A 55,272-nucleotide genomic window follows, 5' to 3' on the forward strand; every position below is an offset into this window, starting at 1 on the left:
ACTCGCCGCCGTCTCGGATGGCCGCGCGCACGTCCGTGCCGCTTATCCCCTTCTCGCTTTCGGGTCGTTCCCACATGACGTGGGTTGTCAGTCCCAGCCTCTCGAACCGCTTGCGCTTCTCCCGTCCCCAGTCGTCGTAGATGGTCAGGTAATAGACCGCGTCGCGCGGGGCGCACCCTTCGAGCAGCTCCGGGCAGTTGATCGGGAAGGGAATCACGGAAAAGGCGTGCCGGTCCACCCCGGCCTCCATCAGGGCGGCCTCGATCATGGCCTTGCGCTCCTCGAAGGTCAGGGGGTTGTTTTCCCGGCTGGACCGCTCCGGGTTGGTGATCTCCTCGCGGGTGGAGGCCGCGTCCGGGTTGGTCACGCCGATGATCAGCCGCTCGCACAGTCTCTTGCCCGCCAGCAGGTAGGTCAGGTGGTCGTTGTGCAGGACCTGGAACCGTCCGTGGATGAAGCCGAGAGGGTGCATGGTCACTCCTTAGGGGTCGAGGATGAACGGGGGATGGTCGCCCGGCCAGTATTCCACCGGGTAGGGCGAGTCGTGGATGCCCGCCAGCCGGGCGCGGTCGAGATAGTTGAGGACCGTGAACAGGAACTCGCGGCCGCGCATGCAGCCCAGCGCGCCCCCGGCCACCGCCACCTCGTCGAAGGCGGCCACCCGGTCGCGGCGCACGCCCCGGCCCGCGAACATCAAGGGTACGGGCTCGCCCGAGTGGATCAGCGCGCCGCAGCTCGGGGTGGAGTGGTCGGCGGTCACGGCCAGGAGCAGGCGCGGGTCGTCCAGGATGGCGTCGGCCACTTTGCCGAGCCCCCGGTCCAGGGATTCGATGACCCGGACCTTGGCCTCCGGGTCCTTGGTGTGGGCCGCCTGATCCGGGGTCTTGGTGTGCACGTGGATGAAATCGTAGTCGTCCGCCCGGTCGAGCGCCAGCCGGATGCGTTCGGTCAGGTCCGCGCCCGGGTCGTCCGTGTCGCGGGCCCTCAGGAAATCCATGCCCGTGAACCGGGCCAGCCCGGCGTACATGGCCCCGGTGGCGATGGACAGCCCGCGCAACCCGTAGCGCTGGCGCAGGGTCGGGCAGCGGGTGAGCCGCCCGGCCCGCTGGGTGACCAGCCCGTTGGCCGGGACCTTTCCGGCGCGCTCCCGCTCGCGGTTCAGCGGCAGGGCCGAGAGGATACGGTGCGCCCGCAGGAGATATCGTTCCAGGACCTGCGCCGTGCGCAGCGAGGGCCGGTCCCGGTGGTCCCTGAGCGGCAGGGGGCGGGGCAGAAGCCGCCCGTCCACCATGGGGTTGGTGTCGGTGACGTGGGGCGAGACCTCGCCGCGCAGGACCAGCACGCCGAACAGGCCACCCACCGGATGCAGTGAGGCGGTCACGCCCTCGGACTCGAAGGGCGGCAGGGCGGCGAACAGGGCCGCGGCCTCGTCCGGCGTGGCGGGCACCTTGTCGTGCAGCAGGGTCAGGCGGCGCTCCGCGTCCGGCCCGATATGGGCGAAGTGGGTGAGCAGGGCCACGTCGTGCGGGCCCAAGTCGATCCCCGCGCCCAGGGCCTCCAGCGCGCCGCGTCCGGGGAACTCGTAGCGCAGGCCGCCGAACAGGGCGAAGTGGGCGTTCTCCGAGGGCAGGGGCTGGCCGAACCGGGTGGCGTGGTAGAGGCCTGTGGCCGAGAGGGCGGCGATGCGGTCCAGGCACGGCGTGGCCGCCGCCTGGAGCGGGGTGCGGTCGCCGAGGCAGGGATGGGAGCGGTCCCCCAGGCCATCCAGCAGGACCAGTATGCCTGTGTCAGCCATGGGCGGCCCCGCTTGTTTGATAGAAATTGTCTATAGCAATAATGATTCTCATAAATACAATCTCATTGCTTTGCGCCGGGACGAGTGTAGGATGGTTTCATGCTTATAGACCTTCACGTCCACTCCACCTGTTCCCCGTGCAGCATTCTGAAGCCTTCCGAAATCCTGGCCAACGCCCGGTCCCTGGGGCTGGATGCCGTTTGTATCACCGATCACGACACCATGTCCATCCTGACACAATGCCGTGAGGGCTTCCAACCCGACGGGCTGCTCGTCATCGTGGGCATGGAGTACACCACCGACCAGGGCGACTACCTGATCTTCGGGGACGTCCGGTCCATTCCCCACGGATTGTCCGCCGAGGTCCTGCTCCCGGCGGTGCGCGAGCTGGGCGGCGCGGCCATCTCGGCCCATCCTTGCCGGACCTGGCGTCCTGCCGATCCGCTCATCTTCGAACAGGGGTTGTGCACCATTGCCGAGGCGGAGAACGGGCGCAACACCGACGCCGAGAACGGCCTGGCCCAGAGCCTGATCGCGGACCGCAACATGACCGCCGTGGCCGGGTCCGACGCCCACTCCCTGAGCGAGCTCGGCCGCTGTCCCACGCGGTTCACCGTGCCGGTCAACTCCACCCGAGACCTGATCGAGGCCCTCAACCAGGGCCGGTGCCGTCCCAGGGCGGCGCACCGCTCGGCGGCCTGATCCTTCCGGGCCTGAATCCCTTCCCCTACTTGGGCGGAATCAGAAAGGACGTGACCTTCTTCACGCCCTTGACCCCCTTGGCCACCTTCACGGCCAGGGCGGCGTCCGCCTGGCTGCGGACCATGCCCAGCAGCACCACCTCTGCGTTCATGACCTCCTGTTCGATCTGGGTGGAACTCAGGTCGCCGTTGCCGATGAGTTCGGCGCGCACCTTGGCCGCCAGCTCCAGGTCGTCGGCCGTGGTGTCGGTCTCGGGCTTGAAATAGCTGGTCACCTGCTTCACGCCCTCGGTCCCCTTGGCCGTCTTCACCGCGAAGGCGCGGAAGGGTTGGTCGTTGATCGCGCCCACCAGGTAGACGTGCTTCAGGAAACAATAGACATGGACCTTGAGGGCCAGTTTGGAATCCTTGTCCGCCAGGCCGCCCTTGATGGACAGGGATATCTTTTTGTCCGCGGCCTGGTCGCCCACGCTGCGTTCGTCGCGCGCGCTGTCGTAGATGGCCCCCCACGGGGTCCAGGCCAGGCTGGACAGGGCGAGGCAGAGGATCAGTATGACGGGGGCGGGTTGGTTGGAACGACGCATATTTCCTCCTTTGACGATATGTGGATAACTCTGTGGAAAATTGTCTGCTTTGCGTTTTTTCTGGCTTGACACAATGCAAAGGCATATTACTTTAGGTAAGCGTCGGAGAAATTATAATCAGTCAGCATCAAGGAAAACGATTCTAATGGAATATAGAGACTATTACAAACTTCTCGGAGTGTCCCGCTCCGCTTCCAAGGAAGAGATCGGAAAGGCTTTCAAGAAGCTGGCCCGGAAGTATCACCCCGATCTCAACCCGAACGACAAGGGCGCGGAGGACAAGTTCAAGGAGATCAACGAGGCCTACGAAGTCCTCAAGGACGAGAAGAAGCGCAAGCTCTATGACCAGTTCGGCTCCAACTGGGAACATGGCCAGAACTTCCAGCCGCCGCCGGGCTACGAGAACATGCACTTCAGCAGCGGCGGCGGTGGCGGATTCGGCGGCGGCGCCGGCTTCTCGGACTTCTTCGAGACCATCTTCGGTGGCGGTGGCGGCGGTTTTCGCGGCGGCTTCCAGTCGGGCGGCTTCCAGTCGGGCGGCTTCTCGCAGGGCGACTTCGGCGGCGGCTACCGGCAGCGTCCCCGCCGAGGCGCGGATTCCGAGGCGTCCTACGAACTGACCCTGGAAGAGGCGTACCGGGGCGGCAAGAAGTCCATCACCCTGCAGGAGCAGACCCGCGGACCGGACGGCATCCCGCGCATGACCACCAAGACCCTTGAGGTCACGGTGCCCGCAGGCATCAAGGACGGCCAGAAGATCCGTCTGGCGGGCCAGGGCAACCCCGGCATGAGCGGCGGGCCCAAGGGCGACCTGTACCTGAAGATCCGGCTCATGCCCCACCACATGTTCAAGGTTTCGGAATCGGACGTGATCCTCGACCTGCCGCTCAGCCCGTGGGAGGCGGCGCTCGGCACCACCGCGCGCATCCCCACCCTGGACGGGGCCGTGGAGATGAAGATCCCGCCGGGCATCGGCTCGGGCAAGAAGCTGCGCATCAAGGGCCGGGGCCTCGGAGCCGGGGCCAAGAAGGGCGACCAGTACGTGCGCATCATGATCCAGGTGCCGGAACGGCTCTCGGCGGAGGAGCGCGACCTGTTCGAACAATTGCAGAAGGTCTCGGGCTACAAGCCGAGAAGTTTCTAGAGGTACGACAATGACCACGAAGAAATTGCAGGAAATGATCATGCAGATGCCGGGCCTGAACCTGCCCGAGCGCAGCGAATACGTGGCCTGGGCCCAACTGGTGCAGCTGACCTCCATCGACCCCGCCGAGATGAGCGAGCTGGTCGACCTCGGCTGGATCAGCCCCAAGCGGACCGGGGCCGAGGAATACCTGTTCCGACTCAAGGACGTCTACCGCATCCACAAGCTCATGCGCCTGGTCCATGACCTGGAGGTCTCGGTCTACGGCGGGTCCATCATCGTGGACCTGCTCGAACGGGTCGAGGAGCTCGAGACCGAGGTCGAGGAACTCAGGAGGCTCGTCTGACCGACACATTTCGTGAGGAGGTAAGCATATAATGGATATCAACACGTTCACCCGCAAAACCCAGGAAGCCGTTTCCGAGGCCCAGAACCTGGCCATCCGGAGCGGCCATCAGCAGATAGACTGCGAACATCTCATGCACGCCCTGGTGGCCCAGGAAAACGGCCTGGCCGGCCAGATCCTGCGCAAGCTCGGCGTGGCCCCGGACGCCTATCTCGGGGCCATCGACGCAGAGATCGCCAAGGTCCCCAGCGTGTCCGGCTCGGGCGCGCGCCCGGACCAGATCGTGGTCACCCCGCGAATGCAGAAGGCGCTGGTCGCCGCAGACGACATGCGCAAGCGCATGAAGGACGAGTACGTCTCCGTGGAGCACGTCTTCGTGGCCCTCATGGACGAGTCCGGCAGCTCGGGCGTGGGCCGGGTCAACAAGCAGTTCGGCCTGGACAAGAACAAGGTCCTGAGCGCGCTTGAGGAGGTTCGCGGCAAGCAGCGCGTGACCTCGGACAACCCGGAGGCGACCTACGAATCGCTCAAGAAGTACGGCCGCGACCTGGTGGAGGAGGCCCGCTCGGGCAAGCTCGACCCGGTCATCGGCCGCGATTCCGAAATCCGCCGCGTCATCCGCATCCTGTCGCGCCGGACCAAGAACAACCCGGTGCTCATCGGCGAGGCCGGCGTCGGCAAGACCGCCATCGCGGAAGGTCTGGCCCAGCGCATCGTCAAGGGCGACGTGCCCGAGGGCCTCAAGGACAAGACCGTGTTCTCCCTGGACATGTCCGCGCTCATCGCCGGGGCCAAGTACCGCGGCGAGTTCGAGGAACGGCTCAAGGCCGTGCTCAAGGAGGTGGCCGAGTCCGCCGGGCAGATCGTCATGTTCATCGACGAGCTGCACACCATCGTGGGCGCGGGCAAGACCGACGGGGCCATGGACGCGAGCAACATATTGAAGCCCATGCTGGCGCGCGGCGAGCTGCACTGCATCGGCGCGACCACGCTCGACGAGTACCGCAAATATATCGAGAAGGACCCGGCCCTGGAACGCCGCTTCCAGACCGTGCTGGTGGAGGAGCCGTCCGTGGAGGACACCATCTCCATCCTGCGCGGCCTGCGCGAGCGCTTCGAGGTGCACCACGGCGTGCGCATCGCGGACGGGGCCATCGTCGAGGCGGCCGTGCTGTCCAGCCGGTACATCACCGACCGGCAGCTTCCGGACAAGGCCATCGACCTCATCGACGAGGCTGCGGCCCTGATCCGCACCGAGATCGACTCCCAGCCCTATGAGCTGGACACGGCCAACCGTCAGATCATGCAGTACGAGATCGAGCGCGAGGCCCTCAAGCGGGAGACCGACAAGGCGTCCCGCGAGCGGCTGGCCGAGCTGGAGAAGAAGCTGGCCGAACTCAAGGAATCCCAGTCCGCCATGCTGGCCCAGTGGGAGAACGAGAAGTCCGGCATCGAGCGGCTGCGCGCCCTCAAGAGCGAGATCGAGGCCACCCGGCGCGAGATCGACGAGGCCAAGCGCATCCCCGACTACAACCGGGCCGCCGAACTCGAATACGGCAGGCTGCCTCAGCTCGAGAAGGAGCTCAACCAGCGCAACGAGGCGCTCGAGACCGGCGACGGCCCGCGCATGGTCCGCGAGGAGGTCGGCCCGGACGACATCGCCCAGGTCATCGCCAAGTGGACCGGCATCCCAGTCTCCCGGCTTCTGGAAGGCGAGCGCGAGAAGCTGCTCCGGCTGGGCGACGTCCTGCACGAGCGGGTCATCGGCCAGGACCAGGCGGTCCAGGCCGTGGCCGACGCCGTGCTGCGCGCGCGTGCGGGCCTCAAGGACCCGTCGCGGCCCATCGGCTCGTTCATCTTCCTCGGCCCCACGGGCGTGGGCAAGACCGAGCTGTGCAAGACCCTGGCCTCGGCCCTGTTCGACACCGAGGACAACATGATCCGCATCGACATGTCCGAGTACATGGAGAAGCACACCGTGGCCCGGCTCATCGGCGCCCCTCCGGGCTACGTGGGCTATGACGAGGGCGGCCAGCTGACCGAGGCCGTGCGGCGCAAGCCGTACTCGGTCATCCTGTTCGACGAGATCGAGAAGGCGCACCACGACGTGTTCAACGTGCTCCTGCAGATCCTCGACGACGGGCGGCTGACCGATTCCCACGGCCGAACGGTGGACTTCAAGAACACCATTGTGATCATGACCTCCAACCTCGGGGCCGAGTTCATGCTCGACGGCATCGACCGGTCCGGCGAGTTCAAGCCCGGCGTGGAGGACCAGGTCCGCGAGGTCCTGCGCCGCCACTTCCGGCCCGAGTTCCTGAACCGCGTGGACGAGACCGTGCTCTTCCGGCCGCTGACCCAGGACCAGCTCATCGGCATCATCGACCTGCTGGTGGCCGGACTGCGCTCCCGGCTCGAGGATCGCAACATCGGCCTGACCCTGACGGACCGGGCCAAGGCGTTCATCGCCCAGTCGGCCTACGACCCGTCCTTCGGCGCGCGGCCCCTGCACCGCTACCTGAAGCACAACCTGGAGACCCCGCTGGCCAAGCGCCTCATCGGCGGCGACCTGGCCGACGGCCAGACCGTCACCGTGGACGAGCGCGACGGGGAGCTGGTTTTCGACTAGGTCCGGAAACAGATGACATTCAAGGCCGGCGCCCGACACGGGGCGTCGGCCTTTTTTCGTGCCTCGCGTCGGGGAGGGCACCCGCCGGAATGCGATCGGCCACCTCTTTGTCACAGATTTGAAACCAAGAGTGCGGGCAAGTGGGCTATGGTGCCGCTCAGGAGGGGACGCCCCCGCAGGGGCTCAGGCCGTGCCGGATGCGATTCCCCGACCTCATCAGTCAGGAGTGCAACCATGGAAAAGGTGTTGTTCATCTGCGTGCACAACAGCGCGCGGAGCCAGATGGCGGAAGCCTACCTCAATGCGTTCGGGGGAGGCGAGTTCGTGGCCGAGAGCGCCGGATTCGAGCCCACGGAGATCAATCCGCTGGTGGTCGAGGCCATGAAGGAGGAGGGCATAGACCTCTCCGGGCACAGGACGCAGTCGGCCTTCGACCTGTACAAGGAGGGCCGGATGTTCAGCTACGTCGTCACGGTCTGCGAGGAGTCGGTGGAGAAGCAGTGCCCGGTCTATCCCGGCATGACCCACCGCCTGCACCTCCCCTTCCCGGATCCGGCCGAGGTCCAAGGCACCCATGAGGAAAAGCTGGCCCAGGTCCGGGTCATCCGCGACAGGATCAAGGCCGTCGTCTACGAGTTCCTGGAGTGGGCCCGTTCCGGGGACATCAAGAAGCTCAGCGATTTCTGGGAAATCCGGCCGCTCGACTGACCCTGGCCTACGATTCCGCCGCCCCATCGCACGTGCGGGCGGAGCGGGGAAGCGGCCTGGCCTCGTCCTTTCCCGTTTCCCGTGGCGCGCTTCCCCCATCCCCCCGGCAGACCTCCCTCGACTCCGGGCAAGAACTTGCTTGACATCCGGCGAGTCTTTCCCGAAGGTTGCGCCTTCAACAATTATCGAGGTTTTCATGCCCAACTTGATCCTGCTGGCGTTGCTGGCGGCGTTTCCCCCACTGTCCACGGACATGTACCTGCCCGCCATCCCCACCCTGCAGTCGCTGTGGGGCATCACCTACGCCACGGCCAACCTGTCCATGGTCCTGTTCATGGGCGTGTTCAGCATCTTCCTGCTCATCCACGGCCCGCTTTCCGACCGTTTCGGCCGCAAGCCGGTGCTCATCGGCGGGCTGATCGTGTTCATCCTGGCCTCGTTCGGCTGCGCCCTGTCCCCGTCCATCGGATTCCTGATCGCGGCCCGGTGCCTGCAGGCGGCGGGTGCGGCAGCGGCGGCGTCCCTGGCCCTGGCCCTGTCCAAGGACCTCTACGAGGGATCACAGCGGCAGAAGATCCTGGCCTACATCGGGGTGATCATGGCCCTGGCCCCCATGCTGGCCCCGACCATCGGCGGGCTGATGCTCAAGTTCGCCTCCTGGCGCTGGATATTCATCGTCCAGGTGGCGCTGGCTCTGGTCGGCCTGTACGGGGTGCTCCGCCTGAAGGAGCCGGTCACGACCTTCACGCGCGGCGGCTTCCTGGCCGTGGCCGGGCGCTACCGGCTGGTGTTGCGGAACCTGCCGTTCACGGTCCTGGCCACCGGCTTCGCCCTCATGTCCCTGCCCCATTTCGCCTTCATCGGCGGCTCGGCGGACATGTACATCAACGAGCTGGGGCTGTCCGAGCAGGCCTTCGGCATCTATTTCGGTGCCAACGCCGTGGGCTTCATGCTCGGCTCGTTCCTCTGCACCCGGATGGTCGGCACGTACAAGCCGCTGAACATGCTCTACACCACCTTCGCGTTCCTGTTCGCGTCCACCCTCCTGATGTTCATCCTCGGCGGGCGCACGCCCCTGACCCTGGCCCTGCCCATGTTCTGCATGTCGCTGAGCGTGGGCTTCTCCCGGCCCATCTCCAACTCCATGATCCTGGACCAGGTGGACACGGACGTGGGCGCGGCCTCGGGCATCCTGACCTTCGAGATATTTTTCGTCGCGGCCCTGTCCATGCAGCTCATCTCCATGGGCTGGCCCCACAAGCCCATGGTCCTGGGCGTGCTCGGCGTCTTCGGCACCCTGATCCCGCTGGCGGCCCTGCTGGCCGTCAGGAAGCGTTGCCGGTTCAACTAGCCGCCATCCTTGGCAACACAAAAGGCCCGCGCGTACCGAACGCGCGGGCCTTTTGTCATTGCATTGCATATGGGGTCAGGCCGGAATGCCCTTCAGGAAGGCCTCGGCCCTGCGCTCGGACCAGTAGACGTTCTCCTTCCCCTTGGTCACGAAGCCCACGTGGCCGCCGTGGGCCGGGGTCTCCAGGAACAGGTGCGGATTGGACATGGCCTCGGCCGCCGGGAAACAGGTCGGGGTCAGGAACGGGTCGTTTTGGGCGTTGACCAGCAGGGCGGGCACGCGCACGGCGGGCAGGAATTGGAGGGAGGACGCATTGGCGTAGTAGTCGGCCGCGTCCGCGAAGCCGCCCATGGGCGCGGTGAAGCGGTTGTCGAAGTCGCGCAGGGAGCGGATGCCCTTCAGCTTCAACGCGTCCACTACCTCCGGGAAGCGTTCGCCCTTTTCGCGCATCTTGCGGCGCAGGCCGCGCATGAAATATTCGAAATAGATGCGGTGGGAGGAGATGACCCGCTCGGCCGCGTCCAGGTCGCAGGGGGTGGAGAAGGCCACGGCCCCGGCCACCTGTCCGGGCACCCGGTCCGGGGCCTCGCCCAGGTACTTGAGGATCTGGTTGCCGCCCATGGAGAATCCGATCAGGACCACTTGCTCGTAGCGCCCGGTGGACAGGCAGTGCAGGATGATCTCGTGCAGGTCGCCGGTCTCCCCCGAGTGGTAGCAGCGGGGCAGCCGGTTGGGCTCGTCGCCGCATCCCCGCTGGGACCAGCAGGCCGCGTCCCATCCGTTTTTGGTGGCCATGGCCGCCATGCCGAGCACGTATTTCTTGCGCGAATTTCCTTCCAGGCCGTGGCTGACGATGACCAGCCGGTTGGACTCGCCGGTGCGCGAGCGGTGCCAGTCCAGGTCCAGGAAATCCGTGTCGGCCAGCTCCACGCGCTCGGGCTCTGGCGCGGTCAGGGGCGTCAGCCGGAAGAGCGGCGGATAGAGGGTGGCCATGTGGCCCGAGGCGAACGGGAAGGGCGGCCGGTAGTCGGGAATGGGCAGTACGGGCATGGGGTTGGTGTACGGCCACGCGGCCGCGAAGTAAAGCGGCGCGTGGCCGTCATGCGCCCGCCCCGGCAGGCCGGGCGATCTCCTGGAGCTTGGCCGTCTTGAGCGTGATCCGCTGTTCGTGGAAGGGAAGCAGGGAGGAGCGGTGGCCCACGCTGACCACGGCGGAATGGGGCAGCCGCTCGCGCAGCAGCCCGTAGAGCCGCGCCTCGCCGTCCTCGTCCAGGGCCGAGGTGGCCTCGTCCAGGAAGAGCCAGTCCGGCTTCTGGAGCAGCATGCGGGCAAAGGCCAGGCGCTGCTGTTCGCCGGGGGAGAGCATCTGCGCCCAGTAGCTCTCGTCGTCCAGGTGGCCGGTCAGCCGCTCCAGGCCGCAGTCGGTCAGGGCCCGGCGCAGGGCGTCGTCGTCGAAGCCGCCCGCCGGGGTGGGATAGCTGAGCACGGCGCGCAGGTTGCCCATGGGCAGGTATGGCTTCTGCGGCAGGAACAGGGTCCGGCCGCCCGCGGGCAGCAGGATGGACCCGGTGCCGTAGGGCCACAGCCCGGCGATGGCGCGCAGCAGGGTGGACTTGCCCGTGCCCGAAGGGCCGCTGATGAGCAGGCTTTCGCCTTTGCGCAGGGTCAGGCCCACGGGTTCGACCATGGGGCCGCCGTCGGGCAGGGCCAGGGCCAGCTCCCGGACGGACAACACCTCGTCCTCGCCCGTGGCGCGGGTCAGCCCATGGCCGTTTTGGGCCTCCCGGACCTCGTCCATGGCGCGGGAGAAGCTGGTCAGGCGGTCCACGGTGGCGCGCCAGGAGGCCAGTTCGGAGTAGGCGTTCACGAACCAACTGAGCGACCCCTGGACCTGGCCGAAGGCCGAGGCGGTCTGCATCAGGCCGCCCAGCTCCATGGCCCCGGAGAAGTAGCGCGGGGCGGCCGCCAGGATGGGGAAGATCACGGCGGCCTGGGCGTAGCCGTTGGTCAGCCAGGAAAGTCGCTTCTGCCGCTTCATGATCGCCCACCAGTTGGAGACCACCTTGTCGAAGCGGCCCTTGAAGATGCCGGACTCGTCCTTTTCGCCGCCGTACAGGGCCACGCCCTCCACGTTCTCGCGGAAGCGCACCAGGCTGAAGCGGAAGTCCGCCTCATAGCGTTGCTGGTTGAAGTTCAGCCGGATGAGCGGCCGCCCCACGCGCATGGTCAGGTAGCTGCCCACCAGGGCGTAGATCAGCGCGGTCCAGACCATGTAGCCGGGTATGGTGACGCCGACACCGGCCAGGGTGAAGGAGAGCGCGCCGGACAGGCTCCAGAGGATGCCCACGAAGGAGATGAGGGTGATGCCCGATTCCAGGAAGCCCAGGGTCAGGGTCAGGGTCTGGCTGACGAAGGAGTCGATGTCGTCGGCGATGCGCTGGTCCGGGTTGTCGGTCTCCCCGCCGCGCATCTGCATGACGTAGTAGGTCCGGTCCGCGAGCCAGCGGTCCATGAGCATGTCCGTGAGCCAGCGCCGCCAGCGGATCTGGAGCATCTGCCGCAGGTAGAGCTGGTACACGGCCACACCGATGTAGATGCAGGCCAGCACGCCGAAGACGAGCAACTGGTGGGTGAACGCCTTCCAGTCGTGGTTCTGCAGGCTGTCGTAGAAGGCGTTGTTCCACTTGTTGAAGAGCACGTTCAGGTAGACCAGGCCCAGGCTCATGGACAGGATCACGGCCAGGAGCAGGCGGCCGCGGAGTTTGTCTTCGGAGAACCAGTAGGGCCTGGCCAGCCGCCAGGTGTCGCGCAGAAAGTTTCTTGTCACGTTCATGGGGGTCTCGCGTGATGCAGGGCCGTCGGCGGCGCAGTCGTTCGGCTGTGGGGTCGCGGCGGGGTGAAATATTTGGGCCGCTTGGAGGCGGCGTCCCGTGCCATGCGAAAATATGCCCATCCTGCATGTCGCCGACCGCCGCCGGTGTCAAGTGCGTGAAGCGGATTGCACCATCGTCGCCCGGGAAAACGGTTGCCCGGACCGTGCCTGATTGGCTACCCTTGCGCACCGCCCGCCGACGGGCGCGAACCTGAAGGAGCCCGCGTGCCGCTGTACGACCAGACCGACATGGAGAACTACGCCGAGGTCCTGACCTGGGCGCTCAACGAATCCAGGGAACGCCCCCTGCGCAACAGCGAGATGGTCCTGATCCGCTACGACATCCCCGGCCTGGCCCTGGCCGAGGCGGTCTACTCGCGGCTCATGGACATGCACCTCATGCCCGTGGCCATGGCCCAGCCCACGCCGTACATGGAGATGGAGCGCTACCTCAACTCCAGCTTCGGCCAGCTCCTGTTCCAGCAGCCCGGCCTGGCCGAGCTCTACTCCCGGACCGCCGGGGTCATCAACATCATCGCCCCGGAGGAGCTGACCTACCTCCGGACCGTGGACCCGCGCACCATCGCCGAGGCCCGGCGCGCCGACGCGCCCAACCGGCGCATCCTCCAGCGGCGCAGGCAGTCCGGGGCAATGGGCTGGACCACCTGCCTGTACCCCACCGAGGCCCTGGCCAAGGGCGCGGGCATGACCCTCGACGAATACGCCCATGCCCTGAAGCGCGCCTGCTGGTTGAACATGCCCGATCCGGCGGCCGAGTGGCGGCGGCTGAAGCGCGAGGTCGGCGAGGTCCGCGCCTGGCTCGACGGCTTGTCCATCCGCTCCCTGCGGGTGGAGTCCGAGGACATCGACCTGACCGTGGGCATCGGCGACAACCGACGGTTCGTGGGCGTGAACGGGGCCAACATCCCGGGCTACGAGATCTACGTGGCCCCGGACGCGCGCAAGGTGGACGGAACCTACTACGCGGACCAGCCGACCCTGCGTTACGGGCACCTGGTGTCCGGCATGGCCCTGGACTTCTCCGGGGGCGTCGCCTCCCGGGCCGAGGTCGAGATCGGTCAGGTCTTCGTCCAGCAGCAGCTCTATTCGGACGCGGGCGCGCGCAGGGTGGGGGAGTTCTCCCTGACCGACAAACGCTTCTCCCGCGTGGACCGGTTCATGGCCCACACCTTGCTCGACGAGAACTTCGGCGGGGAGCACGGCAACTGCCACCTGGCCCTGGGCGGCTCGGTGCTCGAAAGTTTCTCCGGCCCGCCCGAGATGCTCACCCCGGAGCTGGAATACGAGCTCGGCTTCAACTCGTCCGACATGCACTGGGACCTGGTCAACACCCAGCCCAAGCGGGTCACGGCCAAACTTGCCGACGGCAGCCCCAGGCTGATTTACGAGAACGGCGAGTTCAGAGTCTGAGTTTTGCCGTGTCCCGTGGCCCCGTCCCTTTTTTTTCTTGTCATTCTGGTTATTGACAACCTTATCCACATGCTTATTTTCCCCACAGGTCTCGCTTCCCGCGGGCCTTTTCATTACAAAATTCGTTTCCCAAGGAATTGATTTCATGGCGAAAAACAACAATGAAGTGCCCATCAACGGTCTGTACGACGACGAGGGGCGGATAGTTGACGAGCAGGCCGAGGAAGGCCGGGGCGAAAACGTGACCGAATCCGTCGAGGAAGCGGCCGAGGTGTCCCTGAGCAAGGAGGAGCTGGCCGCCCTGTGCAAGGAGTCGGTCTGTCCCGGGTGTGACGTGTTCAAGGAGGCCGAGTCCATCCGGCTGCGCGCCCTGGCCGACTCCGAGAACGTCAAGAAGCGGCTGCTCCGGGAGACCGAGGAGCTGAAGAAGTACGCGGGCGAGTCCATCCTGGCCGACCTGCTGCCCATCCTCGACAACCTGGACCTGGCCCTGGCCCACACCGACGGCCTGTCCGCCGAATGCAAGAACTTCGTCATCGGCGTGGACATGACCCGCAAAATCTTCCTGGACGCGGTCAAGAACCACGGCCTGGAGACGGTGCAGGCGGCCAAGGGCGCCGAGTTCGACCCCGAGATCCACGACGCCGTGGGCACGGTGCAGGAGTCTTCGCTGGGCGACAACCAGATCGCCCAGGTGGTCCAGAACGGCTACCGCCTCAAGGGGCGGCTGCTGCGTCCGGCCAAGGTCATGGTCAACAAGCTGTAGGTTTTTTGACGCCGCGGCCTTTACAAGGGTCAACGCGTGATTATTGAAGAAAGTAAGCAAATTTACGTCGAATACGACTTTTTTATCTTAGGAGGACATAAATATGGGTAAGATCATAGGGATCGACCTTGGAACCACCAACTCCTGCGTCTACGTCATGGAGGGCAAAGACCCGAAATGCGTGACCAACCCCGAAGGCGGCCGGACCACTCCGTCCGTTGTGGGGTTCACCGACAAGGAGCGGCTGGTGGGCGACATCGCCAAGCGTCAGTCCGTCACCAACCCCGAGAAGACCGTCTTCGCCATCAAGCGCCTCATGGGCCGGGCCGCCAACGCCCCCGAGGTCAAGAAGTGGCAGGAGCACTGTCCGTACAAGATCGTGGCCGGTAACGGAAACGACGCCTGGGTCGAGATCGACGGCAAGAAGTACTCTCCGCCCGAAGTCTCCGCCATGATCCTGCAGAAGCTGAAGAAGGATGCCGAGACCTACCTGGGCGAGCCCGTCACCGAGGCCGTCATCACCGTCCCGGCCTACTTCAACGACTCCCAGCGCCAGGCCACCAAGGACGCGGGCAAGATCGCCGGTCTCGAGGTCAAGCGCATCATCAACGAGCCCACCGCGGCCTCCCTGGCCTACGGTTTCGACAAGAAGGCCAACGAGAAGATCGCGGTCTTCGACCTCGGCGGCGGCACGTTCGATATCTCCATCCTGGAAGTGGGCGACAACGTCGTCGAAGTGCGCGCCACCAACGGCGACACTTTCCTGGGCGGCGAGGACTTCGACCACCGGATCATCGAGTACCTGGTGAACGAGTTCAAGAAGGAAACCGGCATCGACCTGTCCAAGGACCGCATGGCCCTGCAGCGCCTCAAGGAGGCCGCCGAAAAGGCCAAGCACGACCTGTCCTCCTCCGTGGAGACCGAGGTCAACCTGCCGTTCATCACCGCCGACCAGAACGGCCCGAAGCACATGATGGTCAAGATCAGCCGGGGCAAGCTCGAGAAGCTCGTCGAGGACCTGGTCGACCGCACCGTCGAGCCGTGCCGCAAGGCCCTGAAGGACGCCGGTCTGTCCGCTGCCGACATCGACGAGGTCATCCTCGTCGGCGGCATGACCCGCATGCCCCTGGTCCAGGAGAAGGTGAAGTCCTTCTTCGGCAAGGAGCCCAACCGCTCCGTGAACCCGGACGAGGTCGTCGCCATGGGCGCGGCCATCCAGGGCGGCATCCTGGCCGGTGACGTCAAGGACGTCCTGCTCCTCGACGTGACCCCGCTGTCGCTGGGCATCGAGACCATGGGCGGCGTGATGACGCACCTGATCGAGCGCAACACGACCATCCCGACCAAGAAGTCCCAGGTGTTCACCACCGCGGCCGACAACCAGCCGTCCGTGTCCATCCGGGTCTTCCAGGGCGAGCGTCCCATGTGCGCGGACAACAAGCTGCTCGGCAACTTCGAGCTGACCGGCATTCCGCCGGCGCCGCGCGGCGTGCCGCAGATCGAGGTCTCGTTCGACATCGACGCCAACGGCATCGTGCACGTCAACGCCAAGGACCTGGGCACCGGACGCGAACAGTCCATCCAGATCACGGCCAGCTCGGGCCTGTCCGAGGACGAGATCAACCAGATGGTCAAGGACGCCGAGGCCCACGCCGACGAGGACAAGAAGAAGCAGTCCCTGATCGAGGCCCGCAACCAGGCCGATACCCTGGTCTACACCTCCGAGAAGTCCCTGCGCGACCTCGGCGACAAGGTCGATGCCTCCGTGAAGGCGGACATCGAAGCCAAGATCGCGGAAGTCAAGAAGGCCCTGGAGGCCGACGACGCCGACCAGATCAAGGCCAAGGCCGACGAACTGGCCCAGGCCTCGCACAAGCTGGCCGAACAGCTCTACGCCCAGCAGAACGCCGAGAACGCCAATCCCGGCGCGGCGGCGGGCGCGGCCGGAGCCGACGCAGGCTCCTCGGCCAAGGATGACGACGACGTGGTGGACGCCGACTACACCGAAGTCAAGTAGTTCGGCTTGCCTTCACCCGCCAAGCGAAGTATAGCATTACCCGGTCCGCAGTATGCGGGCCGGGTTTTTTTTATCTGGTTGCGGGCGATTGCCGCAGCCGAACCGACAATGCACCAAGCCGTCCCCATGAAAAACTCCGCATATACCGTCAAGATACTGTCCGCACTGGTCCTGATCGGCTTCCTCGCCTGGGGCTGCGCGCCCATGCAGCAGCCGATCAAGAGCGCGGACCTGCTGTCCACGCCCAATCTCCTGGTCGAGGCCGACGCCGCCTGGAAGGCCAAACACTGGGAGGCGGTCGAGCTCTACTACGCCGCCGCCCTGGAACGTCCCGACCTGGTCAAGAGCGAATTGCCCACGGTCTACGTCCGGCTGGCCGAATCCGCGTCGCGGAACGGCCACTACCACCAGGCGCGCATCGCCCTGGAGCAGTGGGCCAACACGGACACCCAGGCTCTGGAGCGGGCGGACTGGGAGCGGCTCTACCTCGACGCCATGGGCGCCCTGGGCAAGACCGAGCGGCTGGCCAATCATCTGCAATGGGTCCTGGGCGCGACCAACGTGCCGTGGCCGACCAAGCAGGAGGTGGCCCTGTGGTTCGCGGACTATTACGGGACCCACGAGGACTACGAGCGCGCCCTGGACGTGCTCGACAGGTTCTACGCACAGGCCCCGGACGAACAGGCCAAGTCATTGTTCGAGCATGAATTTTCCCAGCGGTTGGCCAACCTGGACGACACCAGGGTGGACGACCTGGCCAAGGCGGTCACCCCGACCAACCAGTGGCGCTTTCCCTATGCCCTGGTGGCCTTCGAGCGCGGCGTGCGCACGGCCTCGGACAGCGCGGCGTGGTCCGCCGACTGGCGCACCCTGCGCGACCTGGCGACCTCCGGCGAGCTGGCCGATCCCATTCCGCTTCGGAACAAGCTGGCCGAGCTCGAGGCGCGCTACGGCGTGCCGCGCATCGGCCTGGCCCTGGCCCTGCCCGTGACCGGGCCGTACGCCAAGGTGGGCGTGAAGATCCTGCGCGGCGCGGGCCTTGCCCAGTGGCGGCTGGCCCAGGAGGGCGTGGACGTGGACCTGCGGGTCATCAACACCGAGGCTCCCGGCTGGGAGACCCGGTTGGCCCAGCTGCCCAGCCACTTCACCGTGGTGGGCGGGCCCCTGCGCATCGACGCCTTCAAGCGCTTCTACGAGGCCGACTCCCCGGCCGCGGGCGTGCTCCAAAAGCGCGCCGTGTTCGCCTTCCTGTCCTCCCTGGGCGACCTGACCGAGGGCAAGGACGCCTGGCGCTTCTTCACCAGCCGTGTGGACGAGGTGCGCAGCCTGGTCCAACTGACCGTGGACAAGCTCGGCATCACCGACCTGGCCGTCTTCTACCCCGAGGAGAAGTTCGGCCGGACCATGGCCCAGACCTTCTACAGCGAGGCCGCGCCGCTGGGCGGACGGATCAAGGGCATGCAGTCCTATCCCCCGCACGAGCTCAAGCAGTGGACCCGCCGGGTGGGCAAGCTCCTGAACGTGCCCCAGGATTTCAGCGACAACAAGGACGTGCCCCTGCCCATGCCGGACTTCGGGGCCGTGTTCATCCCGGACGGCTGGCGTCAGGCCCAGACCCTGCTGCCCAACTTCTTCTTCTATGAGGGCGACCAACTGGTCTTCCTCGGCCCCGGCCTGTGGAGCCGTGCCCTGGACGACGCCAAGGACGTGGACGAGCACTACTACCGCCTGGCGGTCTGTCCCGGCGCGTGGTGGGACGGCTCGGATGGCGGCAGGGCGCTCCAGACCGCCCTGACCGAAGAGGGGCTGGGCCAGGCCGACTTCTGGGTGGCACTCGGCTACGACTTCCTGCGTTTTGCGGGCAAGCTCGGCACCCTGCCCGCATCCTGGGACAGCGCCCTGGTCAACAAGCGCATCCACAAGGCCGAGGACATGGACTTCAGCATGGCCCCCATGACCTGGGACGAGAGCGGCACGGCCAGCCAGGACCTGTACCTGTTCACTCCGGCCGCCAACGGCAAGCGGATCGTGGACCCGGAAAAGTTCGCCGATCGCATCGCCAAGGCCAAGGCCCGGCGCGAGCGGCGCATGGAAAATTACGAGAAGCGGCTGGAGGAAGACGGCAGGCCCGCCTCCGCCACCGGCCAGTAGCCGACTCCGAACCCGTCGGCGCATAAAGGAGAAACCCATGAAGATCAGTCCCGAAGAAGTGGCCAAGGTTGCCAGCCTCTCCCGGCTCGACCTGCCCGAGGACAAGCTCGAATTGTTCGCCGGGCAGCTCGGCGACATCCTCGCCTACATGGACAAGCTCGGCGAGCTCGACACGGACGCGGTGGAGCCCCTGTACAGCCCGGTCAAGCACACCACGGTGCTGCGCAGGGACGAGGTGCGCAAGGACTACAGGCGCGAGGAAATCCTGGCCAACGCCCCGGAGCAGGACGGCCAGTTCTTCATTGTTCCGCGCATCGTTTAATATTTTGATATAATTCAGGATTGATTAATGTCTGAACTGCATACGAAGACCCTGTCCGAGATCGCGGCCCTGCTGCAATCCGGCGACGTCAAGGTTGTCGAGGTGGTCAAGCACTGCCTGGACCGCATCGAGGCCACCGAGCCCCGGGTCAAGGCGCTCATCACGGTCATGGGCGACGAGGCCATGAAGCAGGCCGAGGCCATGGACGCGGCCGGACCGGACGCCTCCAAGCCGCTTTGGGGCGTGCCCATGGTCCTCAAGGACCTGCTGACCACCAAGGGCGTGAAGACCACCTGCGGCTCGAAGATCCTCGAGAATTTCGTGCCCTTCTACGACGCCACGGCCGTGGCCAAATTGAAGGAGGCCGGGGCCGTGTTCATCGGCAAGGCCAACATGGACGAGTTCGCCATGGGCTCGTCCACCGAGAATTCCGCATTTTTCATGACCGCCAACCCGTGGGACGTGGATCGCGTGCCCGGCGGGTCCTCGGGCGGCTCCGGGGCCACGGTGGCAGCGGGGCAGTGCTTCGGCGCGCTCGGCACCGACACCGGCGGGTCCATCCGCACCCCGTCCTCGTTCTGCGGCATCGTGGGGCTCAAACCCACCTACGGACGCATCTCCCGTTTCGGGCTGATCGCCTACGGTTCGTCCCTGGACCAGATCGGTCCCATGACCCGGTCGGTCGAGGACGCGGCCCGGCTGCTCCAGGTCATGGCCGGACACGACCCCAAGGACTCCACGTCCGTGGACGTTGAGGTCCCGGACTACCTGGCCGGGCTCGGCCGCGAGGATTTGAAGGGCGTCAGGATCGGCCTGCCCGAGGAGTACTGGGGCGAGGGGCTGGACGCGGAGGTCAAGGAGGCCTGCGCGAACGCCGTGGCCGAGATGCAGAAGCTCGGAGCCGAGACCGTGCCGGTCAAGCTGTCCCTGACCGAGTACGCCATCGCCACCTACTACATCATCGCCATGGCCGAGGCCTCGTCCAACCTGTCCCGGTTCGACGGCGTGCGCTTCGGCTACCGCAACAAGAAGGCCGAGGAGCTGATCGACATGTACACCGCCAGCCGCACCGAAGGGTTCGGCGACGAGGTGCAGCGCCGCATCATCATGGGCACCTACGTGCTCTCCAGCGGCTACTACGACGCCTATTACAACAAGGCCGCCAAGGTCCGCCGCCTGCTGCGCCAGGACTTCGACAAGGCCTTTGAGCAGTGCGACTTCATCGCCGGTCCGGTCTGCCCGACCACGGCCTTCGTCAAGGGCGACAAGGCCGACCCGCTGCAGATGTACCTCATGGACATCTTCACCATCTCCGCCAACCTGGCGGGCATTCCGGCCATGTCCCTGCCCGTGGGGCTGGGCAAGGATTCCGGGATGCCGGTGGGCCTCCAGCTCATGGGCCCGGCCTTCTGCGAGGCCGACATGCTCTCCGTGGCCGAACGGCTGGAGCGCGCCCTGCCGCCCCTGTCCATGCCCGAACTTTAGGCTTTTATCACAACGTGAAAGCCGGTTGCCGACAGATGTCGGCAACCAGCTTTTTTTATTGGCTGATTATCGGGAGGCCGGCTTATCGCCTCTGGCCTGGTTCCTCGACGTTGTCGTCCTTCATCCAGTTGTAGTTGAGGTCCGTCCGGCCCATGGCCCCGTGGTTCACGAACCGGATGTTCGAGGCTTGTCCGCCGTGGCGTCCGGCCCGGAGCAGGGGGATGATGACCGCGCCGCCCACGCCCGTGGCCAGGCCGCCCGCCGTCCCGGCGATCAGGCCGATGGCGGTGTCGTCCAGCAGGTAGTTGGCCAAGGCCGCGACGACGGTGGCGGCGGCTATGCCGAGCCAGGCCCGGAAGAGGCCGAAGAAACCGGCCAGAAAGAAGAGTCCGACGAAAGCGAGAAAGCCGATGCCGTGATATTGATATTCCATAGCCCGACCCATAGCCGATTGCCGAAGGCCAGGCAACCCGGAAGGAGGGCGGAAAGGCCGCCCGGAGCGCTCTCCGGGGGGGGCATGCGGAGCTCCTTTGGGGGCTGCCGGAAACGGAGCCGGACAGAGCATCACACCGGGATACCTCCATATTATAATGTCTTCCCATTTTTCTCCCGGTTTCGTAGGATGCCGCACATGACGCACGGGGGAAAATACCGATGACCATCGCCGTGGCCGTTTCGGGCGGCATGGACAGCCTGCTCGCGCTCGCCCTGCTCCAGGAGCGGGACGAGGAGCTTTTGGCCGTGCACGGCCATTTCCTGCCGCCTTCCACGGCCTGGGAGCGGGTGGCCGAGGGGCTGGCCAGGGCGTGCGATACGCTCGGCGTGCCGTTCCACGCCCTGGATCTGCACCAGGCCTTCGACGACCGGGTGATCAAGCCGTTCGTGGCCGAATACAGGGCCGGGCTGACGCCCAACCCGTGCGCCATGTGCAACCCGCGCATGAAGTTCGGGGTCCTCTTCGACGCGGCCCGCAACCTCGGGGCCGACCGGCTGGCTACGGGCCACTACGTCAGCATGGAGGACCGCGAACAGGGGCGGATGCTGGTGCGCGGCCGGGACGCGGCCAAGGACCAGAGCTATTTTCTGTCCATGGTCCCGGTGGAGAAGCTGCGCCTGGCCGAGTTCCCCCTGGCCCGGACCTTCAAGCGTGACGTGCCCGCTTTCCTCCAAGGGCTCGGCCTGACCCCGCCGCTGCCGAGCGAAAGCCAGGAAATCTGCTTCGTGCCGGACGACGACTACCAGCACTTCCTGACCGCGCGCTGCGACATGTCCGGCCCGGGCCCGGCGGCGTTGCCGGACGGCCGGGTCATCGGCGAGCACCAGGGGCTGTGGCGGCACACCCAGGGCCAGCGGCGCGGCCTGGGCATTCCGTGGTCCGAGCCGCTCTACGTCCTGGACAAGGACGTGGCGTCCAACACCCTGATCGTGGGGCCGAAGGAATTCCTCGACGCCAAGGGGTGCGTGGCCGGACAGGTCAACCTCATGTGCCCGGCCAGGGATTGGCCCGGCTCCGTGCTGGTCCAGACCCGCTACCGCCAGAAGGCCAAGCCCGCCAAGGCGTGGCTGTCCGGCGGCAAACTGTATTTCGATTTTCTGGAGCCGCACACCCGGCCCACGCCCGGCCAGGTGGCGGCGGTCTACGACGAGGCCGGGACCGTGCTCGGCGGCGGGATCATCGAGGAGGCGCTGTAGGCGCTACAGGCCGTATTGGAGCTCCCTGCGCTCCCGGAGGTCCCGGTCGAACCCGTCGCGCCGCTCCCGATTCATGGCCTTGTGGATTTCCTCGGCAGTCAGTTCGGGCTTCTTCTCCAGGTAGGCGGCCATGCGCTGCACTGCGCTGGTGGCCCGGTAGAAGAGGGGCTCCCGGTAGGTCTTGAGCAGGCCGAAACCCGCCTCGCGCTGGCCCAGGTAGATGAGCGTCAGGCCGAGATAGTAGGTGGAGTCCGGCAGGTCCGGGTATTTTTCGAGGGTGTCGGTGAAGATTTTGCGGGCCGCCTCGAAATTTCCGTCGTTCAACTGCTTGATTCCCGCCTTGTTGTTGAGATAGGCCTCGTTCGGGCCGTTGTTCAGGAAATCCCCGGTGGAGTTCAGGGACACGCCGAACCCGCCCGCGCCGACGCCCACCGAGGTCGTGCCCGCGCCGACGCCGACGCCCACGCCGCCCCCGCCGGTGCCCACGCCGACGCCCACGCCGAGGGAAGAGCCCACGCAGCCCGCGAGCAGCAGGGCGGCCAACAGGGAGAACAGGGCGGAGAACCGTGACTTTGTGCCCAAGCGGCGGGAAATGGCATTCGTTTGCTTCATGGGGGCCACCTCGGCTAGAGTTGATGAACTTTTTGTACAAACCGGACAGACGTATCCTAGCATGACAACCTTCCACACCGCCACCCTGGGCTGCAAGATCAACCAGTACGAGACCCGGTCCATCGCCGAGGCCTGGGCCGGGCGGGACGCCGTCGAGGTGGACGACCCGCGCGCGGCCGACCTCATCCTGGTCAACTCCTGCGCCGTGACCGCCAATGCCGTGGCCGACCTGCGCCAGGCCGTGCGCCGCTTCCACCGCGACAATCCCGAGGCCGGGATCATCGTCACCGGGTGCGCGGCCCAGGTCATGCCCGACGAGCTGGCCGCGCTGCCCGGCGTGGTCCGCGTGGTGGGCCAGGCGGACAAGGCGCAGCTGCTGGACGGCCCCGAAGGGAACGTCACCGCCCCGGACAAGCCCCGGTTCGCGCCCTTTTCCATCAGCGGCTACGGCCGGGCCCGGGCTGTGGTCAAGGTTCAGGACGGCTGCTCCCATTTCTGCACCTACTGCATCGTGCCCCTGACGCGCGGCCGGTCCGTGAGCCGGGATATGGCCGAGGTGGAGGCCGAGGTCGCCCGGCTGCTCGGCGCGGGCTTCCGCGAGTTCATTTTAAGTGGCATCAACCTGCGCCACTTCGGGCGCGACCTCGCGGGCAAGCCCGATTTCTGGGACCTGGTGGCTCGCCTGGAAAAGAGCTTCGCCCTGGACTGGGCCGGTCGGGCGCGGCTGCGCATCTCGTCCGTGGAGCCGGGGCAGTTGACCGACAAGGCGCTCGACGTGCTCGGCGCGTCCCGGCTGGTCTGCCCGCAACTGCATCTTTCTCTGCAAAGTGGCGATCCCGAAGTTCTCAAGGCCATGGGGCGCGGCCACTATTCGCCGCAGTCCGCCGTGGAGTTCATGGAACGGCTCAAGGCGTTCTGGCCGGTCATGGGACTGGGCGCGGACCTGATCACCGGGTTCCCCGGCGAGACCGAGGCGCAGTTCGAGCGTACCCTGGAGCTCTGCCGGGCCCTGCCGCTGACCTACGGACACGTGTTCCCCTATTCCGAGCGGCCCGGAACCAGGGCGGCGGACCTGCCCGGCGCGGTGGACGTACCGGTGCGCAAGGAGCGCGCGGCCCGGCTGCGCAAGCTCGTGGCCCGCAAGAAGTCCGCCTTTTTGAAGCGGCTGCTCGATCTGCCGCGCCTGGACGTCCTGGTCCAGGACGAGCGCGGGCGCGGGGTCAGCCAGTACTACGCGGCCTGCCGGTTCGAGGACGCGCCCGGGTGCGCGCCCCGTTCCCTGGTCCGGGCGCATCCCGTGCGCGTGGACAAGGGCGTGGTCGTCGTCGAGCCTTTGGAGGGCGGGGAATGAGCACGCCCAGGACGCCCGATCCGGGATTGCTGGTCATCTCCGTGCTGAGCGCGGACTGGGACGTGTTCTGGCCCGAGGTGAGCGCGGAGCTCACGGCCCGTTTCGGCCCGTTCGAGTCCTCCGAGGCGTTCGCCTTCGACGAGACCGACTACTACGACGAGGAGCTGGGCTCGCCCATCACCCGGCGGCTGATCGCCTTCGACGGATTGCGCCCCCTGGTCGAGCTGGCGGACATCAAGCTGTGGACCAACGCGGTGGAGCAGCGGTTCGCGGCGGACGGGCGCAGGCGGTTCAACCTGGACCCCGGCTTCCTGACCCTGCAGCGGCTGGTCCTGGCCACGGGCAAGAATTTCACGCACCGCATCTACCTGCGCGACGGCATCTGGGCCGACCTGACCCTGATCTGGCAGCGCGGGAAATGGGTGGATTTCCCCTGGACTTTCCCCGATTACGCGGGGGAGGCCATGAAAACGCGGCTGACAAAGCTGCGCCTGTCGTATAAAACCAAGCTGAGCAAGCCGCAAACGTGATTTTTCCCACAACACGCGGCTTACAACAATAAGGATAAACATATGCCTGTAAGCATGACCGGCTTCGGCCGGTGCGAAACCAATGAACACGCCTGGACCCACGTCTGGGAGATCAAGAGCGTCAACGGACGGTTCCTGGACGTCAAATGGCGCATGCCCGGCTCCCTGCGCTCGCTGGAGAACGGCTGGGAGCGCATCGTGCGCACCTACGCCTCGCGCGGGCGGGTGGACGTCTCCCTGAACCTCGAGGTCCTGGACGCCGGAGTGCTCGGCGTATCCTTCAATGAGACCATGGCCCAGGCCATGTTCCGCGAGATGGAAAAGCTGGCCGAGAGCCGGGGCGAGATATTCAGCCCGGACTATAACCGGATCCTGGGCATGCCGTCCCTGTGGCGCGACAACGGGTCCGAGCCCGATCCGGGCCTGGCCGAGAGCCTGAACAAGGGGCTGGAAGCGGCCCTGGCCGACTGGGTGGACTCCCGGTCCAGGGAAGGCGAAGCGCTGGTGGCCGACCTGACGGCCCGGTTCGCCACCCTGCGCGAACTGGCCGACAAGGTCCGCGAGCGCGTGCCGGACATCCTCGAGGCCAAGAAGGCCGGTCTCAGGCAGCGCATCACCGACATGCTGGAGTCGGCCAACGCCGAATTTTCCGAGGACCGCATGCTCCAGGAAGTGGCCTACCTCACGGACAAGCTCGACGTGTCCGAGGAGCTGACCCGGCTCGACGCCCATCTGGAGCGGCTGGCCGAGGTTCTGGCCGACAAGGACGACGTGGGCAAGAAGCTCGACTTCCTGGTGCAGGAGACCTTCCGCGAGATCAACACCTGCGGCAACAAGGCCCAGGATACCGAGGTCAGCCGGTTGGTGGTGGATTTCAAGGCGGAGCTGGAACGCTGCCGCGAACAGGTGCAAAACATCGAGTAGGTAGTCATGCAGAAACAGGGATTACTCAACGTCGGTTTCGGCAACTTCGTGGTGCTTGACCGGGTCATCTCCATCGTCAACCCGTCCAGCGCGCCCATGCGGCGGCTGCGCGAGGACGCCCGCGCCGAGGGGCGGCTGATCGACGCCACCCAGGGCCGCAAGACCAGGGCGATCATCGTCACCGACTCCAACCACGTTGTCCTGTCCGCCATCCAGGCCGAGACCATCGGGCAGCGTTTCAGCGCGGACGAGGGGGAATAGGTGGTTCAGGACGATCATAAATTCAGGCTGGGCCAGGTCCTGGTGGTCTGCGCGCCCAGCGGCACGGGCAAGAGCACGCTCATCTCCATGCTGCGGGAGGAGTACCCGGACTTCGGGTTCTCCGTCTCCTACACCACCCGCGCGCCGCGCGGCGTGGAGCAGGACGGCCGGGAATACCACTTCGTGTCCCGCGAGACCTTTGTGGCCATGCGCAGCAAGGGCGCGTTCTGCGAGTGGGCCGAGGTCCACGGCAACTTCTACGGCACGGCCACCAAGCCCGTGGAGGAGATGCTCCACCAGGGCCAGGACGTGCTCTTCGACATCGACGTGCAGGGCGCCAAGCAGTTGAAGAAGACCTTCTACAAGGGCACCTTCGTCTTCCTGCTGCCCCCGTCCCGCGAGGAACTGGTGCGCCGTCTCAAGGGACGCGGCACCGATTCGGAGGAGTCCATCGCAAAGCGGCTCGCGAACGCCTCGGGCGAACTGGCCCAGGCCGAGTGGTTCGACTACTGGGTGGTCAACGACGACCTGGACGAGGCCTACGCCGAGCTCAAGGCCGTGTACCTGGCCGGTCGGTGCAAGCCCGCGCTGCGGCCCGGCATCCTCGACAACATCATGCAGACCTGGGAAAACAATGGCTGATCTCGTCGTCGCACTGGACTTCAGGGACGCGGATACGGCCCTGTCCATGGCCCGGACCCTGCGGGGCACGGCCCCGTGGATGAAGGTCGGCCTGGAGCTGTTCACGGCCGAGGGCCCCAAGGTGGTCACCGGGCTCAAGGAGCTGGGGTTCAAGGTCTTCCTGGACCTGAAATTCTTCGACATTCCGAACACGGTGCAGGGCGCGGTGCGCTCGGCCGTGCGTCTGGGCGCGGACATGGTCAACATCCACGCCCTGGGCGGGGAGCGCATGGCCCGCGCGGCCATGGAGGGATGCGCCGAGGGCGCGGTCCCCGGACAGCCCGCCCCCCTGGTCCTGGCCGTGACCATGCTGACCAGCATGGCGGCCGGAGACCTGCCCGTGGCCAACGCCCCGGGCCCCTCGGAGATGGCCCTTGACCTGGCTGTGAAAGCCAAGCAATATGGCTTAAATGGAGTGGTCTGCTCGGGCCTGGAGGTGGAGCGGATCAAGGCCTCCTGCGGGAGCGGCTTCGTCTGTCTCACCCCCGGCATCCGTCCGGCCTCGGCCGAGGCCGGGGACCAGCGGCGGGTGGTCACCCCGGCGGAGGCGGTGCGCAGCGGATCGGATTTCCTGGTGGTGGGCAGGCCCGTGACCAGGGCTAAACGGCCGGAAGAAGCGGCCCGGGCGATCATCGAGGAGATGGGCCGGGCCGGATAGGAGCGTTGGATGGCCGAGCAGGGGCAGGGTGCCGAAAACCGGCATGAGATAGTGCGTGACGGGGCGGAGAAGATCAAGGGCATCTTCTCCACGCAGACCGTCGCCAAGGTCGGGACGGGGACCACGCAGCGCAAGACGATCCAGAAGACCTACTGGGACGCCGAGGAGCTCGACACCGGCGAAATTTCCGTCCAGCCCCTGAACCGCAATTACGTGCCCTCGGGCCCCAAGCGCAGCATTCCGCGTGACGATTTCCTGACCAAGTTCAATCCCGAACCCGAATTCTACGTGTCCACGGTCTACCCGGCCATCAAGGAGATGGACAGCGCCATCGTGCGCGGCGAGCAGCACCGCGAGCGGGGCGCGGCCTATTCCGCCGAGTTCGAGTACAAGCAGGCCATGGCCATCGACGAGGAGAACGTCCGGGCCAATTTCGGCCTGGGGCTGACCTACCTCGACCGGGGCGACCAGGCCAAGGCCAACGACATTTTCGAGCGGCTGGTCGGCCTTGAGGCCGCCTTCGACACCGAGCACAAGCATCTGTTCAACGACTTCGGCATCAACATGCGCAAGAACAAGATGTACGATCAGGCGCTGCAATACTATCTCCGGGCCGAGCAACTGGTGCAGAACGACGAGCACCTCTTCCACAACATCGCCCGCTGTTACTTCGAAAAGGGCAACATCGAGGGATGCAAGAAGTATCTGCTCAAGAGTCTGGAACTGAACCCGAATCTCGAGGCGAGTCTGAAGTTCTGGGCCTTCCTCGAGGACAAGGGGTATGTGGGCAAGGGCGAGGGACCGGACGTGTCGGCAGTCATGCCGAGTCGGCGGTCCAAGGTCGATACGGATGAGGCGAACGGGGAAAAACCGGTCCCGTCGGCGCCCATCAAGCTGGATTAAGCGGTCCGGTGAGCCGCCCGGCGGCTCGGGGCAGGAGTGTTCATGAATCAGGATAGAATCCAGGGCTTTCTTCAGGAACTACCGCTCATGCGCGAGGACCTGCCGTTTTCGCCCGAGGTCCTGAAGCAGCTGTTCGTCCAGACCGGCAACGGGTCGCTGGCCTCCATGGAAGACGTGGGCGGGACCCTGAGCAAGGACCAGGGGCTGACCGCACGCATCCTGAAACTGGCCAATTCCGCCTATTACGGCCTGCAGGCCGAGGTCCAGAGCGTGGCTCGCGCCGCCGCGGTGCTCGGCATGGCAGAGATCCGCAACATCGTCCTGGCCCTCGGCGTGACCGGCCTGACCCGGCGCTACTCCATGCCCGATGATTTCGATCTGGGGCGGTACTGGGCGCACCAGTTCCTGGTGGCCATGGTCGCCAGGGAACTGTCCCGCATGATCGGCGTGGGCAAGCCGGAAAACCTGTTCACCTCCGGGCTGCTCCACGATTTCGGCAAGCTGGTCACCGCCCTGAAGCGCCCGGACGACTGGTCGGCCATCCGCGAGATGGCCGAGAGCGAAGAGATGACCGACAGCGAGGCCGAGGAGGAATACTGGGGGTTGGACCACGCGGTCATCGGCGCGCTGGTGCTGCGCTCCTGGGACCTGCCCGCCGCCCTGGTGGAGCCGGTCAACTGGCACCATTCGCCGGACCTCTCGCCGCAATTTTCCAACGAGTCCAACGTCATCAGCCTGGCCGACAGCGTGGTTCACGCCGTGGACGACCCGGACGGGCGGTACGGCGAACGGGTGGACGAGCTCTGCCAGGCCGTGGACGTGGACATGGACGACCTTCTGGAAGTCGCCGAGGAGCTGGTCGACTCGGACGACATCGAACAATTCGTGAACATTCTCTCCTGACCACACGGGACAATCGCCTTGCCTTGCATCTGGAAACCCCGCAATGAGGGGGCCGCGCCGTCGTCGGCAGCGGCCATGGCCGAGGAACTGAACGTATCGCCGCTCATCGTCGAAATCCTCTGGAACCGGGGGTTGACCGACGTGGGCGAAATGGACCGCTTCCTCAGCCCGCTGCTGCGGCACATGGCCAACCCTGCCGAGGTTCCCGGCCTGGCCGAAGCCGCCGAGACCATCGCCCGGGGGCTGGCCGAGGGCCGCCCCCTGGCCGTGTGGGGCGACTACGACGTGGACGGCATCACGGCCACGGCGGTCATCAAGGAATTCTTCACCCTGCGCGGCCGGGACGTCATGCACCACCTGCCCAACCGCATGGAGGAAGGGTACGGCATGAACGTCGAGGGCGTGGAGCAACTGCACGGGCAGGGCGCGACCATGCTCCTGACCGTGGACTGCGGCATCTCGGACATCGCGCCGGTGGCCCGCGCCCGCGAGCTGGGCATGACCGTGGTGGTCACGGACCATCACCTGCCCGGCGAGACCCTGCCCGACGCCCACGCCATATGCGACCCGCGCCTCGGTGAGGGCGGCTCCTGCTACGACCTGGCCGGGGTGGGCGTGGCCTTCATGCTCGTGGTGGCCCTGAACGGGATGCTCCCCGGCGACCGCGTGGACGTGCGCCCGCTCCTCGACCTGGTCGCGCTGGGGACCATCGCGGACATCGTCCGGCTGACCGGCCAGAACCGCATCCTGGTCAAGAACGGCCTGCTGGTCATCAAGGACGCCAAACGGCCCGGCATGGCCGCCCTCAAGGTGGTCAGCGACTACGCCCGCCAGGCCGAGCTCGGGGCCGGGCAGATCGGCTTCCACCTGGCCCCCAGGATCAACGCCGCCGGGCGCATGGGCGACCCGGAAAAGGCCCTGAACCTGCTGCTCGCCAAGGATTTCGACTCAGCCATGCCCATTGCCGAGGAGCTCAACGCCATCAACATGGAGCGCCGCCGCCAGGAACAGGAGATCGCGGACCAGGCCATGGCCCAGGCCGAGACCATGCGCCACATGGCCGGGCTGGTCCTGTACGCCGAGCACTGGCATCCGGGCATCATCGGCATCGTGGCCTCGCGCGTGGCCGAGAAATACTACCGGCCCACGCTGCTGCTCTGCTCGTCCGAGCCGGGCCTGCTCAAAGGGTCGGGCCGGAGCATCCCGGAGTTCAACCTCCACGACGGCCTGGCCGAGGTGGCCGACGTGCTCGAAGGGTTCGGGGGCCACGCCCAGGCCGCCGGGCTGTCCCTCAAGGCCGAGAACCTCGAAGCCCTGCGCGAACAATTCAACGACCACGTGGTCGCGACCCTCGGAGCCAAGCCGCTCACGCCCACCCTCAAGCTCGACCACGAGCTGGCCTTTTCCAACATCAACAACACCCTGCTCAAGGAACTCGAACTGCTCCAGCCCTTCGGCATGGGCAATCCCGAGCCGGTCTTCGCCACCAAGCCCGTGCGCGTGGCCGAGCACGCCCTGTTCGGCCGCGAGGGCGAGCACGTCAAGCTCGTCCTGGAGGACCAGGAGACCGGCACCAAGCTGCCCGGCAAGGCCTGGCGCATGGGCGACTCCCTGACCCGCGCCGTGCACAACCGGGTCATGCGCTTCGCCTTCACTCCCAAGATCGACAGGTTCCGGGGAATTCCGAGCATCGACCTGCGTATTCGGGACTGGATTTTTTAAATCAGGACTTGAAGCCGCTGCGCGGCGATGGTGGGTGACTTCGCCTCCGGCGGGCAAGGGTTCGCACCCTTGCATCCCGTTTATGCGCCTTCGGCGCGGGGTGTTCATAGAGGAAAAGGTAAGGCCGCTCCGGTGATGTCACCGGGGCGGCCTTTGCATTGTTCGGTTCTGCTTCGTTTAGACGAAGTCGGCGGCGTTGTAGCTCGACCGCACCAGGGGGGCGCTGAACATGTGGCGGATGCCGCGTTTCCTGCCTTCCTCGGCGTACATCTCGAAGACTTCGGGCTCCACGTACCGTTTGACCATGGGGTGCTGGCGGCTGGGCTGCATGTACTGGCCGATGGTCACGATGTCGCAGTCAATCGCCGCCAGGTCGTCCAGTACGGTCATGATCTGCTCGTCGGTCTCGCCCAGGCCGACCATGATGCCGGACTTGGTCGGGATGTCCGTGGCCATGCGCTTGGCGTTCTCCAGCAGGGCCAGGGACTGGCGGTAGTTCGCCTGGGGCCGGATGGCGTCGTACAGGACCGGCACGGTCTCCAGGTTGTGGTTGAGCACGTTGGGGTGCGCGTCGAGCACGGCCCCCAGCGCCGGTTCGTCTCCCTGGAAGTCCGGGATGAGCACTTCCACGGTGCACTCGGGCATGGTCTCGCGCACGGCCCGGATGGTGGCCGCGAAGTGGTTCGAGCCGCCGTCCGGGAGATCGTCGCGGGTGACCGAGGTGATGACCACGTGCTTGAGCGCAAGACGTCTTGCGGCCTCGGCCACGCGGGCGGGCTCGGTCGGGTCCAGCGGCTCCATGTCGCCCGAGGCGATGTTGCAGAAGGCGCAGTTGCGCGTGCAAATGGCCCCCATGATCAGGAACGTGGCCACGTTCTTGGAGAAGCACTCCCATTTGTTGGGGCACTTGGCGCTTTGGCAGACCGTGTTCAGGTGCAGGTCGCCGATGAGCTCCGAGGTGTTGGAGAAATTCTCGTTACTCGGCAGCTTGATCCGCAACCACGGCGGTATCCGCAAAGGCTTTTGCAAAGGCTCGTTTGAAGACATGCTTGACGTCCTCCATGTCTATGTCCCGCCCGGCTTCGGCGGAGATGGAAGTGGGTACCGCGCCCTGGATGCCGCACAGGGTGATGGCGTTGAAAAGGCTCGTGTCGCGGGCGACGTTCAGGGCCAGGCCGTGATAGGTCACCCAGCGGCGCACGCCGATGCCCATGGAACATATCTTGCGCGTTTCGTCCACCCAGACGCCCGGATGCTTGGGACGGCGGATGGTCTCGACTCCGTAATGCGCGCAGGTGTCGATGACCGCCTGTTCCATGTCGTGGAAGAACTTGCGCATGCCGCCGGGGCGCTTCTCCACCCGCCAGATGGGGTAGGCCACCAGCTGGCCGGGGAAGTGGCAGGTGATGTTTCCTCCGCGCGTGGTCTGGACCAGGCCGATGCCGTCGTGCTGCAGCTCCTCGGGGTCCAGGTGCAGGTTTTCGGCTCCGCCCAGGCGGCCCAGGGTGATGACCTTGGGGTGCTCCAGCAGGAATACGGTGTTGTCCTGTTCGCCGGTGGTCACGGCGTCCAGGGTTTTCAGTTGCAGGGCCTCGGCTTCCTTGTAGCCGATCAGCCCGAGATCGATGATCTTCATTGCTCGCTCTTAGGGTTTGTAGGGGAGGATGAGCGCCTTGGACTTGAGGTCGGTCTTGGGATTCTGCGGCCAGTTGGGCACGATCAGTTGGCCCGGGAACAGGGGCCGCGTTCCGGCCGCGTACTCGATCAGGGTCAGCCCCTTGTCCGAGCAGGCGTACTGGCCCTTGCCGCCGTGCAGCTTGAAGGGCTCGGACACGGCCCGCACCGCGCCCCATTCCGAGGCGCCGCCGGGCGACAGGTAGAGAAAGTTGAGGCTCACGTTGTCCTTTTCCAGGGACGATTCCCTGGAAACCTGCTCCAGCCACGCGGGCGCGCCCTTAGTGGAGAAGTTGAAGTGGCACCACGGCCCCTGGCCCAGGGCGGGCATGGGGCACTCGCCCGTGTGCGGGCAGGGCGCGATGGGCTTGTAGCCCTTTTCCAGGAACTGGGCGCGCATCTCGGCTATGATCCGCCCGGCCAGGCGCACGCCGGTCTCCACGAGCAGGATGCGCCCGGTCTCCTTGGTGGAGCCGATCATGTGCGTGGCCAGCTTCTCGGCCTGGGGCCGGGTGGACCGGCCGGACCAGTCCAGCTCGTTGAAGGCGTTGGCGGCCATGAGCAGGTCGGCCTTGTCGCGGATGTGGTCCGTGAATCCGGCCTTGACCGTCTTGATGCGCCAGGGGGAGTCCTCGCCCGCCAGGGCCTGGAAGAGCTTGAGCCCGGTGTGCATGGTCTTGGGCGCGATGTCCAGGCAGGTGAAGTTCAGCCGCCGTCCGCGCAGGTGCGGCCGGGACATCCACAGGGCCAGGACCGTGGTCAGCGGGCCCGTGCCCAGGTCCGCCACCTGGCCGTCCTCGGGGATGTCCAGCTCCAGGCCGGAGAACAGCCGGGACAGGCGGAACAGGTTCCAGGGCAGGAAATAGTAGAGGTACGGCGACAGGAACTTGTCGTCGGTCATGTACTCCTTGCGCCGGGTGGACCGCTCGTTGGTCAGGCTGCGCGACATGTCGCGGATGTCGTACTTCAGTTGTTCGCGGTGCCTGCCCTTGAGCGGCCAGGTACGCTTGAGCAGGTCGACGAAGCAGGCGAGCTGTTCGACGTTGTCCTCGGTCAGGTTGGGAAACAGGCCGTCAATCGACATAGGAAAAACGCATCCTTTGGATGAAGTGGTCGCCGAAATCGGCGTCGCCGGTCAGGTCCACGCGGGTCAGCCCCTCGGGCAGGGATTCGGCGAAGGCGCGCGCCGCCGGGTCGGCCAGGAGCAGCTCGGTGCCCTTGAGCGACGTGTTGCCCGCTTTGATCGTCCGGGCCGCGCAACCCGGAGGCAGGAAGCCCAGGGTCTCCAGGTCGGCGGGCGAGACATGCTCGCCCAGCGCCCCGGCCAGATAGATTTGTTTCAGCCCGCCCGGGCCGATCCCGGCGGCCCCCAGCAGGGCGGACACGGCCAGGTTGAAGGCCGCCTTGACCTTGAGGATCTCCTCCACGTCCGAGGCCGGGAGCCGGATCTCGTCATTGACCGCGAAGGCGGGCTCGCCGTCCAAGGCCGTGACCCGTTGGGCCAGCCTCGCAGCCAGGGGCGTGGTCCCCTTGGCGAAGCGCCCGGTCTCGTCCAGCACGCCGTGGGCGCGCAGCACCGCGGCCAGGGACAGGTAGCCCGTGCCGGTCATGCCCGTTCTCGTGGCCTGGGCGGCGTCCGAGTCGTCGAAATAGCGGATGTCGAGGCCCTTGGGGGTCAGCCGGAAGCCGGTGATCGCGCCGGGCCCGGCGGTGCGCCCGAAGGACAACCCCACGCCCTCCAGGGCCGGGCCCATGGGCACGCTGGCACACAGCCGCTTTTCGGGCGACAGGGCCAGGATGAACTCGCCGTTGGTGCCGAGGTCGGCCAGGAGAAACGGATACTGCGGCTCGCCGCCGTACTCCACGGCGGTCAGCCCGGCGGACAGGTCCGCCCCGACAAAGGGCGCGAGCAGGGGCGGGATGTAGGCCGGTGGCAGCCCCGCACCCAGCCGCTTCTCGTCGCCACCGAAATAGGTCAGTTCGTAGGGCGCGGTCGCCAGGTCGTCGGGCTTCTTGCCGAGCAGGATGTAGGTCATGGCCGGGTTGCCGGACACGGCCAGGCCGATGCATTGGCCGCCCAGGTTGCGGGCGGCGAGCTGGGCCAGTTCGGTGATGCGGTCGGTGATCAGGGCGCGGAGCACGAACCGTCCCTCCGCCGTGGACGCGGCGGCCAGCCGGGACATGACCTCGGAGCCCATGCCCATCTGCGGGTTGAGCTCGCGGCCCGTGGCCACGGGTTCGCCGTTCACCAGGGCGGTCCAGTGGACGGACGTGGTGCCCAGGTCCACGGCCAGGGCGAAGTCGCCGCAGGCCTGCTTCAGGGCGCGCACGGCGCGCTGGCTGCGCACCGGCTCGGGCAGCTCGATCTCGCACGGTTCGGACGGGTGCAGGCAGGCGAGCCGCCAGCCCTGGTCGAGCCGCTCCTGCCCGAGCTTCTTCAGTTCGTCGCGGTTCGCTTCGGGTGCATCCTTGAGGAAGCGCACGCGGCACAGGCCGCACTTGCCCAGGCCCGAGCAGAGCGGCACGCTGTGCCACAGCCGGGAGAGAAAGATGGTCCGGGCCAGGGTGTCGCCGGGCTTGGGCTCCAGGGCGAAGCGCCCGCCGTCATGGGTGTGTATCAGTATGCTCACGTCGTCTCCGTAGGGGGGCAGACTAGCCCAAGGGGCGAGCCGTGTAAACGGCGGTCATCGGGTTGGCAGCGGAGGAGGAAGTTGGTAGGGATTTGGGTCGGCGGAGAATCAACCGAAAGGAAGGCATCATGTCTCGGATAAAGGCAAATGGCATTGACATTGAGTACGATACGTTCGGCGATGACAAGGGACCGGCGTTGTTGCTGATCATGGGCGGCGGAAGCCAGATGATCTACTGGGAGGCCGGGTTCTGCGAGATGCTGGCGGAGCGGGGATGTTACGTGATCCGTTTCGACAACCGGGACATAGGCCTGTCCACCAAGTTCGACGAGGCGGGCGTGCCCGACATCGCGGCGGCCATGGCCGGTCAGCCCGTGACGCCCGCCTACACCCTCGAGGACATGGCGGATGACGCAGTGAGCCTGCTCGACGCCCTTCATATCGACAGGGCGCACGTCTGCGGCGCTTCGGTCGGCGGCATGATCGCCCAGGTCGTGGCCTACCGGCACCCGGCGCGCGTCCTGAGCCTGACGTCCATCATGTCGAGCACGGGGAACCCCGAACTGCCCGGGATCGCGGACGATGTCCTGGCCGAGGTGTACAAGCCCATCCCGGCCGAGCGCGAGGCGTTCGTCACGCACCAGACGGACATGTGGCGGAAGCTGTGGAGCCCCGGTTTTCCCTTTGAGGAGGAACGGCTGCGGCGTCTTCTGGGCGAGAGTTTCGACCGGTCCTACTATCCGCAGGGCATGGCCCGCCAGGGGCTGGCCGTCGTGGCCCACGGCTACCGGAAATCCTCCATCGCCTCGATCCAGGCCCCCACGCTCGTGATCCACGGCGACAGGGACCCCTTCATGTCCTTGGAGGGCGGCAGGGAGACGGCCCGGCTCATACCGGGCGCGAAACTGCTGGTCATCGAGGGCATGGGCCACGACCTGCCCACGCCGGTCTGGCCGCGCATCGTGGACGCCATGGCCGATCACATGCGGCAGGCGGCCCGGTAACAGCGGCCCGCCTGATCCAAAGGCGTTCCCGGACCTTTCCCTTTGTCCCCGTCCCGAGCCCGTACCACCCCGGAGACACGGCACACCATGCCGCACACCACCGCCCTCCGCGAAGCGGCGCAAAAAGTTTAGGAAGGAAGAGGGGATGGGGGCCCGGGGGCAACCGCTAACAGCGGTTCATGCGCGCCAGCGCGTCGTGGAGGTGGCTGAGCCAGATGTCCACGAGCTGGTCGTATTCGCCCGCGCCCTTGAGCACGGCCTCGCACTGGATGCCCGCCTTTTCCAGGCGGGTCTTCCAACTGGTCTCGGAATCGCCGACCATGTCGCGGGCGGCGTGCCAGCCCGCGCCGAAGAGGAAAGGCAGGAGGTGGGCCTTTTTGACGCCGTCGCGGGTGAACCGTTCGATGATCGCGTCGATGCCGGGTTCGGCTTCCATAACCCCCATGTGCACGGACGGGTCGCGCTGCTGGAAGGCGCGGTGCAGGGCCTCGTAGTAGACGTTGCCGTCGTGCTTGGTGCCGTGGCCCATGAAGAGCACGGCGTCGTTCTCGCCCCTGCCCTGCTCGGCGATGGCCAGGACCGCGTCGGCCACCTGCTCCACGCCCGCTTCGCCGGCCACCAGAGGGAAGCCGACCTCCACGCGGGAGAAGCCGCCCTGGCGGAGCATGAGCTCGTTGGCCAGGCCAAGGAGATAGTGGAATTCGGTGCCGGGGATGAGGTGCAGGGACTGGACGGCCACGTGGGTCACGCCCTCGCTCAGGAGCCTGTCCAGTGCGGCGGGCACGGAGTCCACCGCTTCGCCCGCCTTCTTCATGTGCCCCCGGATGGTCTTGGAGGTGTAGGCCACGCGCACGGGGATGTCCGGGTAGGCGGCCCGGACCCGTTCGGTGATGTGGGTCAGCGAGGCCATGGCGTTCTTGTGGCGCGAGCCGAAGGCGGCCAGGACGATGGCGGTGCTCACGGCTTGTTCCTCTTGACCAGGGCCAGGGAGAAGTAGTGCGGCTGCTTGGGGGCGTCCTTGATGTCCATGAGGATGGACTCCTCGTCCATGCCCAGGCGGGAGACGAGCACCGTGGTGTCGGCCAGGCGGAGCTTGGTCAGCAGGGCGCGGATCTCGTCGAAGTTCTTGTACGCCTTGAGGATGACCGCGTTGTCGGCGGAATTCAGCTGCTCCTCCAGGCGGGCGGAGTCGGCCACGCCCGAGGTGATCAGCAGGGACTCCTTGGACTCGCACAGGACCAGGCCGATGCGCGCGGCGGCGGCGTGGAAGGAGGTGATGCCCGGGACGACGCGCAGGCGCAGGTCCGGGTTCGTGGCCAGCAGGGTGCGCTGCAGGTAGCCGTATGTGGAGTAGGTCAGGGGGTCGCCCAGGGTCAGGAAGGCGGCGTCCTCGCCGTTGTCCAGGACCTCGGCCACGAGCCGGGCGTTTTCGGTCCAGGCCTCGTTCAGGGCGTCCTGGTCCTTGGTCATGGGGAAGCCCAGGCGGACGATGCGCACATCGTCCTTGAGATGCGGCCGGGCGATGGAATAGGCCGTGGAATAGTCGTTCTTGGTGGAGGCGGCGGCGAAGATCACGTCCACCTGTCCGAGGACGCGCACGGCCTTGAGGGTGAGCAGTTCCGGGTCGCCGGGGCCGACCCCGATGCCGTAGAGGGTGCCTTTCTTGGTCACGTTGTCTATCCGTTATGTTTTTGTCGGTAGCCGACTGTGTCTGTTTTGCGCTGGCGCGTCAACTTGGGGCCTAGGGATGCAGGAGCTGGTACACGGTGTCGATGCCTTCGAGCAGCCGCAGGGTGGGGCGCGAGACCAGGTGCTCGTCCACCAGGAAGACGTTGCGGGTCAGGACGGCCTTGATGCGCGAGGCGGCCGGGCTGCCCACGATGTCCTTGGCGGTGACGTCGTTCATGGTTCCACGCTGGGCCAGGTAGACGTCGATCGCGCTGCCCTTGTTCAGCAGCCGTTCCAGGCCGTACTCCGCGATGTTGGTGCCGTGGCGGGGCCGGGCGTCGGCGGCCACGTTGACGCCGCCCGCCTTCTCCAGGACGAACAGGGGCATGGAGCCGGGCGAGAAGGTGGCGGTCTTGCTGTGGATGGACTCGAAGAACACGCCGGGCCGCTCCTCCACGGGGATGGTGGACAGGCGGTCCTCGGCGCGGCGCACGCCGTCGCGGAAGTCCTCGACCATGTATTCGGCCTTCATCTGGCGGCCGGTCAGGGCGCCCAGAGTGCGCCAGTAGCCGAACATGGCCTCAATGGAGTCGGGCTGGAGCGAGACCACGGTGACGCCGTGGCGCGCAAGCGCGGCCCACAGCCCGGCGTAGGCGCGCATGTGCATGGGCCGGACGAGGATCAGGTCGGGCTTGGCGGCCAGGAACTTCTCCACCCCGTCACGGGCGTTGAAGGCCGGTTTGGCCAGGGCGGCGGCGGGATAGTCCTCGCCCGTGGACACGCCGATGATCTGTTCGTCCAGGCCGAGGCTGAAGAGGTTTTCGGTGTGCGCGCCGTACAGGGAGATGATCCGGGTGAACGGCTTGTCGAAGGTGATGGTCCGGCCCGAGTCGTCGGTGAGGGTCCGGGCCTGGGCGGTGGAACAGAAAAGCAGGATGAAGGCGAAGGTGAAAAGAAGGCGTTTCAAAATCAGTTTCCTCGAATATAGGCGATCTGCGGTCCGTATTCGGTTTTCAGGACGGCGGCGCGCACGCCGAAGACCGCGTGGATGTTGTCGGGAGTAAGCGTGCGGGACACGTTGCCATAGGCGTGAACGGCCCCTTTGTCCAGCATGACCAGGTTGTCGCAGTACCGGGCGGCCAGGTTCAGGTCGTGGAGCACGGCCACCACGGTGCGGCCCGCCCGGGCCAGCCGCGTCAGTTCGTCCATGGCCGCCATGGCGTGGCGGATGTCCATGGCCGAGGTGGGCTCGTCCAGGAGCAGAACCGGGGTGTCCTGGGCCAGGCCGCGCGCCACGGCGGTGCGCTGGCGCTCGCCTCCGGACAGGTCGGCCACGGCGCGGTGGCGCAGGCCCTGGAGGTCCATGGCGGCCAGGGCCCGCTCCACGCGCTCCAGGTCATGGGGCGTGGGGCGGCTGAACCGGGGGATGTGCGGGTGCCGTCCCATGAGCACGGTCTCGGCCACGGTGAAGGGAAAGCGCAGGGCCTGGTCCTGGGAGACCAGGGCGCAGAGCCGGGCCAGCCGGGCCGGGGGGCAGGCCGAGACGTCCTCGCCGTTGAGGTTGGCCGAGCCCGAGCCGGGCGCGAGCAGCCCGGCCAGCAGGTCGAGCAGGGTGGACTTGCCGCTGCCGTTGGGGCCGATCACCCCATGGACCATGCCCGGATCGAGCGTGAGGTCCAGGTGTTCGAGGACCGGCCTTTCGCCGTAGGCGAAGCCGAGGTCCCGGAGGACGAAGGCGGCGCTATCCACGGGGGAGCCTCCGGGAGCGGCTGAATATCCAGCAGAAGACCGGGCCGCCGATGAGCGCGGTGAGCACGCCGATGGGTACCTCGTGGGGCAGCAGGGCGCGGGTCACGGTGTCGGCCAGCAGAAGCAGGATGGCCCCGCCCAGGCCGGAGGCGGGCAGCAGCCAGCGGTTGTCCGGGCCCACGACCATGCGCATGAGGTGCGGCACGATCAGCCCGACGAAGCCGATGACCCCGCTCACGGCCACGCAGACCGCGCTGACCAGGGAGGCGGTCACGAGCAGGACCAGGCGCACCCGGCCGGTGTCCACGCCCAGGCTGCGGGCCGAGCGCGTGCCCAGGCTCATGATGTTCAGGTCGCGCCCGTAGAAGAGGCAGACCGCGAAGGCCGCGACGGCGGCGAGGCCCGCCAGGGCCGCGTCGCTCAGGGTGCGGCCCACGAAGCTGCCCATGAGCCAGAAGACGATGACCGAGACCCGCTCGTCGGCCAGGTACTTGATGAAGCTGATGCCCGCCGAGAGGATGGCCGAGACGATGACCCCGGCCAGGATGAGCGAGGCCGGGGACAGTTCGCCGTCCCGCCCGGCCAGGGAGATGACGGCGAAAAGGGTCAGGGCCGCGCCCGCGAAGGCCAGGACCAGGAGGGTGACCGGTCCGAAAAAGGAGAGCCCCAGGAGCAGGGCCAGGGCCGCGCCGAAGGCCGCGCCCGAGGACACGCCCAGGGTGAACGGGTCGGCCAGGGGGTTGAGCAGCAGCCCCTGGAAGACCGCGCCCGCCACGGCCAGACCGAAGCCCACGGCCGTGCAGGTCAGGATGCGCGGCAGGCGGACGTCGAAGAGGATGCCCGCGGCAGTGCCGCCCAGCGAATCCGCCGCCCCCAGCACACCGTCCAGCAGTCCGCGCAGGACCTCGCCCGGCGGAATGTGGATGACCCCCATGGTGCAGGCGGCCAGGGCCAGCCCTGCCAGCGCGGCGGCGAGCAGGGCCACGGTCAGGCCGTTGCGCAGGGGGGTGCGGGGGGCGGCGGACGTCATGGGGCTATTTCGCCTCCGGCCCCTGGGCCATGGCGTCCCTGAGATGGTCCACGTAGATGTCGGCCCAGCCGTCGAGCATGCCCAGGCCGCGCAGGTCGGTGGTCACGGCGTAGCCCCGCTTGGCCAGCATGACCTTCCATGAGTCGTCCTCGTCGCCCGCCATGTCGTTGGAGGCGTGGTCACCGGCCACGATCATGAACGGCTTGAGCAGGACCTTCTTCCTGTCGGCCCCCTTGAGCCGGGCGGCCATGTCGTCGAAGGACGGATATCCCTCCACGCAGCCGATGAAGATGGGGTAGTCGTACTCTGCCTGCAATACTTTTTGGAATTCTGCGTAGATGCCCGTGGAGAAGAAGTCGTTGCCGTGGCCCATGTAGACCAGGGCCGCGCCGAGCTTTCTGGCCTGGTCCACGTCGACCTTGAAGATCTTCGCGGCCCGGGCCATGTCCTCGGTGTAGGGATGCTCGGTGCCGGGCATGCCCAGAGCCGGGCGGCCGACCGCCAGCCAGGCGAAGGGCAGGTTCTTGGCCTTGAGGGTGCGGATGGATTGCAGCCCGTCCACCAGGGCGACCAGGTCGTTGAACTCCTCGCCCGCGAAGACGTGCAGGGACTGCACGGTGACGTCGCGGTAGCCGTCGTTCTGGAGGTCGGCGATGACGGCCAGCGGATGCTTGACGTACAGGACCTCCTCGGGGATGTCCGCGTGGACCTTTTGCCAGGCCGCGTCGTCCTGCCGCTTCTGCCAGATGCGGCGGATGATGTTGGAGGTGAAGGCCAGGCGCACGGGCACGCCGGGGTTGGCCGCCTCCACCTTGCTCTTGATGTTCAGGATGGATTTGACCGCATCGGGGTAGGAGGTCCCGAAGGCGGCCAGGACGATGGCCTTTTTGACCGGGCCCTCGTCGTGGTGCCCGGCCTGGGCCGGGACGGCCAGCAGCAGGGCGAGCAGGAAGAAGATGGAGTTTCTGAACAGGGTCATTACGTTCTCCAAAAAGGGGCGGGTGAGGGAAAAGAAAAGCCCCTTCCTCTTCGATTTCAGAGGAAGGGGATCCGTATTATTCCCTTCGATACCTCGGCGGCAAGCCCACGTACCACCGTGGCAAGTCCTATGGGCGTTTCAGGCAGGTCTTCCGGCTGGTCCCTCCCGCTGCCGCCTTCCCAGGGAGACCCCAGTGGCATGAATGGCAGCGGTTCGGCAGGACGTCACGGCGGCGGGTCCGCTCCCGATTTGCACGGGATTCCCTATTGAGTCCGAGGACACCTGAAGATTGAGGATTATGCTTCGGGCGGCGGTTATGTCAAGGACGAGTCGGCGGCCTTGGCGATGCGCTCCTGGAATTGCTGGATCATCTCCTCGGCGTTGATGACCAGGGCGTCGGATTCGCCCATCATGCCGTAGCCCAGGATGGGGATGTCGAAAATCTCCTGCACCGGCACGGTGAAGCCGGTGATGACCACCTGTTGCTGGCGGAGCACTTCGTCCACCAGGATGGCCCCCTTGTAGTCGCCCACCCGGACCACGATGGCCTGGGCCATCTCGATGTTGTCGATCTCCGGGGTCAGCTCCAGGAGGTCGGCCAGGCGGAGCAGGGAGTGGATCTCGCCGCGCACGTCCACGGTCTCGCGGCCGTCGGGCAGCGCGACCACGTCGTTGCGCCGGGGCATGTAGATCTCGACCACGTCGCGGCTGGGCATGATGAAGGTGTCGCCGCCGACCTTGCAGACCAGGGCGTCCACGATGCCCTCGTTGGCCGAGCGGTCCAGGGGGATGACGATGGTGAAGGCCGCGCCCTTGCCGAGCGTGCTCTTGATGGACACCTCGCCATCCAGGGCGACCTTGATGGCGTTGACCACGGCGTCCATGCCCACGCCGCGCCCGGAGACGTCGGTGATCTTTTCGGCGGTGGAGAAGCCGCTCTGGAGCACGAACTGGAGAATCTCCTCGGTCTCGTACTCCTTGTCCGGGTCGGCCAGCCCCTTTTCCAGCGCCTTGGCCAGGATGCGGTCCGGGTCCAGGCCGCGCCCGTCGTCGCTGACCTGGATGAAGGCGCTGTCGCCCTTGCGCCAGGCGGACAGGGTCACGATGCCGGTCTCGGGCTTGCCCGCGGCCTTGCGTCCCTCGGGGTCTTCCAGGCCGTGGTCCACGGCGTTGCGGAGCAGGTGGACCAGGGGCTCGTTCAGGGATTCCACGATGGTCTTGTCCAGGGCCAGGTCGTCGCCCTTGACCTCGAAGTCGAGCTTCTTGCCGATCTTCTGGGAAAGACTCTTCACCAGCCGGTGCATGGGCATGAAAATCTGCTTGAGCGGCACCAGGCGGATGGCGTTGACCTCCTGCTGGAGCCGGGTGATGACGTTGTCGAGCTCGCGCAGGCTGGAGGCCATCTGGGTCATGCTGGTGGCCCCGCCCTGGGCGATGACCGCGTAGGTGACCATGAGCTTGCCGACCAGTTCGATGACCCGGTCCAGCCTGTCGGTGGCCACGCGGATGGAGGAGATGGCCGAGGCCGATCCCTTGGCGTCGGCCTTGGCTTCGGGCTTGGCTTCGGGCTTGGCCTCATCGGCCGTCTCCGCTTCCTCGGGCGCTTCGGCCTCGGCGGTGGGCGGTTCCTCGAAGGCCTTGGCCGCATCCTCCTCGGATTCCTCGACCGCCGGGGCGGCGGGAGACGAGGTCTTGATCTTGGCCAGGGCGTCGGCGCTGCCCTCGAGCAGGCCACCCAGGGCGAAGAAGAACTTCTTCTGGGCCTCGCAGATGCCGAGCATGGACGTGATGATCTCGCTGCTCACCGGGGTGATGCCGTCCTTGAGCATGTCCAGGAGGGCGATGACCCCGGCCGAGGAGAGCTGCATGCACGACAGGCCGAGCGCGTCCACCACCGCTTCGACCCCCTGGCCGGTGGCGTCCACTTCGAGGATTTGCTGTTCGATGTCCTCGATGCACTGGATGATGCTGTCCTGCATGGCTTCCCCTTATTGCGCGGTGAAGTAGGTTTCCCTGTCGGGATACAGGGAAATGGTGTTATCGAAGCCCCAGCCGATGAGGGTCTGTTTGGCGTCCGGGGAAACATTGCAGGCCGCGATCTTGAAGGTCGTGCCCATGCTGGACACGGCGGCCCACGCCCCGGAGCCGAAGGTCAGCACCCCGGCCAGGTCCAGGAGCACGGGGTCGCCGGGCTCGATGGAGAGGATGGCGGAAATGATGGGCTTGAAATGGCCCTCCAGGTGGACGCGGGGGTCCTTGACCGTGATGATGGTCACCCCGTCCCGCGTCTCCACGTCCACGCCCGCGCCCAGCGCCTCGCCCTCGGCCTGTTCGCTGGAGGACGCCTCCTTGATCAGGGCCAGGACCTCCTCCCGCTCCCCGGTGTCCGTGTCGCCCTCGCGGAGCTGTTCCAGGACCTGGAAGATCATGTTCACCCCGCGCGAGAGCAGGGTCACGTTGCCCGGGGTGGACTCCACCTCGCCGGACTGCACCTTTTTCAGGAAGTCCTCGATCTTGTGGGTGAAATGGGAGGCTTCCTCGAAGCCCGCCATGAAACCGGTGACGCCCTTGATGGTGTGCAGGGGACGGGCCAGGATCTCGATGCCCTGGGCCAGATCGGCGCCCTCGAGCAGTTCGAGCCCCTCCATCACCTGGGGGTAGTACTTGTCGTTGACTTCGGAGAAGAACTCCTCAACCATCGGGTCTTCGCTCATGGCGGGTCCTCGTTTACTTGTGCAGGAGCCCGAGCTTTTCCAACTCGGCGTACAATTTGTCCTTGGCGACCGGCTTGACGATGTAGGCCGAGGCCTCGCCGTCGTGGAAGGTCCGGATGACCGTGCGGGGGTCGTCCAGGGCCGTGGTCATGATCACCTTCACCCTCGGACGGTAGCTGTTGTTCGTTTCGAGGTCGCGGATTTTTTGCAGCGCCTCGATGCCGTCCACCTCGGGCATCATGATGTCCATGAGGATCAGGTCGTACGGTCTGCCCTCGTCGTGGCCCATCTTGAAGGCCTCGACCGCTTCCCGGCCGTTGACCACGATGTCCACTTCGAAAAGGGTCATCAGAAACGACCGCAGGACCTTGCGGCTCAGGAATTCGTCTTCGACAATGAGTGCACGCATTTCGTTCTCCGCTTTCTTACCTGGAAAGAGAATCCACATCCCCTTTTCCTACGTAAAATGAAAAAATGTCAATATGATGATAGAAATTAATAACTCGCATCACATTATAATCTGGCCGCTTGCGAGGCGGTGAAACGCTGTCCGGGGTTGCCAAACCATTGCAGAATGGATACCAACGCCGCATGTCCAGACAGATATCGGAAGAGAGGAAGAAACGCATCGACGAGGTGCTGTCCCGGCGGCAGAAGGATCTGACCCTGATCATCGACAACATCTGGGACCCCCACAACGTCTCGGCGGTCCTCAGAAGTTGCGACGCCTTCGGCGTGGCCGGGGTACACCTGTACTACACCGATTCGCAGTGGCCCGACCTGGCCCAGAAGAGTTCGGCTTCGGCCAAGAAGTGGATCGAACGCTCCGAGCACATCGACGCGGCCGAAATGGTCGCCGAGCTAAAGGGGCAGGGCATGCGCATCCTCCGGACGGGGTTTTCGGACACGGCCCGGCCGGTCATGGATTTCGACTTCACCAAGCCCACGGCGGTCATCCTGAGCAACGAGCACAGGGGCACCTCGCCGGAGCTGGCGAAGCTGGTCCCGGACGAGATATACATCCCCATGCAGGGCATGGTGCAGAGTTTCAACGTCTCGGTGGCGGCGGCCATCATACTGTATCAGGCGTTCACCCAGCGAGACGCCGCAGGCATGTACGACGAACCCTCCTTCTCCCGGGAGGAACTGGAATCGCTCAAAACCCAATGGTATTCGAGGTAAGGAGAGAGTCATGCAAGAGTTGCTCAAGGTCCTGCGTTCCGGCGGCATCGTCATATATCCCACCGAAACCCTCTACGCGCTGGGCTGCGACGCCACCAGCGAGGCGGCCTGCGACCGTGTGGCCAAGGTCAAGGGGCGTTCCGAGGAGCGGCCCCTGCCCCTGATCATCGGCGGGCTGGACATGCTCGACCTGGTCACCGGCGAAAAGTCCCGCTCCCTGCTCGACCTGGCCGGCGCGTTCTGGCCCGGCCCGCTGTCCATCCTGGTCAAGGCGCTGCCCGAGTTGCCCGCCTGGCTGTCCGACGAGGAGGGCTACACCTCGGTCCGCTGGTCCGGCCATCCGTTCGCCTCGGAGCTGTCCCGCCGGTTCCGCAAGCCCATCGTGGCCACCAGCGCCAACCTGTCCGGCAAGCCCCCGGCGGCCCTGCCCGAGGACATCGACCCCGCGCTCCTCGAAATGGTCGACGGCTCCTATTTCGACCCGCCGTGGCCGCGCGGCCACAAGGCGTCCACCGTGGTTCGCATGCTCGGCTCCAGCAAGCTCGAGGTCATCCGCGAGGGCGAGATTTCCATCAAGAAACTCTGCGACAAGGGATTCTCCGTGGCCGTGCGCAACGCCTGATCCGATCCGGCGGGTCAAAAAACTTGAACCCGCATACACGGGAAATGGACCTTTGCCGGTCCGAGGTAAAAAATCCTGTACCCTTTTCCGGGTGCGGGATTTTTTATTTTCCCTCTTTGAATTTACAAGTGTTTGATTTTATATGATATTTGTAAAATATTGCCATTCCTTCGGCCTTTGGCACAGGGGTTGCTACTTAGAGAAACAACTTCTTCCTTTTTTTGCACACGAGAAAGCAAGGCTTCACCGGATGGTCCGATGAAGCCTTTCTCGTATGGTCTGCGCTGAAATAATATCATCAATTAAAACAGTATGTTAATGCACTCGGGTATCGCTTTCTGGCTGGATGTGCGGCGCGTCCGGAGGGCGTCCGGGCGTCGGGAGAGCTTGGCGGCAGGGTAAAAAAAGTGGAATCCTCCTCCGCCGGATTTGACTTCGCGGCCGTGTTTGGGGACAGTCCTGCCGTATCCATCAGCCAACGGAGCGTGCCATGGGCAAAGTTCGAACCTGCCCCCATTGCGGGGGCGAGATAGAAGTGTATCGGAATCCCACCCCGACCGTGGATGTGGTCATCGCCATGCCCCTGCCCGAAGGCGGGGAGGGCGTGGTCCTCATCAAGCGGCGCAATCCGCCGCTGGGCTGGGCCCTGCCCGGCGGGTTCGTGGACTACGGCGAGACCTGCGAACACGCGGCCGTGCGCGAGATGCGGGAGGAGACCGGGCTGGCCGTGCGGTTGACCGGCCTGCTCGGGGTCTACTCGGACCCCAACCGCGACCCGCGCGGCCACACCATGAGCGTGGTCTACACCGGCGCGCCCGAGGATCCGTCGCAACTCGCGGCGGGTGACGACGCGGCCGAGGCGCGGGTCTTCCCCCTGGGCGAGTGGCCCGAGCTGGCCTTTGACCACGCCCGGATTCTCGTGGACTATGCGGCCTCGCTCAAGGCCCGCGACTGCCCCTGCCCGGACGCTGATTGACTTGGCCCGGGGCCGGGCGTAGCTTCCCGGGACCGGCCTTTCCCGAACCGACCGCATTCAAGGTAAGACGATCATGCGAACCCTGTGCATAACCCTCGGAGACCCCTGCGGCCTCGGCCCCGAGCTGGTCACCCGACATTTCCTGGACGCGGGCGAGCCCTCGGACCGGTTCCTGCTCATCGGCCCGGCCCCGGCCCTGGACCGTGAGCTGGCCCGGCTGGGCGCGGCCCGCTTCTTCACCCCCCTCGATTCCCCGGACCGGATCACGGACAAGGGACCCGGCGTCTACCTCTACCAGCCGTCCGAACTGGACGATGTCTGCTTTCCCCCCGGCGCGCCGTGCCGCGAGGGCGGGCTTTCGGCGGGCGTCAGCCTGGACGCGGCCATCGACGTCCTCAAGTCCGGCCTGGCCCAGGGGCTTTTGACCTGCCCCCTGAACAAGGCCATGCTCAACGCCGCCGGGTTCGACTTTCCCGGCCATACGGAATTTCTCGCCGAAAAGCTCGGCGTGGGCCGCGACAACGTGTGCATGCACCTGTGCGGCCACGACCCGGACGACCCCTCGCCCAAGCTGCGCGTTAGCCTGGCGACCACCCATCCGCGGCTGCGGGACGTGCCCGCCCTGGTCACCAGGGAGCGTATCCTGCACTGCCTGCGGCTGACCGCCGACTTCATCCAGCGCCTCGGCCTGGAGGGCCCCATCGGCGTGTGCGGCCTGAACCCCCACGCCGGGGAGTCCGGGCGCATCGGCGACGAGGAGATCACGACCATCATCCCGGCCCTGGAGCAGGCCCGCGCCGAGGGCATCGACGGGGCAGGCCCCATACCCGGCGACACCATTTTCCACTTCGCGGCCAAGGGCCAGTATCCGGCCGTGCTGGCCATGTACCACGACCAGGGGCTCGCGCCGCTCAAGCTGCTCCACTTCAGCCGCGCCGTGAACGTCACCCTCGGGCTGCCGTACCCGCGCACCTCGCCCGACCACGGCACCGGCTACGATCTGGTGGGCACGGGCGAGGCGTCCATTGACAGCTTCCGGGCCGCCCTGGACATGCTCCGAAAACTGGTTGGCGAGGCGGAATGACCATGTTCAAGCGCTACGTCCTCCTCGACCGCGACGGGACCATCATCTTCGACAAGCATTACCTGCACGACCCCGAGGGCGTGGAGCTCCTGCCCCAAGCCGTCGAGGGCCTCAAGCGCATGCAGGGCATGGGCTTCGGCCTGGCCGTGCTGACCAACCAGAGCGGCGTCGCGCGCGGCTACTACGACGAGGACGCGGTCCACGCCTGCAACGACCGCATGATCGAACTTCTCGCCGCCGAGGGCGTGCACATAGACGGCGTCTTCTATTGCCCCCACGAGCCCAAGGACAAGTGCAACTGCCGCAAGCCCAAACCCGGACTCATGGAACAGGCCGCCGCCGAACTCGACTTCGATCCCGCCCAGGCGTTCATGATCGGCGACAAGTCCGCCGACATCGGGCTGGGCAACAACACCGGCGCCGCCACCATCCTCGTGCGCACCGGCAAGGGCGCCGCCCAGGAATCCAAATGCGGCCACCGCGCCGACCACGTCTGCGACGACCTCTTCGCCGCCGCGCTGTACATCGAAAGCTTGATGTAGGGGGAAGAGTGCCTCCGGCGGCCGGGGGGAAGGGGAGAGGGGGAACCTTTTGAGAAAAAGGTTCCCCCTCTCCCCTTCCCCCCGGGACCCCCCAACCCCTCTCTCCCTCCCAAACTTTTTTGAAGAGAGCGCATTCATGCTTCATCCGCGAAGCGGTATAAAAAGTTTAGGAAGGAAAGGGGGATGGGGGGCCGGGGGCAACCAAACGAAAAAGGGCTCCCGTCGGGGAGCCCTTTTCGTTGAATATCGTAGTGGTCGCCTAGCCCATTTTTTTCTGGGCGAATTTGAGCATTTTGACGGCTTCGGCGAAGCCGGGGTTTATTTCCACGGCCTTGTTGGCGGAGCTGGCCATTTTGCCCCATTTGCGCCAGTCGTAGTAGAGGCGGCCCATGTTGTAATGCAGGTATTCGTCTTCGGTGGTCAGGGTCAGGGCCTTGAGGTAGTATTTCTCGGCGGTCTCGAAGTCCTGCATCTTGCGCAGGACCATGCCGATGCGGTTGTACAGGTGGATGGCGTTGGGGTCGTCCTTGAGCGCCTCGTCCAACATGGCGTAGGCTTCCTTGTACCGGCCCGCGTTGAGGTAGCGGTCGGCGATGTCGGCCTTGAGTTCCGGGTCGCCGCTGAAGGAGCGCACCAACTGGTCGAAGGTCGCGATGGCCTTGTCCCAGTCCTGGGCGTCCAGGAAGGCTTGGCCCTTTTCCAGTTCGGCCAGTTTCTGGGCGTTGAGCGCATCCAGGTCGCCCTGAACCTCTTCATTGAGGGCTTTTTGCAGCTCCTGGAGCAGTTCGCGCATGGCGTCGAGCAGGGGACGCTCCTTGCCGGGCTCGTAGCTGATGACCAAGGGGTAGATCTTGCGCAGCTCCTTGTCGGAGTTGAGCACGTAGGTGACCTTATGGAGGATTTCCTCGAACTCATCCCGTTCGTTCTTCATGACCTGAGTCTTGAGGAAGAGAATGAGGCCGTCGTGAACCGCCTGCACCGCGGGCATGTATTTGCCCTTTTTTAGGAGCGTGGCGACGGAATTCAGCTTCTTTCGCGATTTGATCAGATCTGATGACATGAGTCGTTCCTGGCTATGGTTCGGCGGGGTTATATCCCGGTACTTTCCTTGACCATATCACGAAATCTCGGAAAGAAATAGCGGCTGTCGTGCGGACCGGGGCCGGCTTCCGGGTGGTACTGGATGGCCAGGATGGGTTTTTCCCTGTGGCGGAAGCCCTCGAGGGTGTTGTCGTTCAGGTTCACGTGGGTTTTTTCAAGGAAATCGATACCCTCGACATCCACGCAGAAGCCGTGGTTCTGGGAGGAAATTTCGATTTTCTCGGTCTGCAGGTCCATGACGGGGTGGTTGCAGCCGTGGTGGCCGAACTTGAGCTTGTACGTGGTGCCGCCCATGGCCAGGCCGAGGATCTGGTGGCCCAGGCAGATGCCCGCCACGGGCAGGTCTTGGCAGAGATCTTTGGCCGCTTCCACGGCGGTGGTCACGGCCGCCGGGTCGCCCGGGCCGTTGGACAGGAACACGGCGTCCGGGCCGAGCTCGCGCGCCTGGGCGGCGGTGTAGGTGGAGGGCAGGACGATCATGTCGAAACCCTCGGCCTCCATGAGGCGCAGGATGTTCCACTTGATGCCGTAGTCGTAGACCACGAGCTTGGGGCCTTTGCCCTTCCAGGCGAAGTCCTTGATGTCGTCGATGTACACCGGCTTCTTGCCGTCCCAGGTGTAGGGCTTTTCGCAGGACACGCGGTCGGCCAGGTTGAGGCCTTCCATGTTCTCGATGGACCGGGCCTTTTCGACCAGCTCGGCCGGGTCGGCGTCGCCGGTGGCGATGTAGCCCCGCTGGGCGCCGTTGATGCGCAGGTGGCGGGTCAGGGCGCGGGTGTCGATGCCCTCGATGCCCATGACCCCGGCCTCGGTCAGGTAGTCGGGCAGGGACATGGTCGAGCGCCAGTTGCTCGGCTTCTTGCAGCATTCCTTGACGATGAAGCCGGCCGCCTGGACCTTGTGCGACTCCACGTCTTCGGGGTTGATACCGTAGTTGCCGATGAGCGGGTAGGTCATGGTGACCATCTGTCCGGTGTAGGACGGGTCGGTCAGGATCTCCTGGTAGCCGGTCATGCCGGTGTTGAAGATGACCTCACCGGAGGCTTCGCCCTGGCCGGTGAAACTCGTCCCCTTGAAAATCGTGCCGTCTTCGAGGGCAAGAATCGCTTTCATCAATGGTTCTCCAGAATGGTCTTGACCTTGACGAGGTCCTCGGGCCTGTCCACCCCGTGGCAGGCGTGCCGCGTCTCGGTCACGTAAATATCGATACCGTCTTCGAGCAGACGGAGCTGTTCCAGTTTCTCCCGCTCCTCCAGGGGGCTCGGGTCCAGGCTGCCGAACCGCTCCAGGGCCTCCATGCGGAAGGCGTAGAGCCCGATGTGCAGCAGGAAGCCGTGCATCTTCCCGTCGCGGTCGAAGGGCACCAGCGAGCGGGAGAAGTAGAGCGCGCGCCCGTCGGTCGCCCGGACCACCTTGACCCGGTCGGGCGAGGCCGCCTCGTCAGGGCCGATGGACGTGGCCAGGGTGGTCACCCGGACCTTGCGGTTCTCGAAGGGCCGGACCAGCTCGGTGAGCATGTCCGGTTCCAGGCACGGCTCGTCACCCTGGATGTTAACCACTACCGCGTCGGAGTCAATGGACAGGGCCCGAGCCGCCTCGAGCACGCGGTCCGTGCCGCTGGAGTGGTCGTGCCGGGTCATGACCACGGGCACGTTCAGGGCCTTGGCCGCGTCGAAGATCCGGTCATCGTCCGTGGCCAGGGTCACGCTGGTCATCCGCGGGCAGGCCGAGGCCCGCGACCAGACGTGCCAGAACATGGGCCTGCCGCCGATCTCGACCAGAGGCTTGCCCGGAAACCGCGAGGATTCGTACCTTGCGGGGATGATGCCGTGACATTCGGGAAATTCGCTCATTGCTTGGGTAGCGTATTTAATCCTTATTAAGAGAATCGGCAACCTGTTTGGCGACCGCTTCCGCGCCGCCCCTGCGGTCCCGGATATACCGCTTCGCGGCGGCGGCCACCTCCCGGCGGGGCGGGGTGTGGTCGATAATTTTCTTGAGTGATTCCAAGGCTTCCTGCCAGCCGGACGCCTCCACTGCCAGGCCCGAGTCGAGGAGTTCGCGCCCGACCCAGGCGAAGTTTTTCCAGTGCGGGCCGGTCACCGGGGTCACGCCGCTGGTCAGGGGCTCGAGAAAATTCTGCCCGCCGAGGGGGGCCAGGGAGCCGCCCACGAAGGCGGCCGTGGCCAGCCCGTAGGCCGGGACCAGCTCGCCGAAGGTGTCCCACAGGATGACCGTGCCGGGTCTGGCCGGTCCGGTCAGCCGGGAGCGCAGCACCCAGTTGAGTCCGGCCCCGTCCATGGCCCTGCGCCACAGGTCCAGGTGGTGCATGTGGCGTGGGAACAGGCCGAGCACCGTTGTCGGGCGCTCGGACATGAGTCCGGCGGCCAGCCGGGTGACGTCGTGCTCCTCCTCCCGGCGCACCGATCCGAAGATGACGAACGGGTCGCCCTCGCGGATCAGGTCCCTGAGCGGGTTGTTCTTGCGGGGCATGGGCCCGGCGTCGCCCATGCGGTCGAACTTGATGTTGGGCATGCCCCCGACGCGCTCGCGGCCGAACAGGGTGCCGAAGCGGCGGCCGTCGGTCTCGGACACGGCCATGATCAGGTCCGGGGCCAGGGCCCGGAACAGGCCGGGCCAGGACATGTACCCGGCCAGGGATTTGGTGGTCATGCGCCCGTTGGCCAGGAGCACGCGGACGTTCCCGGCCTTGCAGGCGGACAGGAAGCCCGGCCATATCTCGGTTTCGAGGATGACGGCGAGCTTCGGGTTCACGCGCCGGACCATGCGGCCCATGAGCTCGGGGGCGTCGAAGGGGAAATACCACGGCTGGACCGCCAGTCCGGCCTTGCGCCCGTTGATCTCCTCGGCGGCCCGCAGCAGGGTCTGGTATCCCTGCAGGGTGTTGGTGGTCACCAGCACGCGCAGGGTCTCGGCCCCGGTCGGCTTCAGGTGCCTGAGCACCTCCCAGGCCAGGTAGGCCTCGCCGCCGCTGGCCGCCTGCATCCACAGGTCGGCCGGAGCGGGCATGCCCCCGGCCAGGGTGCGCTGTTCCCAGCCGTCCTTGAGCCGTCCGTTGAGCCCGAGCAGGGGCAGGGCGAGTTTCCAGGCCAGCCCGTAGGCCTTGAGGGCCAGGCCCACACCGGTCATGGCCATCTAGCCCCTGCCTTCCAGGCCGAGCCGGATGAGCTCGCCGATCAGTTCGGTGAAGGAGTAGCCCACATGCGCGGCCGCCCTGGGCAGCAGGCTGGTGGGGGTCATGCCGGGCAGGGTGTTGACCTCGAGCAGGTAGGCCTCGCCGTCGGCGGTGGCGATGAAATCGCCCCGGCTGTAGCCGGTCAGGCCGAGGGCCGCGTGGGCCACGAGCATCTGTTCCTGGATGGACGCGGACAGCGCCTCGTCCACCGGGGCCGGGCAGATCTCCTCGGCCCCGTCGTCGGCGTACTTGTTCTCGTAGTCGAAGAAATCGGACCCGTCCCTGGGGGTGATCATGATCAGGGGCAGGGCTTCCCGGCCCAGGATGCCGCAGGTCAGCTCCATGCCGGGGATGAAGGTCTCGACCAGGGCGGACTGGCACATGGCGAAGACCTTGTCCAGCGCGGCCGGGAACTCCTCGGCCGTCCGCACCAGGGACATGCCCAGCGACGAGCCGCCCTTGTCCGGCTTGACGAAAACCGGCAGGGGGAGCTTGAGCGCGGTCCCGCGCCCCTGGGTGGGCGTGATCAGCTGCCAGTCCGGGGTCTGGATGCCGTTGGCCTCGAAGACCTCCTTGGCGGCGGCCTTGTTCAGGGCCAGGTAGGAGGCGGCCGGGCCCGCGCCCTGGTAGGGGCAGCCCGCCTTGTCCAGCACGGCCTGGATCAGGCCGTCCTCGCCCGGCGTGCCGTGCAGGTTGATGAAGGCGAAGTCCGCGCCTTTGGCTATGGAGAGCAGATTGCGGAAGTCGTCGGCCGGGTCGAAGAAGGTGACGTCGTGGCCGAGTTCATCCAGGGCGGCCCGGATTTTTTTGGCTCCGGACAGGGAGACGTCGCGTTCGTCAGACCAGCCGCCCGCTATCAAAATCACATGCATTGAGGTCCACCTCGAGTGTGTCGCATAACAGTTGTTCCAGCTCCAGGGCCTGCCGCTTGGTTTCGCCGATGCGGTCCTGGAGGTTCAGGGGGATGCCGTACCGCACGATCAGGTCGTCGAAGCGTTCCTCGACGGATACCAGCCGGTTGTGATTCACGCGTTTGTCCGCGTAGAGCACGGCCAGGGGCGGGAAGTAGCGCGTCAGGTCCAGGGCGAACGGCCAGTAGACGTGGTGGGTCACTCCGATGGCGATGACCGGGTTGCCGGTCAGTTCCATGACCCAGGCCCCGCCCAGCTGGCTGTGGTTGCCGCCGTGGCGGATGCAGTAGGTCTTGGCCAGATCGTGGAGCAGGGCCGAGGCGCGCACCGTGGGCACGTCCACGTCCATCCCGATTTTCACGGCCCGCCTGGCCAGGAAGGTGGCTACGTCCGCCACCATGCGGCTGTGTTCGGCCACGTTGTCGAGCATGGCGTAGTCTTCCCAGTACCGGGTGCATTGGGCGTCGTCCGGGACGAACAGCCGGGGATCGAGCCGGGCCGGGGGCGGAGGGGGCAGCGGCGACCGGCGCGAACCGGCGGCGTTGGCGGTGTTTTCCTTGGCAGACATGGCGTGCGTGCGCAAAGCGCGTCGGGTTGGCGGGATGCACAAGCGCATCCGATGGTTCCCATCTACCAGCACGGCCGGAAAAAATAAAGCCGGTGGACCCTGGAAAAACGGCCATCGCGACACCCAGCCCATTCATATCCCTGAATTCTGGCGGTACTCCGATACTTGTGCTAGGGATGGGATAGTGGGAGGACCGCATGAAGTATCTGGTCATACTGCAGTTGGTCTTTTTCCTGGGCGGACTGGCGGTTCTGGCCCTGGCCTGGCGCATGCGCCACGTCAACCGGACGCCGCGGCTTCCGGGCGTCTCCTGGTGGGCGACCGGGTATGCGGCCATCGGGCTGGCCGCCATCGGTTCCGGGGCGGACTTCTACTACGGCGACTGGATCAAGGGCTTCGTCTCCCACCTGCTGCTGACCGGCGGCGTGGCCCTGGTCTGGATGGGCACCCGGCTCTTCTTCGAGGGCCGGCTGGGCGGCCAGGCCGTCACGGTCTCGGCCATCCTCATGGCGGGCGAGGCGCTGGGCATCCTCTGGTACTACTTCGCCGACCCCTCCTACCAGGCCCGGCTGACCATCACCTGCGTGGTCCTGCTCATCCTGTCCATGAGCCTGTCCATGAGCCTGTTCCTGTCCCGCTTGGACGACCGGGCGGTTATCGCCGCAGGGGTGTGCTACTCCCTCTTCGCCCTGCTCAACGGGCTGCGGACCCTCTCCATCCTGATCAACCCGGTGCCTTTCACCCACTACCTGTCCGGCCCCATGGCCGTGGCCGCCACCGCGTTGATGCTCCCGGTTCTGCTGGCGGCCCAGGCGGCCACCCTGATCATGATTCGCGACGCGATCCGGGGAAAAAAACGGCGATAGGACCGAAGAAATCCCTCCCGGGCGTCCTCCGGCCCTCCCGCAGCGGCCACCGGCCGGTCCGGCGGGTTTTTCATTTGCCCATATCCTGGAGAGGGTATATGACTGTCGCTAACCTGAAGAAACCGGTTCCGAAATCAGCCTAAAGGACTATGCTTTGAGCTTTGAATTACTGGAAAAGTTCCGTGATCCGGACCTGTGCCGGAAAATTCTCGACAAGATGGAATCCGAGCTGGACCG

Annotated in this window: 56 protein-coding genes and 1 riboswitch (2 of these 57 running past the window's edge); of the genes, 30 read left to right on the forward strand and 26 right to left on the reverse strand. The window is 66.1% G+C overall.

Going from position 1 to position 55,272, the window contains the following annotated elements; all coding sequences use genetic code 11:
• Both AB6M95_RS03315 and AB6M95_RS03320 read right to left on the reverse strand, forming a co-directional pair.
• Positions 1–472 carry the 5' portion of a nicotinate-nucleotide adenylyltransferase gene (locus tag AB6M95_RS03315; RefSeq protein WP_371385309.1) on the reverse strand. It extends 77 nt beyond the left edge of the window, so 472 of the gene's 549 nt are visible here — the first part of the coding sequence; its start codon is at positions 470–472; the stop codon falls past the left edge of the window.
• Positions 473–481: 9 nt separating this feature from the next.
• Positions 482–1,795 (reverse strand): BPG-independent phosphoglycerate mutase family protein, encoded by a 1,314-nt coding sequence (locus AB6M95_RS03320; RefSeq protein WP_371385310.1) that lies wholly within the window; start codon positions 1,793–1,795, stop codon positions 482–484.
• 99 nt (positions 1,796–1,894) lie between these two features.
• On the opposite strand from AB6M95_RS03320, the gene AB6M95_RS03325 reads away from it, so the two are divergent.
• Entirely contained in the window at positions 1,895–2,497 is a 603-nt protein-coding gene (locus tag AB6M95_RS03325; RefSeq protein ID WP_371385311.1) for a PHP domain-containing protein, read from the forward strand.
• 25 nt (positions 2,498–2,522) lie between these two features.
• Here the strand turns inward: AB6M95_RS03325 and AB6M95_RS03330 are convergent, their stop codons facing one another.
• A complete protein-coding gene (locus tag AB6M95_RS03330; protein ID WP_371385312.1) occupies positions 2,523–3,080 on the reverse strand; it encodes a BON domain-containing protein in 558 nt (185 codons plus the stop codon).
• A gap of 145 nt (positions 3,081–3,225) precedes the next feature.
• Here AB6M95_RS03330 and AB6M95_RS03335 point away from each other — a divergent pair, with 145 nt between their 5' ends.
• From AB6M95_RS03335 to AB6M95_RS03355, 5 genes are all read left to right on the forward strand, one after another.
• Positions 3,226–4,224, forward strand: a complete 999-nt coding sequence (locus tag AB6M95_RS03335; protein WP_371385313.1) for a DnaJ C-terminal domain-containing protein — start codon at positions 3,226–3,228, stop codon at positions 4,222–4,224.
• A 10-nt stretch (positions 4,225–4,234) separates the two neighbouring features.
• Positions 4,235–4,570, forward strand: a complete 336-nt coding sequence (locus tag AB6M95_RS03340; protein WP_371385314.1) for a chaperone modulator CbpM — start codon at positions 4,235–4,237, stop codon at positions 4,568–4,570.
• 31 nt (positions 4,571–4,601) lie between these two features.
• Positions 4,602–7,199 carry an ATP-dependent chaperone ClpB gene (gene clpB / locus AB6M95_RS03345; RefSeq protein WP_371385315.1) on the forward strand — a complete coding sequence of 866 codons (2,598 nt, stop codon included), beginning with the start codon at positions 4,602–4,604 and terminating at the stop codon, positions 7,197–7,199.
• A 234-nt stretch (positions 7,200–7,433) separates the two neighbouring features.
• Positions 7,434–7,907, forward strand: coding sequence for an arsenate reductase ArsC (locus AB6M95_RS03350; protein WP_371385316.1), 474 nt, complete (start codon positions 7,434–7,436; stop codon positions 7,905–7,907).
• 196 nt (positions 7,908–8,103) lie between these two features.
• Positions 8,104–9,258, forward strand: coding sequence for a Bcr/CflA family efflux MFS transporter (locus tag AB6M95_RS03355; protein ID WP_371385317.1), 1,155 nt, complete (start codon positions 8,104–8,106; stop codon positions 9,256–9,258).
• A gap of 75 nt (positions 9,259–9,333) precedes the next feature.
• Here the strand turns inward: AB6M95_RS03355 and AB6M95_RS03360 are convergent, their stop codons facing one another.
• Together AB6M95_RS03360 and AB6M95_RS03365 are read right to left on the reverse strand one after the other, a co-directional pair.
• Positions 9,334–10,308, reverse strand: a complete 975-nt coding sequence (locus tag AB6M95_RS03360) for a YheT family hydrolase (RefSeq protein WP_371385318.1) — start codon at positions 10,306–10,308, stop codon at positions 9,334–9,336.
• A 49-nt stretch (positions 10,309–10,357) separates the two neighbouring features.
• A complete protein-coding gene (locus tag AB6M95_RS03365; protein WP_371385319.1) occupies positions 10,358–12,091 on the reverse strand; it encodes an ABC transporter ATP-binding protein/permease in 1,734 nt (577 codons plus the stop codon).
• A 264-nt stretch (positions 12,092–12,355) separates the two neighbouring features.
• Here AB6M95_RS03365 and AB6M95_RS03370 point away from each other — a divergent pair, with 264 nt between their 5' ends.
• From AB6M95_RS03370 to gatA, 6 genes are all read left to right on the forward strand, one after another.
• Complete coding sequence (locus tag AB6M95_RS03370; protein ID WP_371385320.1) at positions 12,356–13,561, forward strand: aminopeptidase; 1,206 nt, start codon at positions 12,356–12,358, stop codon at positions 13,559–13,561.
• Between the two features lie 145 nt (positions 13,562–13,706).
• Positions 13,707–14,327, forward strand: a complete 621-nt coding sequence (locus AB6M95_RS03375; RefSeq protein ID WP_371385321.1) for a nucleotide exchange factor GrpE — start codon at positions 13,707–13,709, stop codon at positions 14,325–14,327.
• A 103-nt stretch (positions 14,328–14,430) separates the two neighbouring features.
• Positions 14,431–16,344, forward strand: a complete 1,914-nt coding sequence (dnaK, locus tag AB6M95_RS03380) for a molecular chaperone DnaK (protein ID WP_371385322.1) — start codon at positions 14,431–14,433, stop codon at positions 16,342–16,344.
• A gap of 126 nt (positions 16,345–16,470) precedes the next feature.
• Positions 16,471–18,495, forward strand: coding sequence for a type 1 periplasmic-binding domain-containing protein (locus tag AB6M95_RS03385; protein WP_371385323.1), 2,025 nt, complete (start codon positions 16,471–16,473; stop codon positions 18,493–18,495).
• A 37-nt stretch (positions 18,496–18,532) separates the two neighbouring features.
• A complete protein-coding gene (gatC, locus tag AB6M95_RS03390; RefSeq protein ID WP_071546544.1) occupies positions 18,533–18,817 on the forward strand; it encodes an Asp-tRNA(Asn)/Glu-tRNA(Gln) amidotransferase subunit GatC in 285 nt (94 codons plus the stop codon).
• Positions 18,818–18,844: 27 nt separating this feature from the next.
• Positions 18,845–20,302 (forward strand): Asp-tRNA(Asn)/Glu-tRNA(Gln) amidotransferase subunit GatA, encoded by a 1,458-nt coding sequence (gene gatA, locus AB6M95_RS03395; RefSeq protein ID WP_371385324.1) that lies wholly within the window; start codon positions 18,845–18,847, stop codon positions 20,300–20,302.
• A gap of 82 nt (positions 20,303–20,384) precedes the next feature.
• On the opposite strand, the gene AB6M95_RS03400 is transcribed toward gatA, so the two are convergent.
• A complete protein-coding gene (locus tag AB6M95_RS03400; protein ID WP_371385325.1) occupies positions 20,385–20,735 on the reverse strand; it encodes a hypothetical protein in 351 nt (116 codons plus the stop codon).
• Between the two features lie 221 nt (positions 20,736–20,956).
• Here AB6M95_RS03400 and mnmA point away from each other — a divergent pair, with 221 nt between their 5' ends.
• Entirely contained in the window at positions 20,957–21,994 is a 1,038-nt protein-coding gene (gene mnmA, locus AB6M95_RS03405) for a tRNA 2-thiouridine(34) synthase MnmA (RefSeq protein WP_371385326.1), read from the forward strand.
• A gap of 3 nt (positions 21,995–21,997) precedes the next feature.
• Here the strand turns inward: mnmA and AB6M95_RS03410 are convergent, their stop codons facing one another.
• A complete protein-coding gene (locus tag AB6M95_RS03410; protein WP_371385327.1) occupies positions 21,998–22,606 on the reverse strand; it encodes a tetratricopeptide repeat protein in 609 nt (202 codons plus the stop codon).
• A 61-nt stretch (positions 22,607–22,667) separates the two neighbouring features.
• Here AB6M95_RS03410 and mtaB point away from each other — a divergent pair, with 61 nt between their 5' ends.
• The 9 genes from mtaB to recJ all read left to right on the forward strand — a co-directional run bounded on the left by mtaB (position 22,668) and on the right by recJ (position 30,539).
• A complete protein-coding gene (gene mtaB, locus AB6M95_RS03415) occupies positions 22,668–23,957 on the forward strand; it encodes a tRNA (N(6)-L-threonylcarbamoyladenosine(37)-C(2))-methylthiotransferase MtaB (RefSeq protein ID WP_371385328.1) in 1,290 nt (429 codons plus the stop codon).
• Entirely contained in the window at positions 23,954–24,487 is a 534-nt protein-coding gene (locus AB6M95_RS03420; RefSeq protein WP_371385329.1) for a DUF4416 family protein, read from the forward strand. The genes mtaB and AB6M95_RS03420 overlap by 4 nt, the downstream gene beginning before the upstream one ends.
• A 42-nt stretch (positions 24,488–24,529) precedes the next feature.
• Positions 24,530–25,411, forward strand: a complete 882-nt coding sequence (locus tag AB6M95_RS03425; protein ID WP_371385330.1) for a YicC/YloC family endoribonuclease — start codon at positions 24,530–24,532, stop codon at positions 25,409–25,411.
• A 6-nt stretch (positions 25,412–25,417) separates the two neighbouring features.
• Positions 25,418–25,672 (forward strand): DUF370 domain-containing protein, encoded by a 255-nt coding sequence (locus AB6M95_RS03430; RefSeq protein ID WP_071546552.1) that lies wholly within the window; start codon positions 25,418–25,420, stop codon positions 25,670–25,672.
• Positions 25,673–26,314 (forward strand): guanylate kinase, encoded by a 642-nt coding sequence (gmk, locus tag AB6M95_RS03435; RefSeq protein WP_371385331.1) that lies wholly within the window; start codon positions 25,673–25,675, stop codon positions 26,312–26,314.
• Positions 26,307–27,011 carry an orotidine-5'-phosphate decarboxylase gene (gene pyrF / locus AB6M95_RS03440; protein ID WP_371385332.1) on the forward strand — a complete coding sequence of 235 codons (705 nt, stop codon included), beginning with the start codon at positions 26,307–26,309 and terminating at the stop codon, positions 27,009–27,011. The genes gmk and pyrF overlap by 8 nt, the downstream gene beginning before the upstream one ends.
• A 9-nt stretch (positions 27,012–27,020) precedes the next feature.
• Positions 27,021–27,914: a tetratricopeptide repeat protein gene (locus AB6M95_RS03445; RefSeq protein WP_371385333.1), complete on the forward strand. Its 894-nt coding sequence runs from the start codon at positions 27,021–27,023 to the stop codon at positions 27,912–27,914.
• 42 nt (positions 27,915–27,956) lie between these two features.
• Complete coding sequence (locus AB6M95_RS03450) at positions 27,957–28,817, forward strand: HDOD domain-containing protein (protein WP_371385334.1); 861 nt, start codon at positions 27,957–27,959, stop codon at positions 28,815–28,817.
• 75 nt (positions 28,818–28,892) lie between these two features.
• Complete coding sequence (gene recJ / locus AB6M95_RS03455) at positions 28,893–30,539, forward strand: single-stranded-DNA-specific exonuclease RecJ (RefSeq protein ID WP_371385335.1); 1,647 nt, start codon at positions 28,893–28,895, stop codon at positions 30,537–30,539.
• A 177-nt stretch (positions 30,540–30,716) separates the two neighbouring features.
• Here the strand turns inward: recJ and lipA are convergent, their stop codons facing one another.
• From lipA to AB6M95_RS03475, 4 genes are read right to left on the reverse strand one after another with little or no spacing between them, the layout of a single operon-like run.
• Complete coding sequence (lipA, locus tag AB6M95_RS03460; RefSeq protein WP_371385336.1) at positions 30,717–31,586, reverse strand: lipoyl synthase; 870 nt, start codon at positions 31,584–31,586, stop codon at positions 30,717–30,719.
• Positions 31,516–32,175 carry a lipoyl(octanoyl) transferase LipB gene (lipB, locus tag AB6M95_RS03465; RefSeq protein WP_371385337.1) on the reverse strand — a complete coding sequence of 220 codons (660 nt, stop codon included), beginning with the start codon at positions 32,173–32,175 and terminating at the stop codon, positions 31,516–31,518. Before lipB ends, lipA begins: the two co-directional genes overlap by 71 nt.
• Positions 32,176–32,184: 9 nt before the next feature.
• Positions 32,185–33,297 (reverse strand): small ribosomal subunit Rsm22 family protein, encoded by a 1,113-nt coding sequence (locus AB6M95_RS03470; RefSeq protein WP_371385338.1) that lies wholly within the window; start codon positions 33,295–33,297, stop codon positions 32,185–32,187.
• Positions 33,287–34,843 carry an ASKHA domain-containing protein gene (locus AB6M95_RS03475; protein ID WP_371385339.1) on the reverse strand — a complete coding sequence of 519 codons (1,557 nt, stop codon included), beginning with the start codon at positions 34,841–34,843 and terminating at the stop codon, positions 33,287–33,289. The genes AB6M95_RS03470 and AB6M95_RS03475 overlap by 11 nt, the downstream gene beginning before the upstream one ends.
• 128 nt (positions 34,844–34,971) lie before the next feature.
• Here AB6M95_RS03475 and AB6M95_RS03480 point away from each other — a divergent pair, with 128 nt between their 5' ends.
• Positions 34,972–35,847 carry an alpha/beta fold hydrolase gene (locus AB6M95_RS03480; protein WP_371385340.1) on the forward strand — a complete coding sequence of 292 codons (876 nt, stop codon included), beginning with the start codon at positions 34,972–34,974 and terminating at the stop codon, positions 35,845–35,847.
• A 166-nt stretch (positions 35,848–36,013) separates the two neighbouring features.
• Here AB6M95_RS03480 and AB6M95_RS03485 read toward each other — a convergent pair whose 3' ends face one another.
• The 9 genes from AB6M95_RS03485 to AB6M95_RS03525 form a co-directional block, all read right to left on the reverse strand.
• On the reverse strand, positions 36,014–36,808 hold the full coding sequence (locus AB6M95_RS03485; RefSeq protein ID WP_371385341.1) for a sirohydrochlorin cobaltochelatase: 795 nt from the start codon (positions 36,806–36,808) through the stop codon (positions 36,014–36,016).
• Complete coding sequence (gene cobI, locus AB6M95_RS03490) at positions 36,805–37,518, reverse strand: precorrin-2 C(20)-methyltransferase (RefSeq protein WP_371385342.1); 714 nt, start codon at positions 37,516–37,518, stop codon at positions 36,805–36,807. The genes AB6M95_RS03485 and cobI overlap by 4 nt, the downstream gene beginning before the upstream one ends.
• A 70-nt stretch (positions 37,519–37,588) precedes the next feature.
• Complete coding sequence (locus AB6M95_RS03495) at positions 37,589–38,482, reverse strand: ABC transporter substrate-binding protein (RefSeq protein WP_371385343.1); 894 nt, start codon at positions 38,480–38,482, stop codon at positions 37,589–37,591.
• 2 nt (positions 38,483–38,484) lie between these two features.
• Entirely contained in the window at positions 38,485–39,264 is a 780-nt protein-coding gene (locus AB6M95_RS03500; RefSeq protein WP_371385344.1) for an ABC transporter ATP-binding protein, read from the reverse strand.
• On the reverse strand, positions 39,257–40,294 hold the full coding sequence (locus AB6M95_RS03505) for a FecCD family ABC transporter permease (RefSeq protein ID WP_371385345.1): 1,038 nt from the start codon (positions 40,292–40,294) through the stop codon (positions 39,257–39,259). Before AB6M95_RS03505 ends, AB6M95_RS03500 begins: the two co-directional genes overlap by 8 nt.
• A 4-nt stretch (positions 40,295–40,298) precedes the next feature.
• Positions 40,299–41,273, reverse strand: coding sequence for a sirohydrochlorin cobaltochelatase (locus AB6M95_RS03510; RefSeq protein WP_371385346.1), 975 nt, complete (start codon positions 41,271–41,273; stop codon positions 40,299–40,301).
• 124 nt (positions 41,274–41,397) lie between these two features.
• Positions 41,398–41,574, reverse strand: a riboswitch (cobalamin riboswitch).
• A 13-nt stretch (positions 41,575–41,587) separates the two neighbouring features.
• Positions 41,588–43,252: a chemotaxis protein CheA gene (locus AB6M95_RS03515; protein WP_371385347.1), complete on the reverse strand. Its 1,665-nt coding sequence runs from the start codon at positions 43,250–43,252 to the stop codon at positions 41,588–41,590.
• 9 nt (positions 43,253–43,261) lie between these two features.
• A complete protein-coding gene (locus AB6M95_RS03520) occupies positions 43,262–43,987 on the reverse strand; it encodes an Hpt domain-containing protein (protein ID WP_371385348.1) in 726 nt (241 codons plus the stop codon).
• Positions 43,988–44,000: 13 nt separating this feature from the next.
• The gene (locus tag AB6M95_RS03525) at positions 44,001–44,396 is read right to left on the reverse strand and encodes a response regulator (RefSeq protein ID WP_371385349.1); all 396 of its coding nucleotides are present in this window, start codon (positions 44,394–44,396) and stop codon (positions 44,001–44,003) included.
• 182 nt (positions 44,397–44,578) lie between these two features.
• Between AB6M95_RS03525 and AB6M95_RS03530 the strand changes: the two genes are divergently transcribed.
• The 5 genes from AB6M95_RS03530 (at position 44,579) to gmhB (ending at position 48,393) form a co-directional block, all read left to right on the forward strand.
• A complete protein-coding gene (locus tag AB6M95_RS03530; protein ID WP_371385350.1) occupies positions 44,579–45,169 on the forward strand; it encodes a TrmH family RNA methyltransferase in 591 nt (196 codons plus the stop codon).
• A 10-nt stretch (positions 45,170–45,179) separates the two neighbouring features.
• Positions 45,180–45,791: an L-threonylcarbamoyladenylate synthase gene (locus tag AB6M95_RS03535; RefSeq protein WP_371385351.1), complete on the forward strand. Its 612-nt coding sequence runs from the start codon at positions 45,180–45,182 to the stop codon at positions 45,789–45,791.
• Between the two features lie 490 nt (positions 45,792–46,281).
• On the forward strand, positions 46,282–46,767 hold the full coding sequence (locus AB6M95_RS03540; RefSeq protein ID WP_371385352.1) for an NUDIX domain-containing protein: 486 nt from the start codon (positions 46,282–46,284) through the stop codon (positions 46,765–46,767).
• A 73-nt stretch (positions 46,768–46,840) separates the two neighbouring features.
• Entirely contained in the window at positions 46,841–47,851 is a 1,011-nt protein-coding gene (gene pdxA, locus AB6M95_RS03545; protein ID WP_371385353.1) for a 4-hydroxythreonine-4-phosphate dehydrogenase PdxA, read from the forward strand.
• A 2-nt stretch (positions 47,852–47,853) separates the two neighbouring features.
• Positions 47,854–48,393 (forward strand): D-glycero-beta-D-manno-heptose 1,7-bisphosphate 7-phosphatase, encoded by a 540-nt coding sequence (gene gmhB / locus AB6M95_RS03550; protein WP_371385365.1) that lies wholly within the window; start codon positions 47,854–47,856, stop codon positions 48,391–48,393.
• 259 nt (positions 48,394–48,652) lie between these two features.
• On the opposite strand, the gene AB6M95_RS03555 is transcribed toward gmhB, so the two are convergent.
• From AB6M95_RS03555 to AB6M95_RS03580, 6 genes are read right to left on the reverse strand one after another with little or no spacing between them, the layout of a single operon-like run.
• Positions 48,653–49,453 carry a tetratricopeptide repeat protein gene (locus AB6M95_RS03555; protein ID WP_371385354.1) on the reverse strand — a complete coding sequence of 267 codons (801 nt, stop codon included), beginning with the start codon at positions 49,451–49,453 and terminating at the stop codon, positions 48,653–48,655.
• Positions 49,454–49,482: 29 nt separating this feature from the next.
• A complete protein-coding gene (gene carA / locus AB6M95_RS03560; protein ID WP_371385355.1) occupies positions 49,483–50,607 on the reverse strand; it encodes a glutamine-hydrolyzing carbamoyl-phosphate synthase small subunit in 1,125 nt (374 codons plus the stop codon).
• Positions 50,607–51,347: a 3-deoxy-manno-octulosonate cytidylyltransferase gene (gene kdsB / locus AB6M95_RS03565; RefSeq protein WP_371385356.1), complete on the reverse strand. Its 741-nt coding sequence runs from the start codon at positions 51,345–51,347 to the stop codon at positions 50,607–50,609. Before kdsB ends, carA begins: the two co-directional genes overlap by 1 nt.
• 16 nt (positions 51,348–51,363) lie before the next feature.
• Positions 51,364–52,650: a 3-deoxy-D-manno-octulosonic acid transferase gene (locus AB6M95_RS03570; protein WP_371385357.1), complete on the reverse strand. Its 1,287-nt coding sequence runs from the start codon at positions 52,648–52,650 to the stop codon at positions 51,364–51,366.
• A complete protein-coding gene (locus AB6M95_RS03575) occupies positions 52,651–53,562 on the reverse strand; it encodes a D-alanine--D-alanine ligase family protein (protein ID WP_371385358.1) in 912 nt (303 codons plus the stop codon).
• A complete protein-coding gene (locus tag AB6M95_RS03580; RefSeq protein ID WP_371385359.1) occupies positions 53,528–54,169 on the reverse strand; it encodes an HD domain-containing protein in 642 nt (213 codons plus the stop codon). The genes AB6M95_RS03575 and AB6M95_RS03580 overlap by 35 nt, the downstream gene beginning before the upstream one ends.
• Before the next feature lie 197 nt (positions 54,170–54,366).
• Between AB6M95_RS03580 and AB6M95_RS03585 the strand changes: the two genes are divergently transcribed.
• Together AB6M95_RS03585 and hypD are read left to right on the forward strand one after the other, a co-directional pair.
• On the forward strand, positions 54,367–55,035 hold the full coding sequence (locus AB6M95_RS03585) for a hypothetical protein (RefSeq protein WP_371385360.1): 669 nt from the start codon (positions 54,367–54,369) through the stop codon (positions 55,033–55,035).
• 154 nt (positions 55,036–55,189) lie between these two features.
• Positions 55,190–55,272, forward strand: the beginning of a protein-coding gene (gene hypD / locus AB6M95_RS03590) for a hydrogenase formation protein HypD (protein WP_371385361.1). 1,012 nt of this gene lie beyond the right edge of the window; the window shows 83 of its 1,095 coding nt (coding positions 1–83); it begins with the start codon at positions 55,190–55,192; its stop codon lies off the right edge, out of view.

Source organism: Pseudodesulfovibrio karagichevae (assembly GCF_041414475.1).
Lineage (GTDB): Bacteria > Desulfobacterota > Desulfovibrionia > Desulfovibrionales > Desulfovibrionaceae > Pseudodesulfovibrio > Pseudodesulfovibrio karagichevae.

Excerpts from the sequence above, each read along its gene's own strand:
- AB6M95_RS03320 (WP_371385310.1), bottom strand. The coding sequence starts at position 1,795 with ATGGCTGACACAGGCATACTGGTCCTGCTGGATGGCCTGGGGGACCGC.
- AB6M95_RS03325 (WP_371385311.1), top strand. The coding sequence starts at position 1,895 with ATGCTTATAGACCTTCACGTCCACTCCACCTGTTCCCCGTGCAGCATT.
- AB6M95_RS03330 (WP_371385312.1), bottom strand. The coding sequence starts at position 3,080 with ATGCGTCGTTCCAACCAACCCGCCCCCGTCATACTGATCCTCTGCCTC.
- AB6M95_RS03335 (WP_371385313.1), top strand. The coding sequence starts at position 3,226 with ATGGAATATAGAGACTATTACAAACTTCTCGGAGTGTCCCGCTCCGCT.
- AB6M95_RS03340 (WP_371385314.1), top strand. The coding sequence starts at position 4,235 with ATGACCACGAAGAAATTGCAGGAAATGATCATGCAGATGCCGGGCCTG.
- clpB (WP_371385315.1), top strand. The coding sequence starts at position 4,602 with ATGGATATCAACACGTTCACCCGCAAAACCCAGGAAGCCGTTTCCGAG.
- AB6M95_RS03350 (WP_371385316.1), top strand. The coding sequence starts at position 7,434 with ATGGAAAAGGTGTTGTTCATCTGCGTGCACAACAGCGCGCGGAGCCAG.
- AB6M95_RS03355 (WP_371385317.1), top strand. The coding sequence starts at position 8,104 with ATGCCCAACTTGATCCTGCTGGCGTTGCTGGCGGCGTTTCCCCCACTG.
- AB6M95_RS03360 (WP_371385318.1), bottom strand. The coding sequence starts at position 10,308 with ATGCCCGTACTGCCCATTCCCGACTACCGGCCGCCCTTCCCGTTCGCC.
- AB6M95_RS03365 (WP_371385319.1), bottom strand. The coding sequence starts at position 12,091 with ATGAACGTGACAAGAAACTTTCTGCGCGACACCTGGCGGCTGGCCAGG.
- AB6M95_RS03375 (WP_371385321.1), top strand. The coding sequence starts at position 13,707 with ATGGCGAAAAACAACAATGAAGTGCCCATCAACGGTCTGTACGACGAC.
- dnaK (WP_371385322.1), top strand. The coding sequence starts at position 14,431 with ATGGGTAAGATCATAGGGATCGACCTTGGAACCACCAACTCCTGCGTC.
- AB6M95_RS03385 (WP_371385323.1), top strand. The coding sequence starts at position 16,471 with ATGAAAAACTCCGCATATACCGTCAAGATACTGTCCGCACTGGTCCTG.
- gatC (WP_071546544.1), top strand. The coding sequence starts at position 18,533 with ATGAAGATCAGTCCCGAAGAAGTGGCCAAGGTTGCCAGCCTCTCCCGG.
- gatA (WP_371385324.1), top strand. The coding sequence starts at position 18,845 with ATGTCTGAACTGCATACGAAGACCCTGTCCGAGATCGCGGCCCTGCTG.
- AB6M95_RS03400 (WP_371385325.1), bottom strand. The coding sequence starts at position 20,735 with ATGGAATATCAATATCACGGCATCGGCTTTCTCGCTTTCGTCGGACTC.
- mnmA (WP_371385326.1), top strand. The coding sequence starts at position 20,957 with ATGACCATCGCCGTGGCCGTTTCGGGCGGCATGGACAGCCTGCTCGCG.
- AB6M95_RS03410 (WP_371385327.1), bottom strand. The coding sequence starts at position 22,606 with ATGAAGCAAACGAATGCCATTTCCCGCCGCTTGGGCACAAAGTCACGG.
- mtaB (WP_371385328.1), top strand. The coding sequence starts at position 22,668 with ATGACAACCTTCCACACCGCCACCCTGGGCTGCAAGATCAACCAGTAC.
- AB6M95_RS03420 (WP_371385329.1), top strand. The coding sequence starts at position 23,954 with ATGAGCACGCCCAGGACGCCCGATCCGGGATTGCTGGTCATCTCCGTG.
- AB6M95_RS03425 (WP_371385330.1), top strand. The coding sequence starts at position 24,530 with ATGCCTGTAAGCATGACCGGCTTCGGCCGGTGCGAAACCAATGAACAC.
- AB6M95_RS03430 (WP_071546552.1), top strand. The coding sequence starts at position 25,418 with ATGCAGAAACAGGGATTACTCAACGTCGGTTTCGGCAACTTCGTGGTG.
- pyrF (WP_371385332.1), top strand. The coding sequence starts at position 26,307 with ATGGCTGATCTCGTCGTCGCACTGGACTTCAGGGACGCGGATACGGCC.
- AB6M95_RS03445 (WP_371385333.1), top strand. The coding sequence starts at position 27,021 with ATGGCCGAGCAGGGGCAGGGTGCCGAAAACCGGCATGAGATAGTGCGT.
- AB6M95_RS03450 (WP_371385334.1), top strand. The coding sequence starts at position 27,957 with ATGAATCAGGATAGAATCCAGGGCTTTCTTCAGGAACTACCGCTCATG.
- recJ (WP_371385335.1), top strand. The coding sequence starts at position 28,893 with ATGGCCGAGGAACTGAACGTATCGCCGCTCATCGTCGAAATCCTCTGG.
- lipA (WP_371385336.1), bottom strand. The coding sequence starts at position 31,586 with ATGTCTTCAAACGAGCCTTTGCAAAAGCCTTTGCGGATACCGCCGTGG.
- lipB (WP_371385337.1), bottom strand. The coding sequence starts at position 32,175 with ATGAAGATCATCGATCTCGGGCTGATCGGCTACAAGGAAGCCGAGGCC.
- AB6M95_RS03470 (WP_371385338.1), bottom strand. The coding sequence starts at position 33,297 with ATGTCGATTGACGGCCTGTTTCCCAACCTGACCGAGGACAACGTCGAA.
- AB6M95_RS03480 (WP_371385340.1), top strand. The coding sequence starts at position 34,972 with ATGTCTCGGATAAAGGCAAATGGCATTGACATTGAGTACGATACGTTC.
- AB6M95_RS03505 (WP_371385345.1), bottom strand. The coding sequence starts at position 40,294 with ATGACGTCCGCCGCCCCCCGCACCCCCCTGCGCAACGGCCTGACCGTG.
- AB6M95_RS03510 (WP_371385346.1), bottom strand. The coding sequence starts at position 41,273 with ATGACCCTGTTCAGAAACTCCATCTTCTTCCTGCTCGCCCTGCTGCTG.
- AB6M95_RS03515 (WP_371385347.1), bottom strand. The coding sequence starts at position 43,252 with ATGCAGGACAGCATCATCCAGTGCATCGAGGACATCGAACAGCAAATC.
- AB6M95_RS03520 (WP_371385348.1), bottom strand. The coding sequence starts at position 43,987 with ATGAGCGAAGACCCGATGGTTGAGGAGTTCTTCTCCGAAGTCAACGAC.
- AB6M95_RS03525 (WP_371385349.1), bottom strand. The coding sequence starts at position 44,396 with ATGCGTGCACTCATTGTCGAAGACGAATTCCTGAGCCGCAAGGTCCTG.
- AB6M95_RS03530 (WP_371385350.1), top strand. The coding sequence starts at position 44,579 with ATGTCCAGACAGATATCGGAAGAGAGGAAGAAACGCATCGACGAGGTG.
- AB6M95_RS03535 (WP_371385351.1), top strand. The coding sequence starts at position 45,180 with ATGCAAGAGTTGCTCAAGGTCCTGCGTTCCGGCGGCATCGTCATATAT.
- AB6M95_RS03540 (WP_371385352.1), top strand. The coding sequence starts at position 46,282 with ATGGGCAAAGTTCGAACCTGCCCCCATTGCGGGGGCGAGATAGAAGTG.
- pdxA (WP_371385353.1), top strand. The coding sequence starts at position 46,841 with ATGCGAACCCTGTGCATAACCCTCGGAGACCCCTGCGGCCTCGGCCCC.
- gmhB (WP_371385365.1), top strand. The coding sequence starts at position 47,854 with ATGTTCAAGCGCTACGTCCTCCTCGACCGCGACGGGACCATCATCTTC.
- AB6M95_RS03555 (WP_371385354.1), bottom strand. The coding sequence starts at position 49,453 with ATGTCATCAGATCTGATCAAATCGCGAAAGAAGCTGAATTCCGTCGCC.
- carA (WP_371385355.1), bottom strand. The coding sequence starts at position 50,607 with ATGAAAGCGATTCTTGCCCTCGAAGACGGCACGATTTTCAAGGGGACG.
- kdsB (WP_371385356.1), bottom strand. The coding sequence starts at position 51,347 with ATGAGCGAATTTCCCGAATGTCACGGCATCATCCCCGCAAGGTACGAA.
- AB6M95_RS03570 (WP_371385357.1), bottom strand. The coding sequence starts at position 52,650 with ATGGCCATGACCGGTGTGGGCCTGGCCCTCAAGGCCTACGGGCTGGCC.
- AB6M95_RS03575 (WP_371385358.1), bottom strand. The coding sequence starts at position 53,562 with ATGCATGTGATTTTGATAGCGGGCGGCTGGTCTGACGAACGCGACGTC.
- AB6M95_RS03580 (WP_371385359.1), bottom strand. The coding sequence starts at position 54,169 with ATGTCTGCCAAGGAAAACACCGCCAACGCCGCCGGTTCGCGCCGGTCG.
- AB6M95_RS03585 (WP_371385360.1), top strand. The coding sequence starts at position 54,367 with ATGAAGTATCTGGTCATACTGCAGTTGGTCTTTTTCCTGGGCGGACTG.